48 protein-coding genes, 4 pseudogenes and 1 riboswitch (2 of these 53 cut by a window edge) are annotated in these 57099 nt (G+C 73.7%); of the genes and pseudogenes, 25 read left to right on the top strand and 27 right to left on the bottom strand.

Translation table 11 applies throughout. The annotated features are described in order from the left end of the window. The 3 genes from KKZ08_RS29945 to KKZ08_RS29935 all read left to right on the top strand — a co-directional run. On the top strand, nt 1-238 hold the 3' end of the coding sequence (locus KKZ08_RS29945) for a DUF6801 domain-containing protein (protein ID WP_223777392.1). It extends 1289 nt beyond the left edge of the window; the window shows 238 of its 1527 coding nt (coding positions 1290-1527); its start codon lies off the left edge, out of view; it ends in the stop codon at nt 236-238. 79 nt (nt 239-317) lie between these two features. Then, nucleotides 318-1280 carry a hypothetical protein gene (locus KKZ08_RS29940; RefSeq protein ID WP_223777391.1) on the top strand — a complete coding sequence of 321 codons (963 nt, stop codon included), beginning with the start codon at nt 318-320 and terminating at the stop codon, nt 1278-1280. Between the two features lie 213 nt (nt 1281-1493). Further along, nucleotides 1494-2708, top strand: coding sequence for a PucR family transcriptional regulator (locus KKZ08_RS29935; protein WP_223777390.1), 1215 nt, complete (start codon nt 1494-1496; stop codon nt 2706-2708). A gap of 16 nt (nt 2709-2724) precedes the next feature. Here the strand turns inward: KKZ08_RS29935 and KKZ08_RS29930 are convergent, their stop codons facing one another. From KKZ08_RS29930 to KKZ08_RS29920, 3 genes are all read right to left on the bottom strand, one after another. Continuing rightward, a complete protein-coding gene (locus tag KKZ08_RS29930; RefSeq protein WP_223777389.1) occupies nt 2725-3957 on the bottom strand; it encodes an arginine deiminase in 1233 nt (410 codons plus the stop codon). 67 nt (nt 3958-4024) lie between these two features. Further along, nucleotides 4025-6604, bottom strand: a complete 2580-nt coding sequence (locus tag KKZ08_RS29925; protein ID WP_223777388.1) for a polynucleotide kinase-phosphatase — start codon at nt 6602-6604, stop codon at nt 4025-4027. Beyond that, nucleotides 6601-8097 carry a 3' terminal RNA ribose 2'-O-methyltransferase Hen1 gene (locus KKZ08_RS29920; RefSeq protein ID WP_223777387.1) on the bottom strand — a complete coding sequence of 499 codons (1497 nt, stop codon included), beginning with the start codon at nt 8095-8097 and terminating at the stop codon, nt 6601-6603. Before KKZ08_RS29920 ends, KKZ08_RS29925 begins: the two co-directional genes overlap by 4 nt. Nucleotides 8098-8437: 340 nt before the next feature. Here KKZ08_RS29920 and KKZ08_RS29915 point away from each other — a divergent pair, with 340 nt between their 5' ends. From KKZ08_RS29915 to KKZ08_RS29900, 4 genes and pseudogenes are all read left to right on the top strand, one after another. After that, nucleotides 8438-9040 carry an NAD(P)H-dependent oxidoreductase gene (locus KKZ08_RS29915; protein WP_223777386.1) on the top strand — a complete coding sequence of 201 codons (603 nt, stop codon included), beginning with the start codon at nt 8438-8440 and terminating at the stop codon, nt 9038-9040. Between the two features lie 152 nt (nt 9041-9192). Continuing rightward, on the top strand, nt 9193-9894 hold the full coding sequence (locus tag KKZ08_RS29910; protein ID WP_223777385.1) for a response regulator transcription factor: 702 nt from the start codon (nt 9193-9195) through the stop codon (nt 9892-9894). Between the two features lie 46 nt (nt 9895-9940). Continuing rightward, the gene (locus KKZ08_RS29905) at nt 9941-10582 is read left to right on the top strand and encodes a DUF4255 domain-containing protein (protein ID WP_223777384.1); all 642 of its coding nucleotides are present in this window, start codon (nt 9941-9943) and stop codon (nt 10580-10582) included. Then, nucleotides 10579-12613, top strand: a pseudogene (locus KKZ08_RS29900) (ATP-binding protein). The gene KKZ08_RS29905 and the pseudogene KKZ08_RS29900 overlap by 4 nt, the downstream one beginning before the upstream one ends. 33 nt (nt 12614-12646) lie before the next feature. Here KKZ08_RS29900 and KKZ08_RS29895 read toward each other — a convergent pair. From KKZ08_RS29895 to KKZ08_RS29880, 4 genes are all read right to left on the bottom strand, one after another. Then, nucleotides 12647-14032, bottom strand: a complete 1386-nt coding sequence (locus tag KKZ08_RS29895) for a hydrogenase expression protein (RefSeq protein WP_223777383.1) — start codon at nt 14030-14032, stop codon at nt 12647-12649. Nucleotides 14033-14037: 5 nt separating this feature from the next. Then, complete coding sequence (locus KKZ08_RS29890; RefSeq protein ID WP_223777382.1) at nt 14038-15657, bottom strand: peptidoglycan-binding domain-containing protein; 1620 nt, start codon at nt 15655-15657, stop codon at nt 14038-14040. Nucleotides 15658-15765: 108 nt separating this feature from the next. Beyond that, nucleotides 15766-17976, bottom strand: coding sequence for an NB-ARC domain-containing protein (locus KKZ08_RS29885; protein ID WP_223777381.1), 2211 nt, complete (start codon nt 17974-17976; stop codon nt 15766-15768). A gap of 53 nt (nt 17977-18029) precedes the next feature. After that, complete coding sequence (locus tag KKZ08_RS29880) at nt 18030-18962, bottom strand: BTAD domain-containing putative transcriptional regulator (protein WP_223777380.1); 933 nt, start codon at nt 18960-18962, stop codon at nt 18030-18032. 439 nt (nt 18963-19401) lie between these two features. On the opposite strand from KKZ08_RS29880, the pseudogene KKZ08_RS29875 reads away from it, so the two are divergent. The 4 genes and pseudogenes from KKZ08_RS29875 (at nt 19402) to KKZ08_RS29860 (ending at nt 22080) form a co-directional block, all read left to right on the top strand. Beyond that, nucleotides 19402-20990, top strand: a pseudogene (locus KKZ08_RS29875) (phage tail sheath subtilisin-like domain-containing protein). Nucleotides 20991-21056: 66 nt separating this feature from the next. Beyond that, complete coding sequence (locus KKZ08_RS29870) at nt 21057-21500, top strand: phage tail protein (RefSeq protein ID WP_223777379.1); 444 nt, start codon at nt 21057-21059, stop codon at nt 21498-21500. Then, nucleotides 21500-21925 carry a hypothetical protein gene (locus KKZ08_RS29865; RefSeq protein WP_223777378.1) on the top strand — a complete coding sequence of 142 codons (426 nt, stop codon included), beginning with the start codon at nt 21500-21502 and terminating at the stop codon, nt 21923-21925. The genes KKZ08_RS29870 and KKZ08_RS29865 overlap by 1 nt, the downstream gene beginning before the upstream one ends. Further along, complete coding sequence (locus KKZ08_RS29860) at nt 21922-22080, top strand: DUF6760 family protein (RefSeq protein ID WP_223777377.1); 159 nt, start codon at nt 21922-21924, stop codon at nt 22078-22080. The genes KKZ08_RS29865 and KKZ08_RS29860 overlap by 4 nt, the downstream gene beginning before the upstream one ends. Before the next feature lie 26 nt (nt 22081-22106). Here KKZ08_RS29860 and KKZ08_RS29855 read toward each other — a convergent pair whose 3' ends face one another. Then, nucleotides 22107-22559 carry a hypothetical protein gene (locus KKZ08_RS29855; RefSeq protein WP_223777376.1) on the bottom strand — a complete coding sequence of 151 codons (453 nt, stop codon included), beginning with the start codon at nt 22557-22559 and terminating at the stop codon, nt 22107-22109. A 545-nt stretch (nt 22560-23104) separates the two neighbouring features. Beyond that, nucleotides 23105-23596, bottom strand: coding sequence for a hypothetical protein (locus KKZ08_RS29850; RefSeq protein WP_223777375.1), 492 nt, complete (start codon nt 23594-23596; stop codon nt 23105-23107). A gap of 832 nt (nt 23597-24428) precedes the next feature. Between KKZ08_RS29850 and KKZ08_RS29845 the strand changes: the two genes are divergently transcribed. The 7 genes and pseudogenes from KKZ08_RS29845 to KKZ08_RS29815 all read left to right on the top strand — a co-directional run bounded on the left by KKZ08_RS29845 (nt 24429) and on the right by KKZ08_RS29815 (nt 31709). Then, nucleotides 24429-25412, top strand: a complete 984-nt coding sequence (locus KKZ08_RS29845; protein ID WP_223779386.1) for a hypothetical protein — start codon at nt 24429-24431, stop codon at nt 25410-25412. Nucleotides 25413-25477: 65 nt separating this feature from the next. Then, nucleotides 25478-25915, top strand: coding sequence for a phage tail protein (locus KKZ08_RS29840; RefSeq protein ID WP_223777374.1), 438 nt, complete (start codon nt 25478-25480; stop codon nt 25913-25915). A gap of 1 nt (nt 25916) precedes the next feature. Next, nucleotides 25917-26666 carry a LysM peptidoglycan-binding domain-containing protein gene (locus KKZ08_RS29835; RefSeq protein ID WP_223777373.1) on the top strand — a complete coding sequence of 250 codons (750 nt, stop codon included), beginning with the start codon at nt 25917-25919 and terminating at the stop codon, nt 26664-26666. Nucleotides 26667-26703: 37 nt separating this feature from the next. Further along, nucleotides 26704-28623, top strand: coding sequence for a VgrG-related protein (locus KKZ08_RS29830; RefSeq protein ID WP_223777372.1), 1920 nt, complete (start codon nt 26704-26706; stop codon nt 28621-28623). Between the two features lie 13 nt (nt 28624-28636). Continuing rightward, entirely contained in the window at nt 28637-29050 is a 414-nt protein-coding gene (locus tag KKZ08_RS29825) for a GPW/gp25 family protein (protein ID WP_223777371.1), read from the top strand. 6 nt (nt 29051-29056) lie between these two features. Next, complete coding sequence (locus KKZ08_RS29820) at nt 29057-31036, top strand: putative baseplate assembly protein (protein ID WP_223777370.1); 1980 nt, start codon at nt 29057-29059, stop codon at nt 31034-31036. Nucleotides 31037-31173: 137 nt separating this feature from the next. Further along, nucleotides 31174-31709, top strand: a pseudogene (locus KKZ08_RS29815) (phage tail protein). On the opposite strand, the gene KKZ08_RS29810 reads toward KKZ08_RS29815, so the two are convergent. After that, nucleotides 31666-32265 carry a hypothetical protein gene (locus KKZ08_RS29810; protein WP_223777369.1) on the bottom strand — a complete coding sequence of 200 codons (600 nt, stop codon included), beginning with the start codon at nt 32263-32265 and terminating at the stop codon, nt 31666-31668. The pseudogene KKZ08_RS29815 and the gene KKZ08_RS29810 sit on opposite strands and share 44 nt — an antisense overlap. Here KKZ08_RS29810 and KKZ08_RS29805 point away from each other — a divergent pair. Then, nucleotides 32264-33115: a discoidin domain-containing protein gene (locus KKZ08_RS29805; RefSeq protein WP_223777368.1), complete on the top strand. Its 852-nt coding sequence runs from the start codon at nt 32264-32266 to the stop codon at nt 33113-33115. The two genes, KKZ08_RS29810 and KKZ08_RS29805, sit on opposite strands and share 2 nt — an antisense overlap. Nucleotides 33116-33231: 116 nt before the next feature. Here the strand turns inward: KKZ08_RS29805 and KKZ08_RS29800 are convergent, their stop codons facing one another. The 9 genes from KKZ08_RS29800 to KKZ08_RS29760 all read right to left on the bottom strand — a co-directional run bounded on the left by KKZ08_RS29800 (nt 33232) and on the right by KKZ08_RS29760 (nt 40693). Then, a complete protein-coding gene (locus KKZ08_RS29800; RefSeq protein WP_223777367.1) occupies nt 33232-34155 on the bottom strand; it encodes an LLM class F420-dependent oxidoreductase in 924 nt (307 codons plus the stop codon). A gap of 127 nt (nt 34156-34282) precedes the next feature. Then, entirely contained in the window at nt 34283-34765 is a 483-nt protein-coding gene (locus KKZ08_RS29795; RefSeq protein ID WP_223777366.1) for a DUF6099 family protein, read from the bottom strand. Nucleotides 34766-34946: 181 nt separating this feature from the next. Further along, complete coding sequence (locus tag KKZ08_RS29790) at nt 34947-35282, bottom strand: nucleotide pyrophosphohydrolase (RefSeq protein ID WP_223777365.1); 336 nt, start codon at nt 35280-35282, stop codon at nt 34947-34949. Next, nucleotides 35266-36444, bottom strand: a complete 1179-nt coding sequence (locus KKZ08_RS29785) for an ATP-binding protein (protein WP_223777364.1) — start codon at nt 36442-36444, stop codon at nt 35266-35268. Before KKZ08_RS29785 ends, KKZ08_RS29790 begins: the two co-directional genes overlap by 17 nt. A 168-nt stretch (nt 36445-36612) precedes the next feature. Beyond that, the gene (locus tag KKZ08_RS29780) at nt 36613-36753 is read right to left on the bottom strand and encodes a hypothetical protein (RefSeq protein WP_223777363.1); all 141 of its coding nucleotides are present in this window, start codon (nt 36751-36753) and stop codon (nt 36613-36615) included. Nucleotides 36754-37284: 531 nt separating this feature from the next. Further along, a complete protein-coding gene (locus KKZ08_RS29775) occupies nt 37285-38490 on the bottom strand; it encodes a cytochrome P450 (RefSeq protein ID WP_223777362.1) in 1206 nt (401 codons plus the stop codon). Between the two features lie 13 nt (nt 38491-38503). Next, entirely contained in the window at nt 38504-39070 is a 567-nt protein-coding gene (locus tag KKZ08_RS29770; protein WP_223777361.1) for a cupin domain-containing protein, read from the bottom strand. Next, on the bottom strand, nt 39067-40143 hold the full coding sequence (locus tag KKZ08_RS29765) for a type III polyketide synthase (RefSeq protein WP_223777360.1): 1077 nt from the start codon (nt 40141-40143) through the stop codon (nt 39067-39069). The genes KKZ08_RS29770 and KKZ08_RS29765 overlap by 4 nt, the downstream gene beginning before the upstream one ends. A 157-nt stretch (nt 40144-40300) precedes the next feature. Continuing rightward, the gene (locus KKZ08_RS29760) at nt 40301-40693 is read right to left on the bottom strand and encodes a cell division protein SepF (protein ID WP_205039809.1); all 393 of its coding nucleotides are present in this window, start codon (nt 40691-40693) and stop codon (nt 40301-40303) included. Between the two features lie 184 nt (nt 40694-40877). Between KKZ08_RS29760 and cbiE the strand changes: the two are divergent. Next, nucleotides 40878-42117: pseudogene (cbiE, locus tag KKZ08_RS29755) on the top strand (precorrin-6y C5,15-methyltransferase (decarboxylating) subunit CbiE). After that, a complete protein-coding gene (gene cobM, locus KKZ08_RS29750; RefSeq protein ID WP_223777359.1) occupies nt 42114-42863 on the top strand; it encodes a precorrin-4 C(11)-methyltransferase in 750 nt (249 codons plus the stop codon). Before cbiE ends, cobM begins: the two are co-directional and overlap by 4 nt. Before the next feature lie 64 nt (nt 42864-42927). Here cobM and KKZ08_RS29745 read toward each other — a convergent pair whose 3' ends face one another. Next, complete coding sequence (locus tag KKZ08_RS29745) at nt 42928-44064, bottom strand: cobalt-precorrin-5B (C(1))-methyltransferase (protein WP_223777358.1); 1137 nt, start codon at nt 44062-44064, stop codon at nt 42928-42930. Nucleotides 44065-44081: 17 nt separating this feature from the next. Between KKZ08_RS29745 and KKZ08_RS29740 the strand changes: the two genes are divergently transcribed. Further along, nucleotides 44082-44831: a cobalt-precorrin-6A reductase gene (locus KKZ08_RS29740; RefSeq protein WP_223777357.1), complete on the top strand. Its 750-nt coding sequence runs from the start codon at nt 44082-44084 to the stop codon at nt 44829-44831. Nucleotides 44832-44911: 80 nt separating this feature from the next. Here the strand turns inward: KKZ08_RS29740 and KKZ08_RS29735 are convergent, their stop codons facing one another. Genes KKZ08_RS29735 through KKZ08_RS38740 form a run of 3 tightly spaced genes read right to left on the bottom strand, consistent with a single transcriptional unit; the run spans nt 44912 to nt 48485 of the window. After that, nucleotides 44912-46453, bottom strand: a complete 1542-nt coding sequence (locus KKZ08_RS29735; RefSeq protein ID WP_223777356.1) for a precorrin-2 C(20)-methyltransferase — start codon at nt 46451-46453, stop codon at nt 44912-44914. Further along, complete coding sequence (locus KKZ08_RS29730) at nt 46450-47076, bottom strand: precorrin-8X methylmutase (protein WP_223779242.1); 627 nt, start codon at nt 47074-47076, stop codon at nt 46450-46452. Before KKZ08_RS29730 ends, KKZ08_RS29735 begins: the two co-directional genes overlap by 4 nt. 11 nt (nt 47077-47087) lie before the next feature. Beyond that, the gene (locus tag KKZ08_RS38740) at nt 47088-48485 is read right to left on the bottom strand and encodes a cobalamin biosynthesis protein CobG (RefSeq protein WP_263303364.1); all 1398 of its coding nucleotides are present in this window, start codon (nt 48483-48485) and stop codon (nt 47088-47090) included. Nucleotides 48486-48616: 131 nt separating this feature from the next. Then, nucleotides 48617-48736, top strand: a riboswitch (cobalamin riboswitch). A gap of 36 nt (nt 48737-48772) precedes the next feature. On the opposite strand from KKZ08_RS38740, the gene cobN reads away from it, so the two are divergent. Continuing rightward, nucleotides 48773-52378: a cobaltochelatase subunit CobN gene (cobN, locus tag KKZ08_RS29715; protein ID WP_223777355.1), complete on the top strand. Its 3606-nt coding sequence runs from the start codon at nt 48773-48775 to the stop codon at nt 52376-52378. Between the two features lie 524 nt (nt 52379-52902). Continuing rightward, nucleotides 52903-53550 carry a histidine phosphatase family protein gene (locus KKZ08_RS29710; RefSeq protein WP_223777354.1) on the top strand — a complete coding sequence of 216 codons (648 nt, stop codon included), beginning with the start codon at nt 52903-52905 and terminating at the stop codon, nt 53548-53550. Here the strand turns inward: KKZ08_RS29710 and KKZ08_RS29705 are convergent. Next, on the bottom strand, nt 53547-53747 hold the full coding sequence (locus KKZ08_RS29705; protein ID WP_223777353.1) for a hypothetical protein: 201 nt from the start codon (nt 53745-53747) through the stop codon (nt 53547-53549). The genes KKZ08_RS29710 and KKZ08_RS29705 overlap by 4 nt on opposite strands. A gap of 192 nt (nt 53748-53939) precedes the next feature. Here KKZ08_RS29705 and KKZ08_RS29700 point away from each other — a divergent pair, with 192 nt between their 5' ends. Continuing rightward, complete coding sequence (locus tag KKZ08_RS29700) at nt 53940-54140, top strand: hypothetical protein (protein ID WP_223779241.1); 201 nt, start codon at nt 53940-53942, stop codon at nt 54138-54140. 93 nt (nt 54141-54233) lie between these two features. On the opposite strand, the gene KKZ08_RS29695 is transcribed toward KKZ08_RS29700, so the two are convergent. The 3 genes from KKZ08_RS29695 to KKZ08_RS29685 all read right to left on the bottom strand — a co-directional run. Then, the gene (locus tag KKZ08_RS29695) at nt 54234-54431 is read right to left on the bottom strand and encodes a hypothetical protein (protein ID WP_223777352.1); all 198 of its coding nucleotides are present in this window, start codon (nt 54429-54431) and stop codon (nt 54234-54236) included. A gap of 200 nt (nt 54432-54631) precedes the next feature. Beyond that, on the bottom strand, nt 54632-55765 hold the full coding sequence (gene ispG / locus KKZ08_RS29690) for a flavodoxin-dependent (E)-4-hydroxy-3-methylbut-2-enyl-diphosphate synthase (RefSeq protein ID WP_223779240.1): 1134 nt from the start codon (nt 55763-55765) through the stop codon (nt 54632-54634). A 59-nt stretch (nt 55766-55824) separates the two neighbouring features. Further along, on the bottom strand, nt 55825-57099 hold the 3' portion of the coding sequence (locus tag KKZ08_RS29685) for a 1-deoxy-D-xylulose-5-phosphate synthase (protein ID WP_223777351.1). It continues 642 nt past the right edge of the window; only the last 1275 of its 1917 coding nucleotides appear in the window; its start codon lies off the right edge, out of view; it ends in the stop codon at nt 55825-55827.

The raw sequence follows: 57099 nt of genomic DNA, 5'->3' as shown, positions 1-57099 counted from the left end.
CTATCTGCTGCTGTCCGGCGGCCCGCTGACCGGCAAGGTCACCATCCCCGCCTTCACGGGCTGCGGCACCGCCGACGGTGAGGACCTCGACCGCCTGCTCACGGCCTCGGTGTCCGGTTCAGGCAACTACGTCAAGCAGATCCAGGGGCAGACCTGCTTCGTCTCGGCCGATGTGCTCAACCCCGACGAGTGCACCGACGACGCCCAGCCCCGCAAGGTCCCCGTCGCCGAACGGTGACCCCCTCGTCGCACCCTTCACCCCCTCCGCCCTCCCCTCTCCCTCTCCCTCTCCCCTCTCCCCTGACCAGGAAGGCCCCATGATGCGGTTCTCCCTCCGCGCCACAGCCGCCACCACAGCCGCCACCACCGCCACCGTCCTCGGCACCGCGCTCGGCGTCTTCGCCTCCATGGGCACCGCCACCGCGGCCGCCGCCGTGCCGAACGGCGAGTGGGCGCCCTTCACCCGCTGTCCCGTGGACGCCCCGGCGATGCTGGCCGCCGACGGCCTGGACCGCACCCCCCAGTGCGTGGTCTCCACCTCGCCGAACGGCTCCATCAAACTGGGCAGGACCACCGTGCCCACGGGCCGGACCAACCTCCAGATCGGGGTCGTCCAGAACGCCGACGGGACCAGCTCCGTGGTGGCCCCGCCCGGCGGTGCCCTCATCGCCGACTCCGCGACCGTCCCCGGCGGCCTGCTCGGGCTGATGTGCCCGAGCGACATCCCCGCGATCTCGGACATCTGCGAGCAGCTCAGCGACAGCACCCTCAACAAGATCACGGCGACGGTGGAGTCCGTGGGCACGCCCTACGACTTCGACCAGACCGCCGGCATCGTCACCGACAAGCCGATCGTCGCCATACCGGTCCGCATCCACCTGAAGAACCCGTTCCTCGGCAGCAAGTGCTACATCGGCACCGCCGCCAAGCCCGTCGTTCTGCGGCCAAAGAACCTGCAGTTCCCCGAGTTCGGCATGTCGTTCTTCCGTGGTGACGGCACCGTCGCCGAGGACGGCGAGATGAGCCGCGTCAACCTCACCGGGGCCGCGCAGAACGACAGCACCTTCGCCGTGCCGGGCGCCAGTGGCTGCGGTCTCGGCCTGCTCGGCCTGATCGACGCGGCGGTCAACGCCAAGACCGGACTGCCCTCCGCCGCCGGGAAGAACACCCTGACGCTCAACAACGCCCAGACCCACCTCGCCGGCCTGACCGCCCCCGGCACCTTCGCCCCCGACGCGGGCAAGCGCCTCGCGGAGAACTGGCACTCCGCCGTCGACTGATGGCCGCGCGACGGCGATTCTCAGCCGTCCCGGCGGCCATACCACGCCCCACCGCACCGAAATGTGCACGGACTGTGTACGTCCCACCGAACTTGTCTTAGCTTCAGCAGCCCAGACACGTGGCACCTCAAGTCCGGTCGTGCGCCTCGCCCGTGCAGGAGCGGGGCGCACGACCGGTGCATCGTGGGCACCGAAGAGCAAGGGACGGCACTCATGCCTTCATCCACGCTACCGATGGAAGGCGGTGAACCGCTGGGGCCTCTCCCCAAGGAGTTCGCCGCCTACATGAGACCGGAGTTACCCGGCCTCATGAAGCAGATCGGCGCCGAGGTCACGCGGGCCTATCCGGTGTACGGGCGGCTGCTCAACGGCCCCCACGCCGAACCCATCCGGCAGGGTGTCGAGCAGGCCCTGTCCGTCTTCGTGGACCGCGTCGCCGACCCCGGCAAGAACGTCGTGCTCCGCGACGAGCTGCTGCGCAAGTTCGGCCGCGTGGAAGCCTACGAGGGACGCGCGATGGAGACCCTCCAGGGGGCGTACCGGCTCGGCGCCCGCGTCGCGCTGCGCCGCGCCAAGGCCTTGGGCCAGCAGTACCGGCTCTCCCCCACCCTCATCCTCGCCTTCGCCGACGCCCTGTTCGCCTACGTCGACGAACTGGAGCAGATCTCCCGCGAGGGCTACGCCGAGGTGCGGGCGCGGGCCTTCTCCGAGGTTCCGGTGCGGCGCAGACGACTGCTGCACCTCATCCTCGCCGCTCCCCCGCTGCCCCAGGAGCTCCCCGGGCTCTGCGAGGCCGCCGCCTGGCGCCTGCCCGCCGAGGTCACCATGGTCGCCCTGCGCTCACCGGTCCCGGGGCACCTGGAGGCGGGTCTTGCCGACGACGTCCTGTGCGACCTGGACACCCCGCAGCCGCACCTGCTGGTGCCCGGGGCCCTCACCCCGGAACGCCTGGCGATGCTCGACTCGGCGCTGGCGGGCGCCCGCGGCGCGGTGGGCCTGACCGTGCCGCCGGTCGAGGCGGCCGACTCCATTCGCTGGGCGCGCCGTGTGCTCCAGCTGATCGACGAGGGTGTGGTGGCCGACGCTCCCCTGGTCCGCTGCGAAGACCACCTCGTGACGCTGTGGCTGCTGTCCGACCCGGCTCTGGTGAAACACCTCGCGGCCGGGGAGCTGGCGCCGATCGACCACCTGCCGGCCAGCCGCCGCGACCGGCTCGTCGAGACCCTGCGGGTGCACGTCTCCACGCGGGCGCCGGCGGAGCAGGTCGGCGAGCTGCTGGGCGTACACGCGCAGACCGTGCGCTACCGCCTGCGGAACCTGGACGTCCTGCTGGGCGACCGCCTCGCCGACCCCGACCACCGCTTCGCCCTGGAGGCCTCGCTGCGCGCCCTGCAACTGCTCTCCCGCGACCGCGACACCGGGGAGTAGCGGGCCGAAGGTGCCCCTACATCCCAGGCACCGGGTCCCGCGTCACCGGGCAGCTCATGCAGCGCGGCCCGCCCCGGCCGCGCCCCAGCTCGCTCCCCAGGATCTCGATCACCTCGAGGCCCTGCTTGCGCAGATAGGTGTTGGTCGTCGCGTTCCGCTCGTACGCCAGCACGACGCCCGGCTCGACCGCGAGGACGTTGCAGCCGTCGTCCCACTGCTCCCGCTCGGCCGCGTGCACGTCCTGGGTGGCGGTGAGCACGCGGATGGTGTCCAGTCCGAGCGCGGCGGCGATCGCCCGGTGCATGTTCTCGGGCGGATGGTCGGTGACCTTCAACTCCCGGTCGCCGACGCCCGGTTCGATGGTGTAGGAGCGGAGCATGCCGAGGCCCGCGTACTGCGTGAAGGTGTCGCCGTCGACCATCGTCATGACCGTGTCGAGGTGCATGAACGCGCGCCGCTTCGGCATGTCGAGTGCCACGATGGTCTGCGCGGAGCCCGCCGCGAACAGCTTGTGGGCGAGCATCTCGACGGCCTGCGGCGTGGTGCGCTCGCTCATGCCGATGAGCACCGCGCCCTTGCCGATGACCAGGACGTCGCCGCCCTCGATGGTCGAGGGGTAGTCCGCCTGGCCCTGCGACCAGACGTTGAACTGCTCGCCACGGAAGAGCGGGTGGTACCGGTAGATCGCCTCGAAGTGCACGGTCTCGCGCTGCCGGGCGGGCCAGCGCATCGCGTTGATGGAGACGCCGTCGTAGATCCAGGCCGACGTGTCACGCGTGAAGAGGTGGTTGGGCAGCGGACCGAGCAGGAAGTCGTCCAGGTCCATGCAGTGGAAGCGCACGGAGGTCGGCTCGGGGTGGGCCTCCAGGAACTCCCGTTTGGTCATGCCGCCCACCAGCGCCTCGGCCAGCTCCACCGACGGCAGCGTCTCGAACGCGATCCGCAGGTGGTCGGTGGCCAGGGGACCGTACTCCTTCTCGTCGAAGACGCGGTCCAGGATGAGCAGGCGGGCCTCGGGCACGTCCAGGGTCTCTTTCAGCAGGTCGCCGAAGAGGTGCACCGCCACGCCCCGGTCGCGCAGCACGTCCGCGAAGCCGTCGTGCTCCTGGCGGGCCCTGCGCACCCACAGCACGTCGTCGAAGAGCAGTGCGTCCTTGTTGCTCGGAGTCAGCCGCTTGAGCTCCAGATCGGGGCGGTGCAGTATGACGCGGCGCAGCCGCCCGGCCTCGGAGTCGACATGGAATCCCATGGGGTCCATCTTTCCCCGGCCGGGCGGCCGACGCGCGGTCAACACGGCAACAGCACCTGATGCCGCCTCAGAGCCGCGGGTCCACCGGCTCCGACTCCAGTGCGAGCACCGCGAAGACCGCCTCGTGGACGCGCCACAGCGGCTCGCCGTCCGCCAGCCGGTCCAGGGCCTCCAGGCCGAGCGCGTACTCGCGCAGGGCGAGCGACCGCTTGTGGCCGAGGGTGCGGCCCCGCAGCTTCTCCAGGTTCTGCGGCCGCGTGTACTCCGGGCCGTAGATGATCCGCAGGTATTCGCGGCCCCGGCACTTGACGCCGGGCTGCACCAGGCGTCCCTGAGCGTTCCTGGCCAGGGCCTCGACCGGCTTGACGACCATGCCCTCGCCGCCGCGGCCCGTCATCTCCAGCCACCAGTCGACGCCCGCCCGCACCGACGCCTCGTCGCCGGTGTCGACGTAGAGGCGGCGGGTGGTCTGGAGCAGGTCCGAGCCCTGACTGCCGTCGTGCTCCACCATCCGGTCGATCAGGGCCAGTTGGCGGTCGTGCGGCAGCCCGGCCAGGCTGCGGCCCTGGACGGCCAGGATCTGGAACGGCGCGAGGCGTACGCCCTCCAGGCCGTCGGTCGGCCAGCAGTAGCGGCGGTAGGCGTCGGTGAACGCGGCGGCGTCCGCTGCCCGTTCACGCTGCCGGGCGAGCAGCGCGCCCGCGTCGACGCCGCGCGACACCGCGGCCTCCAGGGCGGCCAGCGCGCCGGGGAAGGCGGCCCCGGCGGCGGCGCCCACGGCCGCGTACTGCGTGCGGAGCAGGCCGGACGCCTTCAGCGACCAGGGCATCAGCTCGGCGTCGAGCAGCAGCCAGTCCGTCTCCAGCTCCTCCCACAGGCCCGCCTCGGTGACGGCGGCGCGCACCCGGCCGAGCAGCTCCTCCGTGACGGACGCGTCGGCGAAGAAGGGGCGGCCGGTGCGGGTGCAGAGGGAGCCGGTCGGGCCGTCCACGCCGAAGCGTTCGCGGGCGACGTCCGCGTCGCGGCAGACCAGGGCGACCGCGCGCGAGCCCATGTGCTTCTCCTCGCACACGACGCGGCCGACGCCGTCCTGCGCGTACGAGGCGAAGGCCTCAGCCGGGTGTTCGAGGTAGCCGTCACGCCGTGACGTGGCGGTGGGCGCCATGGTCGGCGGGAGGTAGGGCAGCAGGCGCGGGTCGACGGCGAAGCGGCTCATGACTTCGAGGGCCGCCGCCGCGTTCTCCTCGCGCACGGCGACGCGGCCCGCGTGCCGGGTCTCCACCACGCGGCGGCCGTGTACGTCGGTGAGGTCGAGCGGCCGTCCGTCGTGGCCACCGGGTGCCTCGCTGCGCAGCGGCTTGGCGGGCTCGTACCAGACCCGCTCCGCGGGGACGTCGACCAGCTCGCGCTCCGGCCAGCGCAGCGCGGTCAGCCTGCCGCCGAAGACGGCGCCGGTGTCCAGGCAGATGGTGTTGTTCAGCCAGGTCGCGGTGGGCACGGGGGTGTGGCCGTAGACGACCGCGGCCCGGCCGCGGTACTCCTCGGCCCACGGGTAGCGCACCGGCAGTCCGAACTCGTCGGTCTCGCCGGTGGTGTCGCCGTACAGGGCGTGCGAGCGCACCCGCCCCGACGTGCGCCCGTGGTACTTCTCGGGCAGCCCGGCGTGGCAGACGACCAGCTTGCCGCCGTCGAGGACGTAGTGGGACACGAGCCCGTCCACGAACTCCCGCACCTGCGCGCGGAATTCGTCGCTCTCCCCCGCCAGCTGCTCGACGGTCTCGGCCAGGCCGTGGGTGTGCTGGACGCTGCGGCCCTTGAGGTGGCGGCCGAGCTTGTTCTCGTGGTTGCCGGGCACGCACAGCGCGGTGCCGGCGGCGACCATCGCCATGACGCGGCGCAGCACGCCCGGGGTGTCGGGGCCGCGGTCGACGAGGTCGCCGACGAAGACGGCGGTACGCCCTTCGGGGTGCGTGCCGTCGACGTAACCGAGCTTGGTGAGCAGGGTCTCCAGCTCGGCGGCGCAGCCGTGGACGTCGCCGATGATGTCGAAGGGGCCGGTGAGGTGGGAGAGGTCGTTGTAGCGCTTCTCGGTGACGATGCGGGCGCCGTCGATCTCCTCCACGCCGCGCAGGACGTGCACCTTGCGGAAGCCCTCGCGCTCCAAGTGCCGTAGTGAACGCCGCAGTTCGCGCTGGTGGCGCTGGATGACGCGGCGGGGCAGGCCGGCCCGGTCCGCGCGCGTGGCGTTGCGCGCGGCGCAGACGTCCTCGGGCACGTCGAGCACGATGGCGATGGGCAGCACGTCGTACCGCCTGGCCAGCTCGATCAGCTGCTTGCGGCTGTCGCTCTGCACGTTGGTGGCGTCGACGACGGTGCGGCGGCCCGCGGCCAGCCGCTTGCCCGCGATGTAGTGCAGCACGTCGAAGGCGTCACCGCTGGCGCTCTGGTCGTTCTCGTCGTCGGCGACGAGCCCCCGGCAGAAGTCGCTGCCGATCACCTCGGTGGGTCTGAAGTGGCGCCGGGCGAAGGTGGACTTGCCGGAGCCGGTGGCGCCGACGAGTACGACGAGGGAGAGGTCGGTGACGGGGAGCACGCGGCCTCTCACGTCGGTATCGGTGGTGGCATCGGCGTTGTCGTCGTGGGTCATGCTGCCCGCACCTGCTTCACGTTCTTGTCCGTCTCGGTGATCGTGGGGTCCGTCCGGTGGAAGACGGCCAGCTGGGTCGGCGGGCCCACTTCGGGGTCCTCGTCGCCGACCGGCTCGAACTCCACGGCGTAGCCGTGCCGTTCGGCGACTCGGCGCGCCCACGCCCGGAACTCCTCGCGGGTCCACTCGAAGCGGTGGTCGCCGTGGCGGGTGTGGCCGGCCGGGAGGGTCTCCCAGCGGACGTTGTACTCGACGTTCGGCGTCGTCACCAGGACCGTGCGGGGCCGCGCCGAGCCGAACACCGCGTACTCCAGGGCGGGCAGCCGCTCCACGTCGAGGTGCTCGATCACCTCGCTGAGGACCGCCGCGTCGTACCCCTTGAGCCGCTTGTCGGTGTACGCCAGCGAGCCCTGGAGGAGCGTGACGCGCTCCGCCCTGCGGTCGCCCATGCTCTCCAGCTTGAGCCGCCGCGAGGCGACGGTCAGCGCGCGCATGGACACGTCGACCCCGACGATCTCGGTGAACCGCCGGTCCTTGAGCAGTGCCTGCACCAACTGGCCCTGGCCGCAGCCGAGGTCGAGCACGCGCCCGGCCCCCGCGGCGGTCAGCGCCGCGAGGATCGCCTCGCGGCGCCGCACGGCGAGCGGCACCGGCTTCTCCTCGGTGTCGCTGTTCTCATCGACGGCGTTGTCGATCTCGGCGACGTCCGTGTCGTCCGCGTCGGCGAGCCGCAGCAGTTCGAGGCGCTCCTGCGCCTCGCGGGTCAGGGACCGGCGCCGCGACAGGTAGCGGCTGGTGATGAGGTGCTGCTCCGGGTGGTCCACGAGCCAGCCCCCGCCGGCCCGCAGCAGTTTGTCGACCTCGTCCGCCGAGACCCAGTAGTGCTTGGCGTCGTCGAGGACGGGGAGCAGGACATAGAGGTGGCGCAGTGCCTCGCCGAGGGTCAGCCGTCCCTCGGGCGCGTCGAGCACGAGGCCCACGTACCGCGAGTCGCCCCACTGCGGGAACCGCTCGTCCAGCGGCACCGGCGTCACCGTCACCGTCCAGCCCAGCGGCGCGAAGAGCGCCCGTACCAGGTCGGCACCGCCGTGCGCGGGCAGCGCGGGCACCTCGACGCGCAGCGGCAGTGGCAGCGCCGCCCGCTCGGGCCGCGCGGGGCACACGCCGCGCATCGCGCTGGAGAACACCGCGCCGATCGCGACGGCGAGCAGCGACGACGCGGCGTAGGGCCGGTCGTTCACGTACTGCGCGAGTGCCGCGTCGGGGGCGCCGCCCCGGCCCTTGCCCTTCCCGCGCCGCACGAGCGCGACGGGGTCGATCTCCAGGAGCAGCGCGGCCGTGCACCGCTCGGCGGTCGCCTCGGGGTAGAGGACGTGCGCGGTGCCGTACGAGGTGGAGAACGCCTGCGCCTTGCCGGGATGCTTGTGCAGCAGGAAACCGAGGTCGGTCGCGGGGCGTTCAGGGGTGCCGGTGGTGCTGATCGTCAGGAACACGGTGGGTGGCCTCGAAACGGGATGAGGGCTGTGGATGCGCGCTCCGGGGCCATGAACGCGGCCCCTTGTACGGGCTCGCGGCGGTACGTGCGCCGCGCCGCGGCAACCCCCGCGCAACGGCGCCCCGCCCCCGGTACGCCCCCTCAACGTACCGCGCGCGCCGTCCGCGCACCCGGGAATTTTCCCTCGTCAGCCAGGTGCGGGGAGCGCGGGAGCGGTGTCTTCGGCGGTGCCGCCGCCGGGGGGCGCCCGGCGTGCGGGGCGATGTTTCGTGCGTGATGATCTGGACACTGGAGGCCTCAGCACCACGTACCGCATCCGTCCCGCGAAGGAGTCCCCCGTGCGCGCCCTGGCACTCGTCTGCACCCTCTCCCCCTCCCCCGCCCCGTCCAGCAGTGAGCTGCTGGCGGGGCAGGTGCTGACCGAGATGGAGAAGCTGGGTGTCGGCGTGGAGTCCGTGCGGATCGCCGACCACGACGTGCGCTCGGGCGTCTCGACGGACCTGGGCGAGGGCGACGCCTGGCCCGCGCTGCGCGAGAAGGTGCTCGCGGCCGACATCCTGCTGCTGGCCACCCCGATCTGGCTCGGCCACCCCGCGAGCATCTGCCAGCGCGTCCTCGAACGCCTGAACGCCGAGACCGAGACCGACGACGAGGGGCGCCCGCTGATCCACGGCAAGGTGGCGGCCGTGGCGGTCGTGGGCAACGAGGACGGCGCGCACAAGGTGAGCGCCGACGTCTTCCAGGGGCTCAACGACATCGGCTTCAGCCTGGCGCCGGGGGCCGTCACCTACTGGGTGGGCGAGGCCCAGCAGGGCACCGACTACCAGGATCTCGACGAGACCCCGGAGGCCGTCGCCGACACCACCCGGGCCCTCGCGGCGAACACCGTCCACCTGGCGCGGCTGCTGCGCGACGCCCCTTTCCCGCCCCCGGCGTCCTGACCGTCCGACGAGCCGGCGGCCGCCTCCCCGAAGTGGCCGCTTACGTCCGCTCACGTCGGTAAACGTCCGTGTTGATCCGTCGGTAATCGTTTGTTGATCGGTTCCGATCACCCTGTGCCCGTCGATATTCGGGGGAAGACAGGGAAAGACCAGTGTCGGATACACGCATATCGGTGGCCGTACACGCCGCCGACCCCCTCAGCCGCGCCGGAGTGATCAGTCACCTCCGCCACCAGCCCAGCGTCGAGCTGGTGGACCGCACCGAGGACCCATCGCAGACACCATCGCAGGCACATCAGAACCACAGCCACGGCACGGCGCCCGCACCGGAGCGGGTCGCCGTCATGCTCGTGGACCGGCTCGACGACCCCGCGGGCACCGAACTGCGCCGGCTCGCCAGGTCCGCCGAGCAGCGCGTCGTCCTCATCGCCAGCGAACTGCGCGAGCCGGAGCTGCTCGCGGTCGTCGAGTGCGGCGTACGCGCCATCCTCTGGCGGCACCAGGCGACCCCGCAGAAGCTGCTGCGCGCCGTCCACAGCGCGGCGCGCGGCGAGGGGGAGCTGCCGCCCGACCTCATCAACCGGCTCATGACGCAGCTGGGGCGGCTGCGGCTCTCGGCGCTCGACGGATCGCCGTCCGCCGCCGGGGCCCTCGTGCCGACGCTGGGCATGGCGCCCCGCGAGGTCGACGTCGTGCGGCTGATCGCGGAGGGCCTCGACACCAAGCAGATCTCGGAGAAGCTCGCCTACTCCGAACGCACCGTCAAGAACGTCCTGCACGCGCTGATGACGCGCCTGCAGCTCCAGAACCGCGCGCATGCCGTCGCGTACGCGCTGCGGGAGGGATACATCTGATGCCGCCGATCCACCGCCTCCGCCCGTCCGGGCCGGGGGTTTCGCCGTGATCCATGAAGTGGACGAGGCGCTGCGCCAGTTGCTGCGGGCCGCGCTCCCCGAAGGGTCCGGCGAGGTCGTCTTCGAGGCGCCCAACCGCGACTGGGCGGCGCGCCGCAACGCGCCCACGCTCAACTCGTACCTGTACGACATCCGCGAGGACGTGGCGCGGCGCGAGCGCGGCGCGTACGCGGAGCGGGGGCCGGACGGCGTGGTGCTGCGCAGGCGGCAGCCGCCGCGCTGGTTCCGGCTCTCGTACCTGCTCACCGCCTGGACCAACCGGCCCGAGGACGAGCACCGGCTCCTGTCGGCGGCCCTCGGCACCCTCCTCCCGCACGAACTGCTGCCGCCGGACCGGCTGCCGGGCACGCTCGCCGCGCTCGGGGTCCCGCTGCCGCTCAGCGTCGCGGTGCCGCCGCCCGAGTCCCGGTCCATCGCGGACATCTGGTCGGCGCTCGGCGGTGAGCTGAAGCCGTCCCTGGACGTGGTGATCACGGTGCCGTTCCCGGTGTCGCCGACGTACGACGTGGCGCCGCCCGTCACCGAGGGCGCCGTCGTCGCCGTACGCGGCATCAGCGGCGAGCCGGGCGACACGCGTCCGCGGATGCTGCGGACCAGGCCCAGCGAGCGCAAGGGCGGCACCCCGTGAGCGCCCCCGACACGCTGCTCGCGCTGCTCGACGCCCTGCGCGGGCGCGTGGCGGAGCTGGTGGAGCGGCGCGGCTCCACCGACCCGACGGCGGCCGACCCGCTGCGCGGCCTGTACGTGACGCAGGAGCTCGCCCACCGGCTGGCCACGGCTCCCCCGCGGCCCCCGGCGGCGGTCACCGGGACGGACGAGACGGGCGGCACCCTGGGCGAGACGGCGCGGGCCTTCGGACTGTCCGCCCTGGACCAGCGCATCCTGCTGGCCGCCTGCGCACCGGACGTGGACCGCCGCTTCGAGCCGCTGTACGGGTATCTCAACGACGACGTGGGGCGGCGCAGGGCCACGGTCGCGCTCGCCCTCGACCTCGCGGGCACCGCCCCGCACGACCCCGCCGCCCGCGCCCGCTTCCACCCCCTCGCGCCGCTGCGTGCCGGGGGCCTCCTCATGCTTGAGGACGAGGACCGGCCGCTGCCGGGTCGGGCGCTGCGGGTACCGGAGCGGGTGGTGGCGCGGCTGCTCGGCGACGACGGGCTCCTCGACCCGGAACTGTCGGGACGGGGCGTCGAGTTGCTGCTTCCGGTGGCACGGGAGGCCCCCACCTGCGGTGATGCGCTCGCCGCGCGCGTCGCGGACCTCGCCGCCGACCGGGCGCTCCTCGTCCACCTGCGGGAACGCAGGGACGGCTCCGCCGCCGAGCCGGTGGCCGACGCGCTGCGGGCCGCCGGGCTGCCGGTGCTGCGCCACCGGTAGCGGCCAGGCCGGGGACGACACCGGCCGCGTCGCCCTCGCCCTGCTGCGGGAGGCACGGCTGCGCGGGGCCGCGATCGTCGTGGGTCCGCTGCCCGACGAACCGGGGCCCCTGGTGCGGTTCTTGGCGACCGGGGACGTGCCCGTGGTGTTCGTCGGGAGTGAGCCCTACGACCCCGGGTGGGCGCCGGACGCGGGACTGCTCGCGCTGGACGCGCCGCCGCCGGACGGGATCGACGCGGCGCTGGTGTGGCGCGCCGAGCTGGCCCGGTACGGGCAGGAGCACCGCGCCCCCGACGCCGACCACGGTCCTGGTTTCGACCTGGCCGAGGCCGTCGCCCCCTACCGGCTCAGCGCCGCGCAGATCCGCCGGGCCGCCCGCGCCGCCGCGAACCTCGCCGCGTTCGACGGCACCGCGCCGACCGCCGCGCACCTCCAGAGCAGCGCCCGGCTCCAGTCCGCGCCGCTCCTGGACAAGCACGCCCGGCGGATCCGGCCCGAGGTGGGGTTCGACGACCTCGTACTGCCGGACGAGCCGCTCGCGATGCTGCGTGAGCTGGCGCTGCGTGCCCGGCACCGCGACAAGGTGCTCGGCGAATGGCGGCTGCGCACCGGCGGCGGACGCGGGCGCGGCGTCATCGCGCTGTTCGCCGGGGACTCCGGCACCGGCAAGACGCTGTCGGCCGAGGTGGTCGCCGGTGAACTGGGCCTCGACCTCTACGTGGTGGACCTGTCGGCGGTGGTCGACAAGTACGTCGGCGAGACGGAGAAGAACCTGGAGCGCATCTTCGTCGAGGCGGACCGTACGGACGCCGTGCTGCTCTTCGACGAGGCCGACGCCGTCTTCGGCAAGCGCTCGGAGGTCAAGAGCTCGCACGACCGGTACGCCAACCTGGAGAGCGCCTATCTGCTCCAGCGCCTGGAGGCCTTCGACGGCATCGCGGTGCTGACCACCAATCTGCGGTCCAACATCGACGACGCGTTCACCCGGCGCCTGGACCTGGTGGTCGACTTCCCGTTCCCGGACGTCGGCCAGCGCGTCACGCTGTGGCGGACCTGCCTGTCCGGGACACCCTGCGCACCCGACCTGGACGCCGAACTCACCCGTTGTGCCAAGGAGTTCGAGCTCGCGGGCGGCGGTATCCGGTCGGCCGCGGTGACCGCAGCCTATCTGGCGGCGGGGCGCGGCGGCCCGGTCTCGGGCGCCGATGTGCGGGCCGGGGCGCGGCGCGAGTACCGCAAGATGGGCCGGCTCGAACCGGGTGGGGCACTGCCCTGGCAGTGACCCACCCGGTTCGAGAAGCGGAGCGGAGCTGGTCTACTCGGGCCAGTCGGAGATGGTCCAGCCCATGCTCTTGCTGTTGTCGTCGCACTTCCAGGTGACCGCACTCGTGTCGTTCTGCATGTCGACGAGGCACTCACCGGAGCCGACGGCGACGATCCGCGTCAGCCCGTCGGGCCGCTTCTCCAGCTTCCACTTCTGGTTGTCCGGCAGCTGCCCGGACTCGATGTTCTCCGGCGGGGCGTGGAAGATCTGGGCGATGTTGGTGTTGATCTTCTGGTCGAGGACCGTGCCGGGGGCGTGGGCGGGCTCCAGGGCGTAGGTGTCCGACTCCGGGTAGTGGTGGAGGATCCAGTCCTGGTTCTTGCCGAACTCGTCGGTAAGGGAGGGGTTCTGGCCGACGTAGGTGCCGTCCTCCTGCTTGCCCTCCTTGACCTCCAGGTACCAGCCGCCGCCCTCCGCGCTGCGGATGGTGTGCGTCTTGGGACCCTCGGGCTCCTCTTCCTTCTCCTCACCGCCGCCGCCGGACTCGGACTCCGGTTCCTCGCCCTTGCCCTCGTCGGCCGGGGGCGCGGGCTTCTCCTTCTTCTCCTCGCTCGGCTCGGGCTCGGGGCTCGGCGCCTTCTTCATCTTGTCGCCCTGCGGGAGCTGCTGCTGCTTGCCGGGCAGCTCCCTCGCCTGGCTGGTCAGGGCCGGCTTGTGCTGGAACCACAGCACGGCCGCCGCGATGCCCAGCGCGACCAGGACCGAGAGCACCGCCATCGCCCAGCGCGGGATCACCGAGGGCTGTACGTACGTGCCGCGCAGCTCCACGGGCTCGGGGACCCCCGCCCGCAGCACGGAGACGGTGAACGGATGTTTGCTGGTGCCGCCGACCCAGCTCACCGCGCCCGGCTTCAGGCGCAGGTCGGCGAAGCCGGCGCGGCCCGGGGCGACCTGGACGGAGCCCGGCTCGGACTCGACCTCCAGCTCCTCGCCGTTCTCCCGGCCGGAGAAGGAGGCGGTCAGCTGCTGGTTGCCGATGTTGTCGACGGCCACGACGGCCCGTGCGCCGAACCGGCCGCGTACGACCAACGGCAGCAGTTCCGTGCGCAGTTCGGTGAAGGGGCCGACGGTCACCTGGCCCTCGACGACGTCCGCGGTGTGCGGCGCCTCGCGCGGCACCACCCGCACGCCCACCGGTGTGGGGCCCGCCGCCGCGTCCGGTGTCCGGGGCGGCGCGAGCTCGACCTCGGCCGTGGCCTCCGCGCCCGGATACAGGCGCAGTACGTCGGGCTGTACGCGGGCCCAGCCCGCCGTGGCGCCGACCACCTGGAGGCGGTACTCCTCGACGGTGTCACCCGTGTTGCGCACCCGCAGCCGCATCTTCGCGGTGGAGCCGGGCTCCACCGTCGTCGCGGCGGGTTCCAATGCTGTCCACATGTCGCTCATCGCCCTACCACGCCGGGATTCTTCACGCTTCCGCCGACCATCGCCCGAAGGGTCGCGCTGTCCGCGACGCCGGTCCGTGGGAGGCCGACGGCCCCCTGATACTCCTTGATGTGGGCGGCGGTGTTACTGCTGTACCTGGCCGTGGTCGGCGCGCTGCGGCCGTTCGCGAAGTAGGCGACGCCGTGCTCGGCGTAGGCCCGGTCGCGATTCAGGTCGTCGTCGCTGATACCGGCCTGCGAGGCCCACCAGAACGCGGCCTGCAACTGCACGACCTCCCAGTTGTCGGCGCCGGAGCGGACGTCGTCGGCGCGGATGCCCTGGGCCCACAGGGAGGTGAGGGTGGCCCGGCCGAGGGTGCCCTTGTCGTCGGTGGCGAAGATCTGGGCGGTGTTGTTGCCGCTGCTCTCGCCGGCGCGGACCACGGCTTCCTGGTAACAGATCAGTGACGCCTCGGTGTTGGCGTCGATGACGCCCGGGGTCACGCGGCCGTTCAGCGTGCACGGGTTCTTCGGGCCGAGGGCGGCGAGGCGGTGCTGGGCGTACTCCACGACGACGTCGGCCTTGTAGCCGCGCTTCCACGGCGGTCCCGCCTTGGAAGTTCCGCCGGAGCGGGGGGCCTTCGGCCTGTCCGCGGCCGTGCTGCCGTCGCTTCCCCCACCGCCTCCGCCGACGCCACCTCCGCCGCCACCGCCTCCGCCGGAGCCGTCCTTGTCGCCGCCGGGCAGCTCCGCTCCACCGCCACCGCCACCGTCCGGTTCGTCGCTGATCTTCTTGTCCTTGGGGGGCTCGGGGGCGTTCACGAGCTTCTTCTTCTCGCCGCCCTGCGGGGCCGCGTCCGGGGCCGGGGCGGCCTGGTTCTCGCGGGCGGAGCCGGTCAGCTTGGGGGCGAAGGAGAACCAGAGCACCACGAACGCGACGGCGAGGGCGGCGAGGACGCTGCCGAGGGCGAGGAGCCCGCGCGGCAGGACCGGCCGCTGGTCGAAGCTGCCGGGCAGCTCGTGGGCACTCTCGTCGCCGGACCGGCGTACGGAGACGGTGAGCGGGTGCGGCTGTGCCTGGCCCGTCCACAGCACCTGCTGCGGGCGGATCGTCATCTTGGCGAACACGGCCCGGCCCGGCGCCACTTGGATGCCGGCCGGCAGGACCTCGAACGTCAGCCGGTCTGCGTCGTCGCGGGCGGTCAGGGACGCGGTGAGCGGGGTGTTGCCGAGGTTGTCCACGGCTACGCGGGCCCGGCCGCGGAAGCGTCCGACGACGGTGGGCGGCAGCAGCTCGGCCCGGATCTCGGAGAACGGCGTGAGCGTGACCTGCCCCTCGACGACGTCGCGGGTCTGCGGGTTCTCGCGGGGCTCCACGCGGATGCCGAACGGCGTCGGCCCCGCCGTCGAGTCCGGTGAGCGGGGCGGCGCGAAGGAGATCTCGGCGGTGCCCTCGCTGCCCGGGTAGAGCCGCAGGACCTCCGGTTCGACGCGGGACCAGCCCGCCGGGGCGCCGACCACCCCGAGCCGGTACTCCTCGACCGTGTCTCCCGTATTGCGTACGCGAAGCCGTACGGTTGCTCGGCCACCGGGGTCAACGGTCACCGCGGCCGGGTCAAGGGAGTTCCACCACGTCATACGGGCACGGTAGAGCCCGCCGCGGGGTCTCTCCTTGTACGAAAGGGCCACGTCAGGGGCAGCCCGCACTGCCCTCCCGTACGGACCCGCGGGCCGTGCCGGGGCGGCTCAGCCGTGGGCCGACAGGAGGGGCCGGTCCGCGCCGGCCCTGGGCTTCCACTGGGCGAGCTGCTCGGCGAGCTCGGTGGCCTCCATGGCGCCGCGCCGGTCCATGACGCGGTAGGCGATCAGCAGGGCGGCCCTGGCCCGGTCGAGGTCGCCGAGGGCGAGCAGCGCCCGGCCCCGCGCGGCCATCGCCAGGGCGTGGCAGAACGCGTCGCCCAGCTCGCCCTCGACGGCCAGCGCCGCGTCCGCGCAGTCCATGGCCTTGCCGGGGCTGCCCAGTTCCAGTTCGCAGGCGGCGAGGCGGGCCCAGCACAGCGCCTCCCAGCGGGGATCGCGCGCGCGGGCGTGCAGCCGCCGCGCCTCGCGCAGCCGGTCGGCGGCCTCGGCGGCCCGGCCGTCCGCCAGCAGCGCGCAGCCCGCCTGGTAGAGGACGTGCGCGAGGGTGGACCTACCGCCGGAGTGCCGTGCCTGGCGCACGGCTTCGGTCAGGGCGGTGTCGGCTTCCGCGCGCCGCCCGAGGGTGACGTGCACCCGCGCCATGTGGGAGAGGACGCGGATGCGGTCGCTGTGCCCGCCGAGCGCCCCGAACCGGGCGTAGGCCAGGCGCAGTTGCTCCAGGGCCGCCGCGGGGCGGCCCGTGCCCATGAGGACGATGCCCAGTTCGTGGGTGCCCTCGGCGCCGACCAGCGGGTCGCCCGCGGTCGCGGCCAGGCGCAGGCTCTCGCGCAGGGCCCGCTCGGCGCGGCCGTAGGTCTCGGTGCCGTAGTGCGGGGCGCCGAGGAGCCGCAGGGCGCGGGCCGCGGCGAGGTCGTCGCCGTGGCGGCGGGCGGTGCGCAGGGCGAGTTCGGCGAGGGGTTCCAGGTCACGGTGGCGGGCGGTGCCGGCCAGCAGGTGGGACCAGGCGGTGAGCAGGTCCACGGTGGGGCGCAGGCCGGACGGTGCGCCGCCGTCGTCCCCCGCCGCGTCCGGGATGTGCCGCAGGGCGTTCTCGGCGGCCGCGTACAGGCGGGTGTGCGCGACGACCAGCCAGTCGCGTGCGGCGGCCTCGTCCGGCAGGTCCTTGCCCGGGGAGGCCGGCCGGTGCAGCAGGGCGGGCAGCACGCTGTGCGGCTTCAGATGGCGGATGGCGGTGACGACGGTGGCCAGGACGTAGTCGAGGAAGCGGAGCCGGGCATCGGCGCGCTCGCGGGGGCTCTCCCGGCGCTCGCACTGCCGGCGCGCGAAGAGCCGTACGAGGTCGTGGAAGCGGTAGCGGTCCTCGCCGTGCAGCTCCATCAGGCCCGCGTCGACGAGGCGTTCCACCGCCGTCTCGGCCTCGTCGTCGGGCACGTCGAGCAGGGCGCCCGCCGCGCCCCGGCAGAAGGAGGGCATATAGCAGAGCGACACCATGCGGAAGGCGCGGGCGAGGTCCGCGTCGAGCGCTTCATAGCCGAGCCGGAAGGTGGCCTCGACGCCGAGGTCGTCCACCCGCAGCTCGTCCAGCCTGCGGTGCTCGTCGCGCAGCCGGGCGGCGAGGTCGGCGACGGAGCGGCCGGGCCTGGCGGCCAGGCGGGCGGCGGCGATGCGGACGGCGAGGGGCAGTCCGCCGCAGGTGGCGACCAGTTCGCGGGCGGCGGCCGGTTCGGCGGCCACGCGGTCGTCGCCGATCATGGCGGCGAGCAGGCCGAGCGCCTCCCGCTCGTCCATCGTCTCGACGTCGACGAGGCGGGCGCCGGGCAGGGTGATGGTCCGTGAGCGGCTGGTCACCAGGACCGCGCAGCCGGGGGTGCCGGGGAGCAGGGGCCGTACCTGCGCGGTGTCGCGGGCGTTGTCGAGGAGGACGAGCACGCGGCGCCCGGCGAGGAGCGAGCGGTACAGGGCGGTCTGCTGGTCGAGGCCGTCCGGTACGGCGCTCTCGGAGACGCCGAGGGCGCGCAGGAAGCCGGTGAGCGCGCTGCCGCTGTCGACGCCCGGCGCCGGGTCCGCGCCGCGCAGGTCCACGTACAGCTGTCCGTCGGGGAAGTCCTCGCGTAAGGCGTGGGCGACGTGCACCGCCAGTGCGGTCTTGCCGACGCCGCCGAGTCCGGTGAGCGTGGCGACGGCCATCGTGGTGCCGGTCACGGCCCCGCTCAGCGTCTCCCGCAGCAGGCCGACTTCCGCCTCACGGCCCGCGAAGTCAGGTACGTCTGGCAGGAGTTGGGCCGGCGCCGCGCCGCCGCCCACGCCGCCGTCCACACGGCGTACGGGGACGCGGGGACGGGGGCCGTCCGCGAGGCGCGGCGGGGCGTTCAGCGGGGCGGCGTACCGGGGCGGGCTGGGCGGGGTGGGAGCGGGCCGTCGCCCCGCAGGCCCTTGTACAGGTCGGTGAGTTCGGGGCCGGGGGCGACGCCGAGTTCGGTGGCGAGCGTGCGGCGCGCCGTCTCGTACACCGCGACGGCGTCCGCCTGCCGGCCGCAGCGGTGCAGGGCCAGCATCAGCAGGGCCTGGGCGCGCTCGCGCAGCGGATGTTCGGCGGCGAACACCCGCAAGGGGGCGGTCGTCTCGCCGTGCCGGCCGAGCGCCAGGGCGCAGGCGAGGAGTTCCTCCTGGGCGGTGACGGCCAGTTCGGTGAGCCGGTCGCGCTGGCGTTCGGCGTAGGGGCCGGGCAGGCCGGCCAGGGGTGCGCCGTCGGACAGGGCGAGCGCCGCCGTCAGCTCCTCGTGGGCGTCGGCGTGCCGTCCGGCGCCGCTCATGCGCCGCGCCGCGGCCACCCGGTCCTCCAGCTCGCACGCGTCCAGGGCGGCGCGCGGCACCCGCAGGGCGTAGCCGTCACCGGCCGACACCAGGAGCCGGGCGGGTTCGCGGGCACGCCGGTCCGGTTCGAGCAGGGCGCGCAGCCGGGAGACGTACGTACGCAGTGTGCCCACCGCACGCGGCGGCGGCTCCTCGCCCCACAGCGCGTCGACCAGCTCGGAGGCGGAGACCGGCCGCCCGTCGCGCAGCAGCAGCACGGCGAGGGTGGCGCGCTGCTGCGGCGAGCCGAGCTTCAGCTGCTGCCCGTCGCGCCGGGCCCGCACCGGGCCGAGGACCTGGAACCACAGTCCCCCGCCGGGGTCGCCGCCGTCGGCCGCCCGCTCTCCGTCGCCGTCGTGGCCCGGAACACCCCGCGCGTCGCCCCACATGGTCAGCCCGTACCCCTTGCCCCGTGAAGCACCGCTGATGTGCCCGTTCGTACTGGCCACGGATGGCCATCAGCACCAAACGTTACGACAGTCGTACCGCCCTTCCGACGCACCCGGCGCACTTGCGCCACCTTGTTGACCAGGTATTGACGCTGCTGGGACGCGGTGCGGGGCATATGCGTCAAGGAACACGCACATTCGGCCGAGCCGGGTTCCGCGGGGAACGGCGGGCCCTTTATCGCCCTCGCCGGTGCCCCGGCGGGTGTCCGGACGGGCAGCGCGCGCTGCCCCGGCGACGGCCGCGCGGCGCGCCGCCCCGCACGCCGTCGCCGGTGAGCCGGTCCGGGCGGCCGAACGGGCAGCGGCCTCTGCCCTCGTTGACGTCCGTTCGTCTCTACGCACCGGCCCGCGCGTGAGACATCGTCACCGATATCGACCGGTCACGGAGCCACGTCGAACCGTCGATCGCCCTCCCTCCAGGAAGAGAGCCAGGACCCACATGCCCACGTACCTGTCCCCCGGTGTCTACATCGAGGAAGTAGCCAGCGGTTCTCGACCCATCGAGGGCGTCGGCACTTCCGTGGCGGCCTTCGTCGGTCTGGCGCCGCGCGGTCCGCTCAACGAGCCGACGCTCGTGACCAACTGGTCGCAGTACGTCGCGGCGTTCGGCGAGTTCACCGACGGGTACTACCTGGCGCACTCCGTGTACGGGTTCTTCAACAACGGCGGCGCCGCCGCGTACGTCGTCCGGGTCGGCGGCACCGACACGGCCGAGGCGGGCGCGCGGGGTGCGGCCCCCGCGCAGGCACCGAAGCAGCTGACCGCGGGCGAGCCGGTGGCGCTCGGCGCCTTCACGGTGTCGGCGGTCACGGCGGGCGCCACGGGCGGGGCCCTCACCGTCGAGGTGCAGGACGGCGAGGGCGAGAGCGCCGCCGACCGCTTCAAGCTGGTCGTCAAGGACGGCGAGAAGGTCGTCGAGAGCTTCGACGTGAGCGCGAAGAAGACCGCGCGCAACTACGTCGTCACCCAGGTCAAGCAGCGTTCCAAGGTCATCGTCCTGGAAGAGGCGTCGGCGGGCGGCCAGGTGGCGAGGCCCGAGGCCCAGACGGTCACGCTGGCGCCGCCCGCGCCGCCGCCGCCGTGCCCGCGACTGCCTCGCCGGGCGGCGTCGCGCCCCGCGTCGCGACCGCCCAGTTCATCGGCGACTCCGCCGACCGCACCGGGTTCGGCGGTCTGGAGGCCCTGGACGAGATCAACATGGTGGCGGTGCCGGACCTGATGGCCGCCTACCAGCAGGGCCTGATCGACGAGGAGCAGGTCAAGGCCGTCCAGCTCGGGCTGATCTCGCACTGCGAGCTGATGGGCGACCGCATGGCCATCATCGACCCGCCCCCGTCGCTCAACGCCCGCCAGGTGCGCCAGTGGCGCCAGGAGACCGCGGGCTACGACTCGCGGTACGCGGCCCTCTACTACCCGTGGATCAAGTCCTTCGACCCGGCCACCGGCCAGTCGGTCCTCGTGCCGCCGTCCGGCCACATGGCGGGCGTGTGGGCGCGCAACGACTCCGAGCGCGGCGTGCACAAGGCGCCGGCCAACGAGATCGTGCGCGGCGCGGTCGACCTGGAGCTCCAGATCACCCGCGGCGAGCAGGACCTGCTCAACCCGATCGGCGTCAACTGCATCCGCGCCTTTCCGGGCCGCGGCATCCGCGTGTGGGGCGCGCGGACGATGGCGTCCGACCCGGCATGGCGCTACCTGAACGTGCGCCGCTACTTCAACTACCTCGAGGAGTCGATCCTCATCGGCACCCAGTGGGTGGTCTTCGAGCCGAACGACCACGCGCTGTGGGCACGCATCCGCCGCAACGTCTCGGCGTTCCTGGTCAACGAGTGGCGCTCGGGCGCCCTGTTCGGCCAGCGCCCCGAGGACGCCTTCTACGTCAAGTGCGACGAGGAGACGAACCCCGCCGAGTCGGTCGACCTCGGCCGCGTCGTCTGCGAGATCGGCATCGCGCCGGTCAAACCCGCCGAGTTCGTGGTGTTCCGGCTCGCGCAGTTCTCCGGCGGGGGCGGCGAGCTGGAGGAGTAGACCGCGTACGCCCGTCAAGCACCGCCCACGACACACGCACGAGAACCGCTACAGGAGTGAACTCCCTTGTCCCTTCAGCCCGGTGACGCTCTCACCACACACAACTTCGGCCTCCAGATCGACGGCGTCATGGTCGAGTACCTGCAGGAGGTCAGCGGCCTGTCGATGGAGCAGGACGTCATCGAGTACCAGCAGGTGTCGGCGGACGGGAAGCCCGTCGTGAAGAAGATGCCCGGCGTGAAGAAGGCCGGCGAGTGCACGGTCACGCGCGGCATGACGCAGAGCCCCGTCTTCAGCGAGTGGATCAACAAGTCCATCGCGGGCGACATGGGTTCGGCGCGCAAGAACGCCACGATCATGATGATGGACTACCAGAACTCCCCGGTGAAGCGGTACAACCTGCGCAACGCCTGGTGCAGCAAGGTGGAGACCAGCGGGGTCAAGGCGGGCGACGCCGCCGCCCTGACCGAGGCGGTCACCATCGTCTTCGAAGAGCTGGTCATCGAGTAATGCGGCGCGAAGGCCCGGCGGCGCCCGGGGCAGCAGCGGCGGGGACCCGTGAACCGCTGCGCACGGAGTTCGAGTTCGAGCTGCCGCGCGGTTTCGTCGACGAGTCCGGCACGGTGCACCGCAACGGCGCGATGCGGCTGGCGACGGCGCGCGACGAGCTGGTCCCGCTGCGGGACGTGCGGGTGCGCGAGAACCCCGCGTACCTCTCGGTGGTGCTGCTCGGCCGGGTCATCACCCGGCTCGGCACGCTCGGCGCCGTCCACGACGGCACGGTGGAGAACATGTTCGCCTCCGACCTCGCCTTCCTCCAGGACTTCTACCGGCAGATCAACGCGGAGGGGCACACGCGGGCCGCCGTGGCCTGCCCGCACTGCGAGGAGTCCTTCGAGGTGGAGCTGGCCGGGAGCCGCCTGGGGGAATCGTGACGTACGCCGCCGACCGCATCGAGGAGGAAGTCGCGTACCTCGCCTACCACTTCCACTGGGGCATGGACGACATCCTCGACCTCGAACACGCGGACCGGCGCGCGTACGTGGCGCGGACGGCCACGTTGGTGGAGCGGGCGGAAGCGGGTCGGTGAGTCGGTGGGTCGGGCGGGTCGGTGAGTCAGGTGAGTCGAGGTAAGTGATGGGCTTGTTCGGGTGGCGACGCGGGTCGCGGGGCCGTGGGGCGGAGGAGCCGACGCGGGCCGACGCCGGTGCGGGTTCCGATGCCGGTGCGGGTTCCGGTGCCGGTGCCGGTCTCGGGGCCGAGGTGCGGCGTGACGGCGGCTGGGCCGCCGTGCCGCCGGTCCAGCGTGTCCTCGCCGCGCCGCGTACGGTCGCCGAGCGGGGCTTCGGCGCGACGCTCGCCACTCACCAGAACCCGTCCTTCGGCGGGGAACTGGGCCACGCGGTGCGTGCCTCGGCCCCCGGCGGCCTGCTGCGTGACGTCCTCACGCCCGTGGCCGGCCGGCCGGGCAGCCTCGACCTGCCCGCGCTGCGCCTGCCGGTCCGCGGGGTGCCGGAGCCGCTGGGCGAGGATGCGGGTCCCATGGGTGTACGACACACTGCCGGGCACGCCATGCCTTCCGCTGCGTCTGCTGGCGGTACGAGGGCGACCACCGGTGGCTCGGAGGCCTCGCGGCGGCCCGGCCCTGCTGCCCCTCCGGCCTCCGGCACGGGCGGACATGCGGTGACGTCTGCGGTGGCGCCCACCGCTGTGCCGCCGGCTTCCGCCCCTGGCAGACCTGTACAGCGAGCCGCCGACCGGCCGACCGGGGCCACGGCTCCGCGCCCGGCGGAGAACACCGCTGCCCGCGGTACCTCTGCCTCGGGCACGGCCCCCGCTCCTGGGAAGCCGGCAGCGCCCGCCGAGGGCATGACTGTGCAGAGGTCGGACAGCGGTACGGCTCCCCTCATCGGCGGCCCCGGCACGCCGACACCGAGCGTCACCCCCGCTTCCGTGCCCGCTCCCGCTCCCGCTCCCGGGAAAGCCGCACCGCAATCGGCCACGCCCGCCACGGACACGACCGCGCACAGGCCGGACAGCGGTACAGCCCCCCTCATCGGCGGCCCCGCCACACCGGTGCCGAACCTCACCCCCGCCCCCGGGAAGACCGCACCTCAACCGGCCACGCCCGCCAAGGGCATGACTGTGCAGAGGTCGGACAGCGGTACGGCTCCTCTCATCGGCAGCCCCGTCACACCGACGCCGAGCGTCACCCCCGCTTCCGTGCCCGCTCCCGCTCCCGGGAAAGCCGCACCGCAGCCCGCCACGCCCACCAAGGGCACGACCGCACCAAAGCCGAACGTCGCTCCTGCTCCCGCCACCGGGAAAGCCGCACCACAGCCCGCCGCACCCACCAAGGGCACAGCCGCGCCGACGCCGAGCGTCGCACCCCCTCCCAGGAAGACCGCACCGCAGCCCGCCACGCCCACCGCCCCCGCCAAGGGCACGCCCACCCGCAAGCCCGCCGACGGCACGGCTCCGTTCAGCAGCCGCCGCAGCGCCTCGGCAGTACCGGGGGCCAAGGGCCCGGCCGCCGGCGACTCGGGCAGCGGTGCAGCCCCCGCCCCCCTCATCGGCAACCCCAGCACGCCCATGCCGAGCGTCACCCCCACTCCCCTCCAGACCGCACCTCAGACCGCCGCACCTCAGACCACCGCGCCCGCGAGGAACCACGCCGGCCACAACACCCCGCAGCCGCCGCCCGGCCGAGCCCCCAGGGCCGCCACGAACCCCGCGCCAGGGGCGACCCGCACTCCCGGTAGCAACGCCGCACCGCCTACCACCCCGCCCGCCGACGGCCCCCCGCAGCCCTCCGGCCAAGCCCCCAAGGCCACCAGCGGTCCGGCCCCCGCCCAGCCCCACCCCGTACAACGCAAGGCGACCCCTACCGGCCCCCGGCCCGCCACGGCCGACGGCGTCGCCCCGCTCACCGGCACCCGGACGCCTCCCGCCCCCAGCGCGCACCCCGACCGACTCGGCCACGGACCGGACGCACGACCCACGCCCCCGCAGCCGCATCCCCAGCCGTCCAGTGCCCAGCCCACCGCCGCCACCGGCCCCCACACGCCCAAGGCGCCCACCACGCCCACCGTCCGGCACGCCGAAGCCTCCCGCGCCGCCATGTCCCCCGACTGCGCCCCACCCGTACCCCTGGTGCAGCGCGCACCCGCAGCGCGTTCCCCCTTGGTGTCCGCCGTGCCGAGCGCGGTCCCCCAGCGGCGGTTGTTCCCCGTCGGGGCCGTGCGCAGGGCGAGCGCGGGCCACGCCGTTGTCCCGGACGGGCCGAGCCCCCGAACCGGCTCGTCTTCCGCACCGGACGCCTCCCCCGGCGTCCGGACCACCGATGTCCCCGGGCCGGTGCCCCCCGCCGGCCCGGGGATGCCAGCCGCAGCCGTTCCCGCCCCCGGGGACGTGTCCGCGGCGGCAGACCCCGTCGCTGTGCGGGCGGATTCCCCCGTCCAGCCCGTACAGCGACGGCCTCTCGTACGCCGCGTCCGGCGCTCCCCGGACGACGGCGCCACCCCGGGCGGGCGTCCGCGCACCGGGCTCGGCAAGCCGCTGCCCCAGCAGGCCCCCTCCGCACCCGGAAGCCCCGCGCCGGTCACTCCCGTGCAGAAGGCCACGACAGCCGCCCCCTCCACGCAGCCCCCGGCCCCCGCTCCCACCCCGGAGCCCCGGCCCACTGCCCCCACACCCGCACCCACACCCGCCGCCTCGAAGCCGCTGCCCGTCGTACCGCTCAACCGAAGCGTCACTCCCGCCAGTTACCGCCCCGCGGCCGCCGCGGCCGCCCTCCCGCTGGCGCCCTCCCGGAGCCTGACCGTCCAGCCCGCGGCGGCAGACCACGTCGCCGCTTCGCCGCGCGCCCCCGAGGGACGGCCGGTGCCGACCCCCGTGCCGCTCCAACGGTCCGCGGGCACGTCCACGACCGCCGCCGCGGACACCGCCCCGGTCGTCGTCCCCCTGGGCAAGCCAGGCCCCGAGCACCGCGTAGCTTCCCCGCGCCCGCTCCCCGGCCGCGCCCACCGCCCCGGCTTCACCTCCGTACCGGCCGCGCCCCCGTGCGTACCTCTGTCCAACCCCCGCCCGACCGGCCACCGTCCAGCGGCGCTCGGCCCAGCCCGCACCCACGCCCGTTCCCGCCCCGGCGCCCACGCCCGCCCGGCCCCCGCCGCACGCCACCCGCACACCGCCACGACCACCACGGCGAGCACCGCCACTCCCCCCACCCCCGGCGAGACCGGCAACGGCGGCGGCGCGAGCCCCGGTGCCTCCGCGTCCCGCCCGCCCGCCTCCGAATCCAGCCCCGCCGAACTCGACGACCTCGCCCGGCGCCTGCTGGCCCCCCTCTCCCGGCTGCTGCGCGCGGAGCTGCGCGGTGACCGCGAGCGGATCGGCCGGCTGCGCGACCACGGCCGCTGACCGGCCCGCCCGCACGCCCACCCGCCCGTCCACGCCCGTCTCACCGCCACAGGAAAGAACCCCCGATGCCCTCGACCCTGGACCCCGGTTCCACCGTCTTCTTCAAGCTCACCATCGACGGCCAGGACCTCGGCCTGTTCAACGGCTGTGACGGGCTCTCCTCCGAGGTGGAGGTGGAGCAGCGCCAGGAGGGCGGCAACAACGGGTTCGTGTGGCAGCTGCCGACCCGCGTGACGTTCTCCACCATCCGCCTCACCCGGCCGCTGACCGCCGACACCTCGCGTGTGGCGTCCTGGATCTCGTCCATCGCGACGGGGATCTCCCGGCCCACGGCCCAGATCGCCGCCCTGCGCGCGGACGGGTCCGTCGTCGCGCAGTGGGGCCTCGTGGAGGTGCTGCCGGTGCGCTGGCAGGGGCCGAGCCTCAGTCCGGACAGCCCGAGCGTGGCGACCGAGACGCTGGAGATCGCGCACCACGGGTTCACCGACGCGGGAGGTGCCTGAGATGGCCGCGCCGACCGGCGGCAAGGCGGGAGCGAGCCTCGTACGCGCCGCGCTCGCCATCCATCAGCCGCCCACCGACCTGGGCGGCTCGCTGGGCGGGAAGATCGGTGAGGTCGAGTTCCAGTTCAACCCGACGCAGCTCCAGATGGGCCGCTCCGCGGAGTGGCGCACGCAGCCCGCGGTGGCCTACATGCGGGGCGCGCCGCCGAAGTTCACCGGGTCCGTGCCCGCCACGCTCCAGCTGGAGGTCTTCCTCGACTCCTCGGGGGCGCCGAACTCCGGCAAGGTGCAGAAGCAGGTGGAGCTGCTGCTCTCCTGCTGCGAGGTGACGCCGCAGAGCGTGACCTCCAAGCGGCCCTCGCCGCCCTGGGTGCGGTTCTCCTGGGGGTCGTTCAACACCGTGCAGTTCGTGGCGTACGTGACCAGTGTCAGCGCGACGTACACCCTGTTCAATCCGACCGGCGAGCCGATCCGCGCGACGTGCGCGCTGTCGCTCACCGAGGTGGCGATGCCCACCAAGGGGCAGAACCCGACGTCCGGCGCGCTCTCCGCCCGCCGCGTGCACCGCACCGTGGCCGGTGACTCGCTGGCCTCGCTCGCCTGGCGGGAGTACGGCGACGCCACCCGCTGGCGGCTGATCGCCGAGGCGAACGACATCGACGACCCGATGCGGCTGAGACCCGGCACCGAACTGCTGCTGCCCGCCGCCGAAGAGGCCCGCCCCGCGCCCGCGCACAGGGAGTCCGCATGAGTGACCTGAATGACATGAGCGAGAAGACCGGCACACGATGAGTGAGAAGACGTACACGAGCGTCCTGCACGCCGAGATCGGCGGCGCCGTGCTGCCCGACAAGCTGGCGGTGCTGCTCGTCGAGGGCTGGGTGGACTCCAGTGTGAACGTGCCGTCCGCCTTCCAGCTCACGTTCGCCGACGCGGGCGGCGACATCCTGGAGAAGTTCCCGCAGATCAAGGTGGGCGCCAAGGCCGTCCTGTGCCCGTTCACGGACGGCGTGCGCGGCAAGCCGATGCTGACCGGTGAGGTGACCGCCCTGGAGGTGGACGCCGACGGGAGCGGCAAGTCCCTCGTCGTACGCGGCTACGACCCCGGCCACCGGCTGCTGCGCAACCGCCGCGTGCAGGGCTTCCCGAACATGACGGCCTCCGACATCGTGCGCCGCGTGGCCGCCCTCAACAGCCTGAAGCCCGGCAAGATCGAGGCGACGCCGACCGTCTACGAACTGGCCACCCAGCCCAACATCACCGACTGGGACTTCCTCTCGCGCCTCGCCCAGGAGAACGACGCCCACCTGTCGTTCGACGAGAACGGCAAGCTGTGCTTCGGCAAGCTCACGCCCGCCGCGGGCGCGCCCGCCGACACGACGCCCGCCGCGCAGAACCCCTACGTCCTCGAATTCGGGCACAACGCGCTGCACAGCCGCGTCGCGGTGACCGCCGCCGGGCAGGTCTCCACGGCGGAGGCGCGCGGCTGGGACATGCGGACCAAGCGGCCCCTGTCCGCGCGGGCCCCGGCGGTCAGCAGCAAGGACATCGTCGCCGACATCACGCCCGCCCAGCTGTCGCGGCCCTTCGGCAGGGCCGAGCTGACCAGTACGCGGACCCCGTACACCACGCAGGCCCACGTCACCCACGCCGCGAAGGCGTTGGCGGACGACGCGGCCGGTTCCTTCGCGGAGGTGGAGGTCGCGGTCACCGGCAACCCGGATCTGAAGCCGGGGCAGCCCGTGGCTCTGAAGGGCGCCGGTTTCCCCTTCGAGGGGAAGTACACGGCGACCGGCGTGCGCCATGTCTTCGAATCGGGGCGGCAGTTCATGACCTGGCTGACGGTGTCGGGGCGGCAGTTCCGCTCGCTGTACGGCCTCGCCTCCGGCGGCGCCGACGCCGCGCCGCCGATGCCGGGCGTCGCCATGGCCCTGGTCAGCAACGCCAAGGACCCGCTCAAGCTGAACCGCGTCAAGCTGCGCTTCCCGTGGCTCTCGGAGACGTACGAGAGCGACTGGTGCCGCATCGCGCAGCTGGGCGGTGTGCGGGGCGGCGGTCTGATGCTGCCCGAGGTCGGCGACGAGGTACTCGTCGCCTTCGACCGGGGCTCCCTTGAACATCCGTACGTACTCGCCGGGTTGTACAACGGCATCGACAAGCCGACGCCCAACACGGACGGCCTGCAGCCCGTCGACCCGACCAGCGGCCGGGTCAACTGGCGCTCCATGGCCTCGCGCAGCGGTCACACGGTGGAGCTGGTGGACGCCAAGTCGCGTATGAAGAGCGGTATCCGGCTGCAGACCGGCAACGGCCGGCTCACCGTCCACATGGACGAGACGCGCACCAGCGTGACGATCCGCAGCGACGGTTCGGTGTCCATCTCCGGCACCCGCAACGTCAGCATCAGGGCGGGCGGCAACCTGTCGCTGACCGCGGGCGGCTCGCTGACGATGAGTGCGGGCGGGGCCGTGGACATCAAGGCGGGCGCGAAGTTCGGCGTCGTCGCGGGCGGCGCGGCGGACATCAACGCGACCGGCGTCGTCAGCCTCAAGTCGGCGGGCGCCATCGCGGTGAACTCGGTGGGCGCGGTCACCGTCAGCGCGGTCGGCGCGGTCGCGGTCAACGCGGGCGCGGCGGCGGCCATCAGCTCGCCGGCCACGGTCGCGCTGAGCGCACCGGCCGTCCTGCGCAACGGCATTCCGTTCTAGGGGGGCGGCAGACATGAGTGAGCAGTTCGTCGGCGCGGGCTGGACGTTCCCGCTGCGCACGGACGCGGGCGGCGGCATCGCGCTGGCCCGCCGCGAACGCGAGATCGAGGAGTCCATCCGGCTGGTGCTCGCCACGGCACCCGGTGAGCGGCCGATGCGGCCCGAGTTCGGCTGCGCCGTGCACGACCTGGTGTTCGCACCGGTCAACGAGGCGACGGCGGGCCGCATCCGGTACGAGGTGCGGTCCTCGCTCGACCGGTGGGAGCCCCGCATCGAGGTCCTGGACGTCGAGGTCAGCCCGGCGCCCGACGACCCGTCCGTCCTGTTCATCGACGTGAGCTACACCGTGCGCGGCACGAACAACCCGCGCAGCCTCGTCTTTCCCTTCTACGTGATCCCGTCCACGGAATCAGAGAGCGGAGTCTGAAGTCCGATGGCCCTGCCCGCACCCCACCTCGACGACCGGCGCTTCCAGCAGTTCGTCGACGACGCCAAGCGCTACATCCAGCAGCGCTGCCCGGAGTGGACCGATCACAACGTCTCCGACCCGGGCGTCACTCTCGTCGAGGCGGTCGCGCACATGGCCGACCAGGTGGTCTACCGCCTCAACCGCGTGCCCGAGAAGAACCACCTGGCCTTCCTCGACCTGCTCGGCGTCACCCTCTTCCCGCCCTCGGCGGCCCGCGCCGACGTCACCTTCTGGCTCTCGGCGCCGCAGCCCGAGCCGGTGGTGCTGCCCGCCGGTACGGAGGTGGCCACCAGCCGCACCGAGACCGAGGAGGCGGTGGCCTTCGCGACCGAGGCCGACCTGACGGTGGTGCCCTGCGCACTGGACGCCATCCTGCGCCAGGAGGCGGCAGGCACCCCGCAGGACTGCGGGCAGGACGTGTTCGGCGGGCGCGACGTGGGGGTCTTCGCCGAGCACCCGCGGCCGGGCGACACGCTGCTGTTCGGGCTGAGTGCCGCCGTGCCGCGCAATGTGGCCGTGCTCCAGCTGGACAGTCGCGTCGACGGTGTCGGCGTCGACCCGCGCCAGCCGCCGCTGGTCTGGGAGGCGTGGACCGCCGAGGGCTGGACGGAGTGCGAGGTGGAGGAGGACTCCACCGGCGGCCTCAACCGGCCCGGCGACGTCGTCCTGCACGTCCCGGCCGGGCACGTCGTCTCGCGGGTGGGGCGGCAGGACGCGGGCTGGGTGCGGTGCCGCGTCGTCGAGGCCGCGCAGGGGCAGCCGTTCTACAGCGCGTCACCGACCGTGCGGGCGGCGTCCGCGTTCACCATCGGCGGGACGACGGTCGTCGCGCACGCCGACGTCGTGCGCGACGAGCTGCTCGGCGACTCCACGGGCGTGCCGGGCCAGCGGGTCCGGCTGGCCCAGGCCCCGGTCGTCGCCGACCGGCCGCCGCTCATCCTGGAGGTCTCCGAGGATGCCGGGGGCTCCGACGAGGACGGCGTGGGCTGGCAGGAGTGGCAGGTCGTGGACCACTTCGCGGCGTCGGGGCCGCACGACCGGCACGTCACGCTGGACGCGGCGACCGGCGAGATCGCCTTCGGCCCCGCCGTACGCGAACCGGACGGCTCGCTGCGGCAGTTCGGCGCGGTGCCCGCCAAGGGCGCCGCCCTGCGCGCCACGCGCTACCGCACCGGCGGTGGGCGCGCGGGCAATGTGGCGCGCGGTGCGATCCAGGTGCTGCGCAGCTCCATCCCCTACGTCGCCCGGGTGGAGAACCGCGAGGCGGCGCGCGGCGGGGTGGACGGCGAGACGGTGCAGGAGGCCAAGGTCCGCGCGCCGATCGCGCTGCGCGCCCAGGAGCGGGCGGTCACCGCGCGCGACTACGAGGAGCTTGCGCGGCGCGCGGCACCCGAGACGGCCCGCATCCACTGCCTGGCCGCCGACGCGGCGGACGCGGGCGACAACGCGGTGCGGGTCCTCGTCGTCCCGCAGGCCGTGCCGGACCGCGGCGGCCGCCTCCGCTTCGAGCAGCTGGTCCCGGGCGACGAACTGCTCTCCCGCGTCACGGACTTCCTCGACGACCGCCGCCCCATCGGCACCCGGCTCGCGGTCGGGCCGCCCTTCTACCAGGGCGTCACGGTCGTCGCCACGCTGCACTCCTTCCGCGCCGCGCAGGCCGAGCGGGTGCGGGCGGAGGCCCTCGACGCGCTCTACGCCTACCTGGACCCGCTGACCGGCGGGGCGCACGGCGCGGGCTGGCCGTTCGGGCGCCCGCTGCGGGCGGGTGAGATCTTCGCGGCGCTCCAGCGGGTGCCGGGCGTGGAGCTGGTCGACGAGGTCCTCCTGCACCCGGCCGACCCCCTCACGGGCCGCCGGGGCGACGCCACCGACCGCATCGAACTCGGCCCGTCCGCGTTGCTGTTCCCCTTCGACCACCGCGTGCGCGTCATCGAGGCGCGATGACGGCGCCGACGGGTTCAGCGGGTGCAGCGGGGTCGGGTCCCGCGCTGCTGCGCAAGGCCGGGGGCGCCGCCTCTCCGGGGCCAGGGGACGCCTCTTCGGGGCCGGGGGGCGGCTCGCGGCGCGGTTCACTGCCGTCGCTGGTCTCCGCGCATCCGCTGGGCGAGCAGCTGCCCGCGGTCTTCGCCGACGACGACTTCGCGCTGCGCTTCGTCTCCGGTCTCGACATCGTGCTGGCCCCCGTCTTCACGGTCCTGGACTGCCTGGAGGCGTACTTCACGCCCGCCCTGGCGCCCGAGGACTTCCTCGGCTGGCTCACGGACTGGGTCGGCACGGAGCTCGACGGCACCGAGCCGCTGCCGCTGCGCCGCCACGCGGTGGCCTCGGCCGTGGCCCTGCACCGGGTGCGCGGCACCCGCCGCGGCCTGTCCGCCGCCGTCGAACTGGCCTTCGGCGTACGGCCCCTGATCACCGAGAGCGGCGGCGCGACCTGGTCCGCGCGTCCGCTCGGCCCCTTCCCCGGGGCCCCGCGCCCCGCCTTGCACGTGACCCTGCGGGTGCCCGACCCGGCCTCGGTGGACCCCTACCGCCTGCGGTCCGTGGTCGCCGCGGCCCGCCCGCCCACCTCCCCTTCACGGCCGAGGTGACCGCCCTGCCCTCCCCTGAAGGAACCTGATGCCCGAGCAGCCTGAGACGGACCCGATGCCCAACTCCCCTTCCCCCTCCTCTTCCAAGTCCCCCAGCCCCCCGTGTCCCGAATGCGGCACCCCCGCCCGGCAGCGGGGCCAGTCCTTCTGCGACTCCTGCGGCGCCTTCCTCCGCTGGGACACCCCGGCGAGCCCGGTGAACGCCCCCGCCCAGGACGGTGCCGCTGCCCCGAGCACTCCCGCCCCGCCCCGTACGCGCCAGGCCGCCGCCTCGGACCGCCCCGGGCCCGCGCCCACTCCCGCACCGGACGCCACGGACACCACGGACACCACCGTCCCGCTCCCGACGACCGCACCGACCGAGCCCCCCGGCAGCACACCCGCGGGCGCCTCGCCGTCAAGCGGCTCGGCACCGGGCGGCTCGGCATCAGGCGGCTCCGGCGGCGCACCCACGTCCGGGACGCCCTCGGGCAGCGCGTCCCCCAGCACCTCGTCCCCGGCAAGCTCATCCTCCGCCAGCTCCTCCTCCGGCAGCTCCTCCTCCGGCAGGACACCCCCGCGCGGCTCGTCCTCCGGAACCGGCATGTCCGACACCGCCATCCGCTCGCTGCTCGTCCCCGTACCGGAGGCCTCCGAGCCCGTCGCCCCCGCGGAGACACCGGGCGGTGTGCTGCCGGGCAGGCCCGAGGCGGCGCGCCCGCGCGTACGCCAACCCGCCGTGCCGGCCGAGCCCGAGTCCGGCGCGCCGTGCCGCAGCTGCGGGACGGCCAACGCCCCCCGCCGGCACTTCTGCCGCAGCTGCGCCACCCCCCTGAAGGACTCCGCGGCCACGACCGCCGAAGGCCCGTACGCCGGTCAGCGGCCGCGCCTCCACCGTGATCGCACCCGGTGGATCGCCCGCGCCGTGGGCGTCGCGGTCGTCATCGGCCTGGTGGCCGGCGGCATCTTCGGCGGGCCCCCGGCCGCCCGCGCCGTGCAGGACCACTTCGCCAAGCGGGTGCCCGTGCACCCGACCGACTCCAGCGCCTCGCACTCCGCCCCCAAGCAGGCGGCAAAGCTCGCCTTCGACGGCTACTCCAACACCTGGTGGGGCACGGGTTACGCGGGTGACTCGGCGGGCCAGTGGATCCAGGCCGACTTCGGCCAGCCCACCGACCTGCTCAACCTGCTCATCACGCCGGGCACCTCCCCCCGCACCGCCCAGGCCGCCCAGCAGGCCAGGCCCATGGAATTCGACCTGGTGGTCAGCGATTCGGCGGGCAAGGAGCACACCATGCACCGCCGGATCAACGACGGCGGCATCCAGAAGATCGACGTACGCGTACGGGACGCGGTGAGCGCACGGCTGATCCTGCGCTCCGCGTACGGCGTGGCGGACAACCGCCAGGTGGCCATCGCCGAGCTGGAGTTCTTCGGCCGCTCGACCGGGCAGTAACCGCTCGGGCCGGGCAGCGGGACCCCGCGACCGGCCGTGGGAGTGGCCGCCGGGCACCGGAGGGGTGCGCCCGGCGGCCACGACTGGGGAGCCGCCACCGTGGATCGGACCGGCGGCTAGGACAGCTGCGACTGCACCTGCGAGGAGATCAGCTCCAGGTGGTCCAGGTCGTCGAGGTCCAGGCACTGGAGGTAGATGCGGCTCGCGCCGATCGCCTCGTACCGCCCGATCTTGTCGACGACCTCGGCCGGGGAGCCCGCGAGGCCGTTGGCCTTGAGCTCGTCCACCTCCCGTCCGATGGCGGCCGCGCGCCGGGCGACCTCCGCGTCGTCCTTGCCGACGCAGGCCACAAGGGCGCTGGAGTAGACCAGGTCGCCGCCCTTGCGCCCGGCCTGCTCGGCCGCCGCGCGGACCCGGCCGAACTGCCGCTCGCTGTCCTCGACCGAGGCGAAGGGGATGTTGAACTCGTCGGCGTACCGCGCGGCGAGGCGCGGGGTGCGCGTCGCGCCGTGGCCGCCGATGAGCACGGGCACCTTGGTCTGCGCGGGCTTGGGCAGGGCCGGGGAGTCGGTGAGCCGGTAGTGCTTGCCGTCGAAGTCGAAGGTCTGGCCGATCTCCGTGGCCCACAGGCCGGTGACGATCTCCAGCTGCTCCTCCAGGCGGGCGAACTTCTCCTTCGGGAAGGGGATGCCGTACGCCTTGTGCTCCTCCTCGAACCAGCCTGCCCCGAGGCCCAGTTCGACCCGGCCGCCGGACATCTGGTCGACCTGCGCCACCTGGATCGCGAGGACGCCGGGCAGGCGGAAGGTGCCCGCCGTCATGAGCGTGCCCAGCCTGATCCGCTTGGTCTCCCGCGCGAGCCCGGCCAGGGTGATCCACGCGTCCGTGGGGCCCGGCAGCCCGTCGGCGGATCCCATGCGCAGGTAGTGGTCGGAGCGGAAGAAGGCGTCGAAGCCGAGGTCCTCCGCGGCCTTGGCGACGGTGAGCAGGGTGTCGTAGGTAGCCCCTTGCTGGGGCTCGGTGAAGATGCGAAGATCCATGGCTCCATCCTGCCCGGTCGTATGCCCGTCGGCCCCGCCGGTCCCGCCGGTTCTCGGCTGCCCCGGTCGGGTGAAAAAGCGTCGGCACCGCCGCCCCGCCCGGGCGGCGCCGGCGCGCACCGGCGCCTCATGCCGGCCCCGCCGCCGAGTCGGGCTCCGGCAGACCGCGCTCGCGCACCGCGAGCCTGCGCAGCATCTCAAGGACCCGGTCCCTCGACTCGTCGGCGGCGTCTATCGCCTCCATGCACTGCCAGTACACCCCCTCGTCGGCGGCGCCCATCGCGACGCCGACGAGCGCCATGCCGACCTCACCGAGGAGCCGGTCGAGGGCGACCAGGACCGCGTGGGCGTCGCCGGTCTCGGTGAGCCGCGCGGCTCTGATGTCCTCCGTCCCGAGGTGCGGGGCGTCGAGCAGTCCGCAGGCCCTGCCGCCCACTTCGCTCAGGCCCAGCGCCTCGCCCCGTAACTCGGGAGGGCCCGTGACCGCGAGGCGGCTGCCGATCGCCTGCGCGAGCGCCTGCGACTGCCACACCTCCACGACGATGCCGATCGGGTCCTGGCTCAGCGCCAGCGCACGCCGGTTCACCTCGATGAGCCGCATCGCGTCCATGCGCAGCCCCCCATCCATCCCGCGCGCCCACACCGCACGTCCGCCCGAACTCGCCTGCCACTACCCAGAGTGATACTCATCCGGGCGAAAAGCCAGGGGAGGCCGGAATTCTGTGGACAAGTAATCGAAATTGGACAAGGCATCCACTCCGGAGAGTGACGAAAATATCGGGGAAGGGGTGTTACGGGCGCTCGGGAGCCGGAAAACGCTCCTCGTTCCGCTCGATCTTCGCCGCGAGCGCGGCCAGCGCGTCGATCTCCAGGACCTCGCAGAACTGGAGCAGATACGCGAGGACATCGGCCACCTCGTCCGTCACCCGGTGCGCGGTGTCCGGGTCCCGCATCACCTGTTGCGACTGCTCCGGCGTCAACCACTGGAAGATCTCGACCAGTTCGGACGCCTCCACGCTGAGCGCGGCGGCCAGGTTCTTCGGGGTGTGGTACTGCCCCCAGTCGCGGGCCGCCGCGAACCGGGCCAGCCTGCGCTGCAGTCCCGCCACATCAAGTCGTTCCGTCACGCCCCAGGTCTACCACCGAGGCGCGGGCGGCGTCGGCCGCCCCGGCGGCGTCGCGCACCGCCCCGACCACGCGGATGTGGCCGCGGGCGCAGGTCCGCGCCGCCAGTTCGCCGAGCGCGCGCACCTGCCGCGCGTCCAGCCGGCGGTCGAGGTCGTCGGCGAGGACGGTGAGGGTCTGGTACGCCTGCGGGACCTCCGCGACCGGGTCGACGGCGAGGACACCGGGTCCTGTGAGCAGGACGAGCGCCAGCGCGAGGTATCGCAACTCGCTGTCGCCGAGGCGTGCCAGAGGCGTACGCACCCCGTCCCCCCGGTCGATGAAGGCCTGCACCGATCCGTCCTCCGCCTCCTCGGCGAACACGTCGGCGACCGGCCCCGCGCATCCTTCGCGCACCGCCGTGACGAGCAGCGCGTGGCGTCCCGCGCACTCGGCGCGGGTGCGCCACAGGACCTCCGCGAGGTTGTCGCAGCCGCTCAGCAGGCGGCCCGCGCCGATCAGTCCAGCCGGGACCGGGGCGCGCATCCGGCTGGGCCGCGGATCGCAGGCGAACGCCGAGCGCAGCGCGACGACGACCTGTTCGGCCGCCGCGAGCACCAGGCGCTGCCCGTCGGTCTTGCCCGCCACGCGCAGCGGCACGAGCGCCGTGCCGAGCCGGTCGTCCGGCATGGGGGCGCGGGTCACGGGCGCGGTGCCCGCGGTGTGCCAGGCGGCCTGGACCATGCGCCGCCCGGGGTCGCGCAGCGCCGTCTCCAGGAGGGCGAGACCGCCACGGGTCAGCCGCTCGCCCACGACGCGGAGTTCCGGTTCGGCCTGGACGGCGAGGTCGAGCCGGATGGTGCCTGCGGGCCCCTCGACCGTGCAGCCGATGCGGAACCCGCGGCGCCGCTGGCCGTCGGCGCGGGCCCGTTCGGGCACGCACGCCGCGGGGTCGGCGAAGACGTCGACCAGTTCGGCACCGGCGCTGAGCCGCGCGAGGGCCTCGTACGCCCGCAGCGCGCTGGTCTTGCCGCTGCCGCTGGGGCCCGTGATCAGCGTGAGCGGACCGAACGGGAGGACCGTGCCGCGATGCCCGGCGAAGGCGGACAGCCGCAGCTCGGTGACCTGCGGCCGGTCCAGGCCTGCCGGCGGCCGAGCGGCCGGCACCGGGGAGAACACCGTCATGTCCGGAAGCTAAGCGGCGTCGCACGGGGCGAACCGTTCCGCCAAGCCGACCTTCCTACGATCGGGGGATTCCCCCCGAAGCTCCCCCACACCGCCTCTCCTAGGGGATACAGCCGAACTCCCGCCCACCGGGGTCGCGCCGGTGAACGGGAGCTCGTCGGTTTCTCGTCAGGCGCGCTCGAACAGCCACTCCTGGCTCGGGGACAGGGTGCCGGACTCGATGATGGCCTGGGTGCCCTCGGAGTCGCTGGAGAGCGTGGCGACCTGCAGGGTGCCGGGGTAGCTGACGCGGTAGGCGTTCTCGGCCACGGGGGCGAGCGACCAGACGACGTAGAACGGCTGGACGGCCAGCTTGGGCGGGTAGGACCGGTCGGTGGAGAGGTTCAGGAAGAGCTCACCGAGGACCGACCTGATGGTGACCTCGTACGGGCTGTGTGTCTGGGTGATCTCCCACTTCTGGTTCTCGCTATTCTCCCCGGTGGACGCAGACGTCGGATGGGACGTGCGGGTGCCATGCGGCGTTCACGGTAGGCGGCGGCAACACGGCTGCGTAACCAGGGGTTTGAGTCGGCATGGCGGCTCTTGCCGGAGGGGTTTGCCGGTGGCGTGATTGGTGCCGGGGTTTCCGGCCGCGGCAGCCGAGGGGGCACGGTTCAGGCGGCGCCCCGGCCGTCGGCGGTGGCCGAAGCCCCGCGGGGACCCGTAGCGGTCCGGCCTGCCGCGCCCCGCCGACGGCCGGTGCCGCGGGGGCGGCCGGTACGGGGAAGGGCCGGTGATTCACGGGAAGACCGCGCGCCCGTGGCCGACAACGACCCGGGCGACGCCGTGGACGGCTCGCCGCTACCAGGTGACCGGCAGTGTCACCGGCCCTCGGATGAGTACGTCCTTCTGCCAGGGCACCTGTGCGGGATCGACGGCCAGTCGCAGGTCGGGGAGGCGTGCGAGCAGTGTGGTCAGCAGCAGCTCGGCCTCCATGCGGGCCAGCAGCGGTGCCACGCAGTGGTGGGGGCCGTAGCCGAAGGCGAGGTGGGGCGGGCCCTCGCGGTCGATGTCGATCCGGTGCGGTTCGGGGTAGCACCGTTCGTCCCAGTTCGCCGCGACGTACGAGACGTAGACGGCCTCGCCTCGGCGGACCAGGACGCCCGCGACCTCCACGTCCTCGGTGGCGATGCGGGCTTGGCCCACGCCGTGCTTGTGAGGGATCCAGCGCAGCAGTTCTTCCACGGCCGCCGGCACGGCCCGCGGGTCGGATCGCAGCCGGCTCCGCAGGCTCTCGTCGGTGAGCAGGACGTAGACCATGTTGGAGGTGTGGTTGCGTACCGCGTGCCAGCCGTTGAGGGCCATCAGCGTGGCCAGGGCGAGGAGTTCCTCCTCCTCGATCCTGCCGCTGTCGACGGCGGCTCCCAGTTCGCTGACGAGGTCGTCCTGCGGCCGGCGGCGGCGTTCGCGGGCCAGTTCCAGGAAGAAGGCGCGGGCCTCTTCCTTGGCGAGCCGTACGCGCTCGACCTCCGCTTCGTCCTTCGCCCGGGTCAGGACGGCGCTCGCCCACGTGCGCAGGCGCGGCCGGTCGGCTTCCGGCACGCCCAGCACGGCTCCGATGACATGCATGGGGAAGGGGGAGGTCACGTGCTGGATGAGGTCGGCGGGCGGCCCGGCCGCGACCATGGCGTCGACGAGCCGGTCGAGCACGGCTTGGGCGCGGGGCCGCAGGGCCGCCATGCCGGAGCGGTTGAACGCCGAGGAGACCACGGAACGGACGCGGGTGTGGTCGGGCGGGTCGACGAAGCTGACCGCGCGGTCCAGCGGGATGAGGTACCTGTTCATGCTGGGCAGCGGTCGGCCGACGATGTCACGGGTGAATCTGGAGTCAGAGGTGACGAACCGGACGGCGTCGTGCCGTGTCGCCAGCCAGCACTCGCCGGGGGCTCCGTGGGGCAGCCGGACCCGGATGACCGGCTCGGTCCGCAGCGCTTGGCGCAGAAAGGGGTCGAAGTCGAGGGCGGCCAAGTCCGACACCTCGTACAGCGGGGCGGGCCCGTCCTGCATCACTGGCTCCTCGTCATGGCCGGCTTCGCGTCGGCGGGTCGTGGCGCAGCGGGGTGAGCTGCTCGATGTCGTAGCGGCGGCGCAGCGCGGTGATGGCCTCGTGGTTCACGGGCCCGTCGGCGGAGAGGATCTCCAGGAGTTCCTCGAAGTAGCGCTCGTGGTTCGGAGGCGGGGACGACTGGAAGAACATCCGGGCCGGGTCGCCGGTGGGGTTGGCGAAAGCGTGCGGGCAGCCGGGCGGGACCAGGATGACCGTGCCGGGCGTGGCACGGACCACACGCTCCCCGTTCGGCGACTGCCATCCCCGCCAGCTGTCCGCGGTGCGTACCCCCGGCTCGAAGGCGAGGACGTCGAGTTCGCCCTCGAGGACGTAGAACAACTCCTCGCTGCGGGCGTGGACGTGGGCCCCGACGTCGAAACCGGGCGGTACGAGCACCTCGAAGCTCGACGAGAAGCGCGACTGCCCGCCGGTCACCTTGAACGTCACGTCCTGGGCGGCCGCGCGCAGCGTACGGCCCTCACCGGGCGGGACGACCAGGCCGCTGCGCGGGGTCGTCGTGATCAGGGGGTGGGCGGTCATCGGGTTTCCTGTGGTGCGGGGCACGACGTGCGGCTCCACTGGCCCAGTGCCATCTCGGCGGTGATGCCGGGGCCGAATCCGGCCAGGAGGCCGCGCGCCTGGTCCGGGGCGCCCCCCTCGTCGAACAGCCGGCGCAGCGCGTCCAGTACGACGGCGCTTGCGATGTTCCCGTACTCGCTCAGGGTGGCCCTGCTGTGGCGGAAGGCCTTCGGGTCGACGTGCAGGAAGGTGCTCAGGTCGTCGAGGATGCGTGGCCCGCCGGCGTGCACGATGTAGAAGTCGAGGTCGGATGCGTCCCAGCCGTGGTCGTCGGCGAGGTCGCGCAGCGCGGGGGCCAGCGGCTCCATGGTGCCCGGTACGCGCTTGTCCAGCAGGAAGTGGAAGCCGGTCGCCCGTACGTCGTACGCGATCCAGTCCTCCGTCTCCGGGATGAGGTACGAGCCGTTGCGTTCCAGGCGGATGCCGTAGCCGCCGGTCCCGCGGACGACGGCGGCGGCCACACCGTCTCCGAACAGGCCGTTGGACAGCAGCGATCCGACACCGACGTCGGTGGGCTGGTAGCACAGCGAGCAGAACTCGCAGGCCACGATCAGCGCGTTCGCCCCCGGATGGGCCGTGCAGAAGTCGTGCGCCCGGTTGATCGCCGCCCCGCCCGCCGCGCAGCCCAGCTGCGCGATCGGCAGTTGCCGCGTGGTGGACCGGAAACCCATCGAGTTGATCAGCCAGGCGGTGAGCGAGGGCATCATGAACCCGGTGCAGGACACATAGATGATCATGTCGATGTCCGCGGCCCGCAGCTCGCCGTCCTCCAGCGCGCGCCGCACGACCGCCGGCACCCGGGCCTTCGCCTCGGCCGCGTACAGCCGGTTGCGCTCCTCGAAGCCCGGATGCGTGAGCGTCTCGGCGATCGGCTGCACCAGACGCCGGGTCCGTACGCCGGTGTTCTCGATCAGGCGCAACGCCAGAGGCAGGTGGGGATGGCCCGCATGGCGCGTGCGAGCCAGCTCCAGCGTGTCCTCCATGGTGATGACGTATTCCGGAACCGAGACGGCCGGCCGACACAAGGTCGCCATGCGACACCCTTACTCCACCGGCACATAGTGCCTTCGTTGACCCGGGACGGGTCCTTAACGAACACCATCCCCCCAAGGTCACCGATTGGTGCCGAGGACGCGGCAAGCGGGTGACGGGCGGCGGGCGGCGCCGACCGTCCCGGGCCTGTCCCGCCGGTCAGGGCTGCGCCACGGCCTCCACCAGACCCTGCACCTCCGTGCCGGGCGGGGCGAGGAGGAAGACGTTCTTGTCGACCCGGTGCATGCCGCAGCCGAGGCCCATCACCACACCGCTGCTGAAGTCGAGGACGCGCTTGGCGACGTCCGTCTCGGCGCCCGTCAGGTCGAGCAGGACCGGGATCTGCGACATGACCGTCTCGGCGACCTCGCGGGCGTCCGAGAAGACGTTGACCCGCATCACCACGAACCGCCGGCGTGTCTCGGTCTCCGCTTCGGGCAGCGCGCGGTGTCCGGGCCATGAAGGCCATTCGTTGCGGCTGCGCAGCGGTACGACCTGGGCGAGCCCTTCCCACTGTTCGTCGGTGACGTCGTGGCGCTGACTGCTACTCACTTGCCCACCCCGTCCTGGCTCGCACTCTTAGTCTGCACCGGCCAATTCTTACGCCAAGTCACCCGTTCAGCCCAACAGCGACACGGATGGCGCACCGAAGACGGTCCCGGACGGGGCGGCCCAGGGGCCTCGCGGGCGCCTCTGTCGGCAGCCGGGAGCCGGAAACCACCTGGTCACCAGTAGAGTGCCAGGGGCAGGCCCAGGGGGCCTCCCCGCGCAGGCGCCGTCGTCGTCGGGCAGCCCGGGGCCGGCCGCCTCCCGCGCCGTCCTCGCGGACGCCGAGGTCGTCGTCGGCGGCCCGCGCCAGCTCGGCCTGCTGCCCGCCGCGCCTGAGCGCGTGGCCTGGCCTCGCCGCTGCGGCCCGCCGTGCGCGCACTGCTCTACCACGCCGGACGCCGCGTCGCCGTCCTCGCCAGCGGCGACCCCATGTTCTACGGCAGGCGCGCCTCACCGAGGAGCTGGGCGCCGACAGGCTGCGCGTCCTCCCGCACCCGTCCTCGGTCTCCCTCGCCTGCGCGCGCCTCGGCTGGCCCGTCGAGGACACCGAGGTGATCACGCTCGTCGGGCGCCCGGCGGCGCGCCTGGCCGCCGCGCTGCACGACGGGCGGCGCCTGCTCGTGCTCAGCGCGGGCGCCGCGACGCCGGGCGAGGTCGCCGCGCTGCTGCGGGACCGGGGCTTCGGGCCGAGCCGGATGCGCGTACTGGAACAGCTGGGGTCGGCGCACGAGTGTGCGTACGAGGGTGTCGCCGACGCCTGGTCGCACGCGCCCGGCGATCCCCTGAACGTCGTCGCGGTCGAGTGCCGCCGCGCCCCGGACGCCCTGCGGCTCGGCGCGGCGCCGGGGCTGCCCGACGCGGCGTACGAGAGCGACGGGCAGCTCACCAAGCGGCATGTGCGCGCCGCGACCCTGGCCGCGCTCGCGCCCGCGCCCGGCGAGCTGCTGTGGGACGTGGGCGGCGGCTCCGGGTCGATCGCGGTGGAGTGGATGCGCACGCACCCCTCGTGCCGCGCCGTCACCGTGGAGAAGAACGCCGTGCGGGCCGAGCGGATCGTCCGAAACGCCGAGCACCTGGGCGTGCCCGGCCTGCGCGTCGTCACCGGCGCCGCGCCCGCCGCGCTGGACGCACTGCCCACGCCCGACGCCGTGTTCATCGGCGGCGGCCTCACCGCGCCCGGCCTGCTGGACGCCTGTTGGGCGGCGCTGCCCGCCGGCGGGCGGCTCGTCGCCAACACCGTCACGATGGAGTCCGAGGCGCTGCTCGCCGACCGGTACCGGCGCCACGGCGGCGAGTTGGTACGGCTCGCGGTCGCTCAGGCCGTCCCCGTCGGCGGCTTCACCGGGTGGCGGCAGGCCATGCCGGTCACCCAATGGTCCGTCACCAAGCGCGCACAACCAGGCGATCGAGGAGAACAAGAACGATGACCGTGTACTTCATCGGCGCCGGCCCCGGCGCCGCCGACCTGATCACGGTGCGCGGCGCCCGGACGCTCGCCGCCTGCCAGGTCTGCCTGTACGCGGGCAGCCTCGTCCCGCGGGAACTCCTCGCCGAATGCCCGGACGGGGCACGGCTCGTGGACACCGCGCAGCTCAACCTGGACGAGATCACCGCCGAGTTGGTGCGCGCCCACGAGGCGGGGCTCGACGTGGCGCGACTGCACTCGGGCGACCCGTCCGTGTTCAGCGCCGTCGCCGAGCAGATGCGGCGGCTCGACGCGGCGGGTGTCCCGTACGAAGTGGTCCCGGGCGTCCCGGCGTTCGCGGCCGCCGCCGCCGCGCTGAAGCGGGAGCTGACGGTGCCGACGGTCGGGCAGACGGTGATCCTCACGCGGGTCGCGCAGCGGGCCACGGCCATGCCCGAGGGCGAGGACCTCGCCACGCTGGGCCGCAGCGGGGCGCTGCTGGTGCTGCACCTGGCCGCCGGGTATGTCGACCGGGTGGTCGAGGAGCTGCTGCCTCATTACGGCGCCGACTGCCCCGCCGCCGTGGTGGCTCTCGCCAGCCGGCCCGACGAGGTGATCCTGCGGGGGACGCTGGCGGACATCGCCGGGCAGGTGAAGGAGGCGGGGATCGTGCGGACCGCCGTGATCATGGTGGGGCGGACGTTGGGGGCCTCGCAGTTCCGGGACAGCCATCTGTACTCGGCGGACAGGGAACGGCACGTGTGCTGAGTTCTTGAGTGCGGGTTCGTCGTGGCTGGTCGCGCAGTTCCCCGCGCCCCTCGAGGGGCGCCACTCACGGAGTCGCGGTACTTCGCCCCACCACCGTGCCCGCTCGGTCGATGCAGATGACGTCCACCGAGACCGGGGCGCCCCGCAGTACCGCCAGGGCCGCCTCGCGCGCCGCGACCGCCACCAGGTCGCCCAGCGGTACGTCCGCCGCCTCGCACAGGCGCAGGGCCTCCAGGCCGGTGTTGGCGGCGGCCACCCGCGCCGCCAGAGCCTCGTCCGCCCCGCCCGCGCGCGCCAGCTCCGCGAGGAAGGCCTTGTCGACCTGGGAGCGGGCCGAGTGGAGGTCGAGGTGTCCTGCCGCCAGCTTGGACAGTTTGGCGAAGCCGCCGCAGATGGTGAGGCGGTCGACGGGGTGGCGGCGTACGTACTTCAGGACCGCGCCCGCGAAGTCGCCCATGTCCAGGAGCGCGTCCTCGGGCAGGCCGTACTCGGCGACGACGGTCTTCTCGGAGGTCGAGCCGGTGCACCCGGCGACATGCGTACGCCCGGCCGCCCGCGCCACGTCCACGCCCCGCCGGATCGAGTCGATCCACGCCGAGCAGGAGTAGGGCACGACGATGCCGGTGGTGCCGAGGATGGACAGGCCCCCGAGGATGCCGAGGCGGGGGTTCCAGGTGGAGCGGGCGATCTCCGCGCCGTGGTCGACGGAGACGGTGATCTCCACGTCCCCGCTGCCGCCGTGCTCCGCCGCCACGCGCGCCACGTGGTCCCGCATCAGCTGACGCGGCACCGGGTTGATCGCGGGCTCGCCGACGTCCAGGGGCAGGCCGGGGCGGGTGACCGTGCCGACGCCGGGGCCCGCCTTGAAGACGACGCCGGAGCCGGGCGGCAGCCGCCGCACCGTGGAGCGGACCAGCGCGCCGTGCGTGACGTCGGGATCGTCGCCCGCGTCCTTGACGATGCCCGCCATGGCGTACGCGTCCGTCCGCTCCTCGGCGGCGAGCGCGAAGGCGGGCGTCTGGCCCCTGGGCAGCGTGATCGTCACCGGGTCCGGGAAGTCGCCGGTCAGGAGCGCGGTGTACGCGGCCGTGGTGGCGGCGGTCGCGCAGGCGCCGGTCGTCCAGCCGGGCCGCAGACCGGTGTGCTTGAGTTGGGCGCCGCGTCCGCCCTGCGCCTCGTGCGGGCCGCTTGCCTTACTCATGAGGGGAACCGAACTCCGTGCACGTACTGATTCTGGGGGGAACGACCGAGGCCCGCCGCCTGGCGGAGCTGCTCGCGGGCGACGCGGGCCTGCGGGTGACCAGTTCCCTGGCGGGACGGGTCGCCGCGCCCCGGCTGCCGCCCGGCGAGGTCCGTGTCGGCGGGTTCGGCGGGGCCGAGGGGATGGCGGCGTGGCTGCGGGAGCACCGCGTGGACGCGCTCATCGACGCCACCCATCCTTTCGCCAAGGCCATCTCGTTCAACGCGGCGTCGGCCGCCGCCACCGCCCATGTTCCCCTGCTCGCGCTGCGCCGCCCCGGCTGGGTAGCGGGTGAGGGCGACGACTGGCATCCGGTGGGCTCCCTGGAGCAGGCGGCGCGGGTCCTTCCCGCGCTGGGCGAGCGGGTCTTCCTCACGACGGGGCGGATGGGGCTCGCGGCCTTCGCGGAGCCGGACCTGGCGGCGCTGTGGTTCCTCGTACGCTCCGTGGACGCGCCGGAGCCGCCGTTCCCCGCCCGCATGGGGGTCCTCCTCGACCGGGGCCCGTTCACGCTGGACGGGGAGCGGGAACTGCTGCGTACCCATCGGATCGACGTCGTGGTGACGAAGGACAGCGGAGGCGCGGCGACGGCCCCGAAGCTGGCCGCCGCGCGCGAGGCGGGGGTTCCCGTAGTGGTCGTGGAACGGCCTCCGGTGCCGGAGGGCGTTCCGGTGACTACCACTCCGGAGGAGGCAGCCACCTGGCTCCAGCACTCCGACGCCCCTTAGGGGCGCGGGACTGTGACATGTGCGGCTCCGCCGCGTGGGCGCGACCAGCCCCCACCACCCGCACCCGCACGGGACCCCGCTCACCCCCCTTCGGGGTACCTCCGCGGCGTCCACACCACCCGCTCCGCACCGCCACGCCGCCGCACGACCCGGGTCTGCGAAGACCCGACAATGAGCAGCGTCCGCATGTCGACCTCGGCAGGATCAAGCTCCCCGAGCCGCACCACACGCACGCTCTCCTCGGGCCCGCCGATGTCCCGCCCGAGCACCACCGGGGTATCAGGCGCCCGGTGTTCGAGCAGCAGCTCCCGGGCCTTGCCCACCTGCCAGGTGCGGCTGCGCGACCCCGGGTTGTAGAGCGCGAGGACGAGATCCGCCGAGGCCGCCGCGGCCAGCCGCTCCGCGATGACCTCCCACGGCTTCAGGCGGTCGGAGAGAGAGATGGTGGCGTAGTCGTGGCCGAGCGGAGCCCCCGCCCGCGCGGCGGCGGCGTTGGCGGCGGTCACGCCCGGCAGCACCCGGACCGGAATGTCCTCGTACGCGTCCTGCGAGGCGGCCTCCAGGACGGCCGTGGCCATCGCGAAGACGCCGGGGTCGCCACCCGAGACGACCGCCACGCGCCGCCCGCGCCGCGCCAGCTCCAGGGCGAACTCGGCGCGCTCGGACTCCACGCGGTTGTCGGAGCCGTGCCGCCGCTGGCCGGGGCGGTGCGGTACGCGGTCGACGTAGGTGGTGTAGCCGACGAGGTCGTCGGCGGCGGCCAGCGCGCCGCGCGTCTCGGGGGTGAGCCAGAGGGGGCCCGCGGGGCCGGTGCCGACGACCACGACCTCGCCGGCCGTGCCCTGCGGGGCCGGCTGCGGCGCGGGGCCGCCCGTCAGGGGCGCGACCCGGCTCGGGAGCACCGCCACGGAGAAGTACGGCACGGACTCCGGGTCCACGTCGGCGAGGCGGCCGGTGCGCTCGCCCTCCATGGTGGCGCGCTCCACGTAACGGGCCTCGTCCAGGCGGCCCGAGCGCTCCAGGGCGCCGCGCACCTTGCCGAACGTACGGCCGAGCTTCATGACGACCGCCGAGTCCGTCGCCGCGAGGCGTGCGGTCAGCTCCTCCTCGGGGAGGGTGCCGGGCAGGATCGTCAGGACCTCCTCGGCCTCGACGAGGGGTTCGCCGAGGCGGGCGGCGGCGGCGCTGACCGAGGTCACGCCGGGGATGACCTCGGTGTCGTAGCGGTGCGCGAGCCGCTTGTGCATGTGCTGGTAGGAGCCGTAGAAGAGCGGGTCGCCCTCGGCGAGGACGGCGACGGTGCGCCCGGCGTCCAGGTGGGCGGCGAGGCGGGCGGCGGCCTGCTCGTAGAAGTCGTCGAGGGCGCCGCGGTAGCCGCCGGGGTGGTCGGTGCTCTCCGTGGTGACGGGGTAGACCAGCGGCTCCTCGATGTGGTCGGTGCGCAGGTGCTTCTCCGCGATCCGGCGGGCGATGGAGCGGCCGTGCCGGGCGGAGTGGTACGCGATCACGTCGGCGGCGGCGATGACCTCGACGGCGCGCACGGTCATCAGGGAGGGGTCGCCGGGCCCCAGCCCGACCCCGTACAGCTTCCCCTGGGTGTTCTGGGTGTTCTGGGTGTTCACTCGGCCTCGCTCGCAATCGCGTTGATCGCCGCCGCGGCCATCGCGCTGCCGCCGCGACGGCCCCGTACGACCAGGTACTCAAGGCCCGAGCGGTGTTCGGCGAGCGCGTCCTTGGACTCGGCGGCGCCGACGAAGCCGACCGGGATGCCGAGGACGGCGGCCGGGCGTGGGGCGCCCTCCTCGATCATCTCCAGGAGGCGGAAGAGCGCGGTGGGGGCGTTGCCGATGGCGACGACGGAGCCTTCGAGGCGGTCGCGCCACAGCTCCATGGCGGCGGCGCTGCGGGTGGTGCCGAGCCGCTCCGCGAGGCCGGGGACGGCGGGGTCGGTGAGCGTGCAGATCACGTCGTTGTCGGCGGGCAGCCGCTTGCGCGTGACGCCGCTCGCGACCATGTTGGCGTCGCACAGGATCGGCGCGCCGTCGCGAAGGGCCTTGCGGGCGTCGGCCACCACGCGCGGGCTGAAGGCGAGGTCGCGGACGAGGTCGACCATCCCGCAGGCGTGGATCATCCGCACCGCGACCTGGCTGACGTCGGCGGGCAGACCGGCGAGGTCCGCCTCCGCGCGGATGGTGGCAAAGGACTCGCGGTAGATCGCCGCGCCGTCCTTCTCGTAGTCGAACACTGTGCTCTCGCTCATCTCGTGGCCGTTGTTGTGGTGGTTGCGGATGTCGTACGTGCCCTCGTGACCGTCTCGGTCAGGTTCGCGCCGCTCACGGGCGCCGCCGTGCCGCCGGTGCGCACCTTCACCTCGTACCGCCCGTCCCCGGTGGCGAGGGCGTCCACCCGGTCGCCGCGCGGGTGCCCGCACCGCCGCTCGCAGCCGGAGAAGTGGACGGGCAGGCCGCCGGCGCCGGGGACGGCGTCGGCGCGGACGTCGGCGAGGGACTTGGCACAGCCGGGTCGGCCGGTGCAGGCGGAGACGCCGAGCCAGGGCGAGCGGGGGTCGGCGATGAAACCGGCGTCGGCCAGCGCGCGCAGCCGTTCGCGGGCCGCCGCGGCGTCCTCGAAGCCGGGGAGCACGAAGCCGCGCCACGGGTGACGCGCAGTTCGTCGGCCGGGGCGGGCAGCAGGGCCCGCCACTGGGCGGCGCCCACGCGGCCGAGGGGCGCCGACGGCCACCGCGCGGCCGATGACGCCGGGCAGGTGCGGGGCGGCGCCGGGCGGGCCGGAGGGGCGGCGGCCGGTTCGGCGTCGATGCCCTGCCGCGCCAGCGCCCCGGCGAGGTCGACGGGTGCCCGCGGGCAGCTCCCGGACCCGCCACGCCCCGTTGCCCGCGTCACGCGCGGCGGCGAGGAAGGCCCCGGCGGCGGCGAGAGCGGCACGCGGGGCGGCACCGGCGGAGACCCGCAGGGCGCGGTCACCGACGCGGACGAGCGCCGTGCCGCCCGGGTCCGCGGATGCCGTGCCGCCCGAAGTCACGGGCACGGCCGCTGCCCCGCCCGACTCCCCGCACACGCACCCCGCGCCGCCCGACTCCCCGGACACACACCCCGCCCCGCCCGATTCTGCGATCAAGGTCACATCGCCGCCGAGCCCGGCCACGTCCCCGCGCCCGTCGTCCAGGACGAACAGGAAGCGGCCGGAGAGCGCCGTCGTCCACTCCTCGGCGCAGAGCAGTCCGTCGAGCTCGCGGGCCCACAACTGCACGTCGGCGTGGCCGAGTCCGTCGAGCGTGGCGAGCGGCGAGGCCACGATGTTGCGGACGCGTTCGTGGCGTTCGGAGGGCAGCAGACCCGCGTCCGCGAGAACCGCGGAGAGTTCCGTGCCGCAGCTCGCGCCGAGGCCGCGCAGCTCGATGTTGCCGCGCGAGGTGATGCTGAGGTGGCCGTCCGCCAGGCGTTCCGCCACGTCTGCCAGTATCGCCGCCTGACGGGACGTCAATACACCTGCGGGCAGGCGGAGTCGGGCCAGCGCGCCGTCGTCGGCGCGGTGCAGTCGGAGCGCTCCGGGGCAGGCGTCGCCCCGGTCGCGGACCGGGGTACGTATGAGGGATTCGCCCTGGTTCGTGGAGGTTGCTCGGGTGGGCGGCATGGCGGCGAGCATACCCACGCCGATCCGGCCGGTCGCCTCCCGAGACGGGCCGTCCCGGCAGGTGGCCGCCCCATCGGCGGCGGTCAGGACTTACTATGCAGGCGGCGGGCCGCCAGGTCCGCCGACGCCAGCGACGGCGTGGGTCCGCCAGGACCCGGGGGAGGAAGCCCGGTGCGAATCCGGCGCGGTCCCGCCACTGTGAGCCCCATCCGTGGGGCGAGCCAGGAACTCCTGCCGTCCATACGACCACCCGGGGCGCGGACACCCCGAGGAAGGCCTGCGCACGCATGCTTCTGCTGCTGTCGACCTCCGACACCGACCTGCTCAGCGCCCGCGCGGCGGGGGGTCCGGTCGACTACCGGTTCGCCAACCCGTCCCGCCTGGACCTCACCGAGCTGCCCTCGCTCCTGGCGGGCGCCGACCTCGTCGTCGTACGCCTCCTCGGTGGCGTCCGCGCCTGGCAGGACGGCTTGGACCAGCTCATCGCCAGCGGTCTGCCGGTGGTCGTGCTCACCGGTGAACAGGCGCCCGACGCCCAGCTGATGGCCTCCTCCACCGTGCCGGTCGGCATCGCCGCCGAGGCGCACGCCTACCTCGCGCACGGCGGCCCCGCCAACCTTGAGCAGCTGGCCCGCTTTCTCTCCGACACCGTGCTGCTCACCGGCCACGGCTTCGACCCGCCGGCGCCCGCGCCGTCCTGGGGCCCGCTGGAGCGCACGGCGCGCGACATCGACGGCCCGACCGTCGCGGTGCTCTACTACCGCGCCCACCACATGAGCGGCAACACCGCGTTCATCGACGACCTGTGCCGCGCCATCGAGGACGCGGGCGCCCGCCCGATGCCGCTGTACGTGGCCTCGCTGCGGGCCCCCGAGCCGGAGCTGATCGACGCGCTGCGCCCCGCCGACGCCATCGTGACGACGGTCCTCGCAGCCGGTGGCACCAAGCCCGCCGAGGCCTCCGCGGGCGGCGACGACGAGTCGTGGGACGCGGGCGCGCTGACCGGCCTCGACGTGCCGATCCTCCAGGCGCTCTGCCTGACCGGGTCGCGTTCGGCCTGGGAGGAGAACGACGAGGGCGTCTCGCCGCTGGACGCCGCGAGCCAGATCGCGGTGCCGGAGTTCGACGGGCGGCTCATCACGGTCCCCTTCTCGTTCAAGGAGATCGACGAGGACGGGCTCCCGGCGTACGTCGCCGACGCCGAGCGGGCGGCGCGGGTCGCCGGCATCGCTGTACGGCACGCGCGCCTGAAGCACATCCCGGCCGCCGACAAGCGCCTGGCCCTCGTCCTGTCCGCGTACCCGACCAAGCACTCCCGGATCGGCAACGCGGTCGGCCTGGACACCCCGGCGTCCGCCGTCGCGCTGCTGCGCAGGCTGCGTGCCGAGGGCTACGACTTCGGCCCCGAGGCCGACATCCCGGGTCTCGTCTCCGGTGACGGCGACGAGCTGATCCGCGCGCTCATCGACGCGGGCGGCCACGACCAGGAGTGGCTCACCGAGGAGCAGCTCGCCGCCAACCCGGTGCGCATCCCGGCCGCCGACTACAAGCGCTGGTACGCGACGCTGCCGCAGGAGCTGCGGGACTCGGTCGAGCAGCACTGGGGGCCGCCGCCCGGCGAGATGTTCCTGGACCGTTCGCGGGTCGGGAACGGCGGTGACCCGGAGGGCGACATCGTGCTTGCCGCCCTGCGGCGCGGCAACCTCCTCATCCTCATCCAGCCGCCGCGCGGCTTCGGCGAGAACCCCATCGCGATCTACCACGACCCGGATCTGCCGCCCTCGCACCACTACTTGGCCGCGTACCGCTGGATCGCGGCCCCCGCGGCGGACGGCGGCTTCGGCGCCGACGCGATGGTCCACCTCGGCAAGCACGGCAACCTGGAGTGGCTGCCCGGCAAGAACGCGGGCCTCTCGGCGGCCTGCGGGCCGGACGCCGCACTCGGTGACCTGCCGCTGATCTACCCCTTCCTGGTCAACGACCCGGGCGAGGGCACGCAGGCCAAGCGCCGCGTGCACGCCACGCTCATCGACCACCTCGTGCCGCCGATGGCCCGCGCCGACTCCTACGGCGACATCGCGCGCCTGGAGCAGCTCCTCGACGAGTACGCGCAGATCAGCTCGATGGACCCGGCGAAGCTGCCGGCGATCCGCGCGCAGATCTGGACGCTCATCCAGGCCGCGAAGCTCGACCACGACCTGGGCCTGGAGGACCGTCCGGACGACGACGGCTTCGACGACTTCCTCCTCCACGTCGACGGCTGGCTCTGCGAGATCAAGGACATGCAGATCCGCGACGGCCTGCACGTGCTCGGCACCGCCCCGGCGGGCGCCGACCGCGTCAACCTCGTCCTCGCGATCCTGCGCGCCCGCCAGATCTGGGGCGGCACCTCCGCCCTGCCCGGCCTGCGCGAGGCGCTCGGCCTCGACGAGTCCGCGGCGACGCGCGTGAGCGCCGACGAGGCCGAGGACAAGGCTCGCGCGCTGGTCCAGGCGATGGACGACGCGGGCTGGGACCTCGCGGCCGTCCCCCGTGACCAGGGCGAACAGGTCGCCGCGATCCTGGAGTTCGCCGCCCGCGAGGTGGTCCCGCGCCTGGCGGGCACCACCGCCGAACTGGACCACGTCGTACGGGCGTTGGAGGGCCGCTTCGTCCCGGCGGGCCCCTCCGGCTCCCCGCTGCGCGGCCTCGTCAACGTCCTGCCGACCGGCCGCAACTTCTACTCCGTCGACCCCAAGGCCGTCCCCTCGCGCCTCGCGTGGGAGACCGGCGAGGCCCTCGCCGACTCGCTCATCGAGCGGTACAGGAACGACAACGGCGACTACCCCACCTCCGTGGGCCTTTCCCTGTGGGGCACGAGCGCGATGCGCACGGCGGGCGACGACGTCGCCGAGGCCATGGCGCTGCTCGGCGTGCGCCCCGTCTGGGACGACGCGTCGCGCCGCGTCACCGGCCTGGAGGCCATCCCGTACGAGGAGTTGGGCCGCCCCCGCATCGACGTGACGCTGCGCATCTCGGGCTTCTTCCGCGACGCGTTCCCGCACACGATCGGCCTGCTCGACGACGCGGTGCGGCTCGCGGCCTCGCTGGACGAGCCCGCCGAGCACAACTACGTACGCGCCCACGCCCAGGCCGACCTGGCCGAGCACGGCGACGAGCGGCGGGCCACCACCCGCATCTTCGGCTCGCGCCCCGGCACGTACGGCGCGGGGCTGCTCCAGCTCATCGACTCCCGCGACTGGCGCACGGACGCGGATCTCGCCGAGGTCTACACGGTCTGGGGCGGCTACGCCTACGGCCGCGGGCTCGAAGGCCGCCCGGCGCGGGCCGAGATGGAGACCGCGTACAAGCGCATCGCGGTCGCCGCGAAGAACACCGACACCCGCGAGCACGACATCGCGGACTCCGACGACTACTTCCAGTACCACGGCGGCATGGTGGCGACGGTCCGCGCCCTGCGCGGCACGGCGCCGGAGGCCTACATCGGCGACTCGACGCGCCCCGAGACGGTCCGCACGCGCACGCTGGTGGAGGAGACCTCGCGGGTCTTCCGCGCCCGCGTCGTCAACCCCAAGTGGATCGAGGCGATGCGCCGCCACGGTTACAAGGGCGCCTTCGAACTCGCCGCCACCGTAGACTACTTGTTCGGGTACGACGCCACGACGGGCGTCGTCGCCGACTGGATGTACGACAAGCTCACGGAGACGTACGTCCTGGATCCGACGAACCGTCAGTTCCTCCAGGAGAACAACCCCTGGGCGCTGCACGGCATCGCGGAACGCCTCCTGGAGGCGGAGTCGCGCGGCATGTGGGCGAAGCCGGACCCGGCGGTGCTCGAAGCGCTGCGGCAGGCGTACCTGGAGACGGAAGGCAACCTGGAGGACGAGGGCTGACCCGCGGCCGCTCCCCGGTGCCGCCGCACGGCACCGCCTTCTTCGGCCACCAGTGCCTGCCCTCGCGGGCCTGGCGCGGCTGCCCCTCGGCCACGCGCGCGTCGAAGTAGGTGGCCACGCCGGTGAAGAGGGGACCGCCGATCGGCGCCACGGCGCCGATCGGCGGTCCCGATGTGCGGCCACGCGGCCCGACGCCATCGGGCCCGCGGCTCCTCTGCCCGCGCGGCACCGCGGCTGCCCGCGGTCGGCCCGGCCCCGCCGGGCCGACCGCGCCGTCACCCGCCGCGCCGCACACCCGCGGCCCGGCCGCCGCATCCACCACCTCCAGCGTCCCGGCGGGCCCTGACGTCCCGGCGGGCCCGGGGGCCTGCCGCCGGAACCCCGCCGACGCCCGAGGCGTCCCCACCCCCCAGCCATCACTCATGACGCGGCCCCTCCGCCCGCGGCCCGGCCGACGGAACCGCGTCCGCGCTCCGCGCGTCCCCTCAGCCGATACTCATGATCAGGAAGGGGGCCGTTCCGTCATGCCCGGGAGCGCCGTCCGTCACCTCTACCTCGCCCGGCACGGCGAGGCCACGCCCGATGAGAGCCGTCTGACGGAGGGCGGCCGTCGGCAGGCCGTGCTTCTCGGGGAGCGGCTGCGCGGCGTTCCTCTCTCCGCGGTCCAGCACGGGCCGCTGCCACGGGCCGAGGAGACCGCCCGGCTGATCGCCGGGCGGCTCGACGGCGTGCCCCTGCACCGCTCGGACGCCGCGGGTGACTACATCCCGTACATGCCGTGCGAGGACGAACTGCCCCCGGAGAGCGCCGAGTCGACGCTCCAGCGGCTCGGCGGGTTTCCCGAGGAGGAGCGCGTGGGCGGGCCCGCGCTCGCCCGTGACGCGCTGGCCCGCTTCACCGGCCCGGCGCCGGGCACCGAGCCGCGCCACGAACTGGTCGTCACGCACAACTTCCTCATCGGCTGGCTCGTCCGGGACGCCCTCGACGCCCCGCCGTGGCGCTGGCTCGGCCTCAACCACTGCAACGCCGCCCTGACCGTCATCCGCTACGCGCCGGGGCGGCCCGCCTCGCTGCTCTTCTACAACGACATGCGGCATCTGCCCCCTGAGCTGCGCTGGACCGGATTCCCGCCGGAGTTCCGCGCCTGCGAGCCGGGCGGCGGCGACGGCTAGCGGAGGTGCGGAAGGGCGACGCCGTTGATCAGCGGCCCCTCGACGGTCACCCCTTCCGAGATCAGCGTCTCCAGGTGCGGCAGCGGATTCGGGTTGGCCGCGGCCCGCGGGGCCGCCGAGGCCGGGGCGGCGAGCGCGACGGTGGCCAGGGCGAGAGCCCCGAGCAGGGTGACGGCCGGAACGCGACGATGACGCATGCGGCTGACTTCTTTCTCCGGCTTCTTTCTCCGGGAGTTCAGGGGATGTTGGGGGCATCGGACGACCCGTTCGTATGATCGTCGGTGACTTCTTGGACGCGCGGGGGGTTACCCACGGCGAGCGGGCCGCGACCGGCGGCCCATGCGCTTGCTCCAAGGAGGCTTGCTGTGAACAGCAGTTGGGTGCGGAAGATGTCCCGTTGGGCGCTGGTCGCGGCGGTGACGGCCACACCGGCCGTGCTGTGTTCCGGCACGGCACACGCCGACGAGACGCACAAGGACTCACACAACGCCCCCAGTGTCGCGCTGATCAGCACCGGACAGATCGACGACCCGATGGAGGACGTGCTGGAGCACACCCTCAACTTCGGCGACGGCTACCGCTGGAGCTGACCGCGGGGCAGCCGCCTCCCGGTGGCGCACGCGCGCGGCTCCGGAGCCTTCACGCAAGTGCGCCACCGAACAGGGGCGTTCAGGTCACGCGGGTCACGGCGCGAGGCACGCGGCGCCCGGCACCTCGGTGGGAACACCGAGCGCGGTCGGGTCGACGATCGTGGTGAGGTCCCCGACCGCCTGTGTCGCGCAGTCGACGGTCGCGATCGGATCCGGCACGGCGGCGGCGGGCCCGGCGAGAACCCCCAGCAGGGCGACGGCCCCAAGGATGACGGCGGCGGTACGGCGCATGTGAACTCTCTTTCATCACGGCGGAGTTGCCTGCGGCTCGGGCTTTTCCCGGGCCCCTCCGTGCCTCCCCAGCCCCCTCACCCGATACGCCCCATATCACCCGTACGGGGATGAGGGAACGATCCGCCTCACTCGGCTCGGCCTCGGGTGTCAGCACACCGCGCGCGGGCCCGCACGCCACGTACGGGCCCGCGCGCGGCTCAGACGACGATGACCTCGGGCCCCTCGGAGGGCAGGCCGCCGTTCTCCATCTGGGCGGCGATCTTCATCGCCTCTTCGATGAGGGTCTCCACGATCTTCGACTCCGGGACGGTCTTGATGACCTCACCCTTGACGAAGATCTGCCCCTTGCCGTTGCCGGAGGCGACGCCGAGGTCGGCCTCACGGGCCTCGCCGGGGCCGTTGACGACGCAGCCCATCACCGCCACCCGCAGCGGCACCTCCATGCCCCCCAGACCGGCGGTGACCTCTTCGGCCAGCTTGTAGACGTCGACCTGGGCGCGGCCGCAGGACGGGCAGGAGACGATCTCCAGGCGGCGCTGGCGGAGGTTGAGGGACTCCAGGATCTGGATGCCGACCTTGACCTCCTCGGCGGGCGGTGCCGACAGGGACACCCGGATCGTGTCGCCGATGCCCTCACTCAACAACGCCCCAAAGGCCACTGCCGACTTGACCGTCCCCTGGAAAGCCGGGCCCGCCTCCGTCACGCCGAGGTGCAGGGGGTAGTCGCACTGGGCGGCCAGCTGGCGGTAGGCATTCACCATCACCACCGGATCGCTGTGCTTCACCGAGATCTTGATGTCCCGGAACCCGTGCTCCTCGAAGAGCGACGCCTCCCACAGCGCGGACTCCACCAGAGCCTCCGGCGTCGCCTTGCCGTACTTCTCCAGCAACCGCCTGTCGAGCGAACCCGCGTTGACACCGATGCGGATCGGCGTCCCCGCGTCCCCCGCCGCCTTCGCGATCTCCTTGACCTTGTCGTCGAACTGCTTGATGTTGCCGGGGTTGACCCGGACCGCCGCGCAGCCCGCGTCGATCGCCGCGAAGACGTACTTCGGCTGGAAGTGGATGTCCGCGATGACCGGGATCTGCGACTTCCGCGCGATGGTCGCCAGCGCGTCCGCGTCGTCCTGCGTCGGGCACGCCACCCGCACGATCTGGCAGCCCGACGCCGTCAGCTCCGCGATCTGCTGCAACGTCGCCCCGACATCCGACGTACGCGTCGTCGTCATCGACTGCACCGACACCGGCGCACCCCCGCCCACCGGCACCGAACCCACCTCGATACGCCGCGAGACACGACGCTCCGCCAACGTGGGCGGTACGGACGGCATTCCCAGTGAGACCTGCACGGTGCTGCCCCCTTCAGGGACCTGTTCACGGACTCGGTTCGTCACGACGGCCTCCGTGCCATCGGCTGTGCGTTCGCCGGCTGCCGGCGCGCCCGCCCCACGAGCGTGTCCGCCAGCGCCCCGGCCACGTGTCCGCCCGTCAGCCCGCAGCGCTCCAGGACGTCGGCGCGTGAGCCGTGGTCGAGGAAGCTCTGCGGCAGGCCGAAGTTCCGTACCGGCGTGGGTACTTCCGCGTCGGCGAGGGCCTGTGTGACCGCCGCGCCGACACCGCCCGCACGGCCGTTGTCCTCGACGGTGGCGACCAGACGGTAGGTGGCGGCCAGCTCCACCAGTGCCTGCGGTACCGGTTTGACCCAGCGTGGATCGACGACCGTCACGCCGTGGCCGTGCCCGGCGAGGAGGTCGGCGGCCTCCAGGCACGTCTGCGCCATCGCGCCCACGGAGACGAGCAGCAGCTCCGCCTCCGGGTCGCGGCGCAGCACGTCGAGGCCGCCGATGGTGTCGATCGCCGGGACGTCCTCTCCCGTACGGCCCTTCGGGAAGCGGACGGCGGTCGGGCCGTCGTCGACGGCCACGGCCTCGCGCAGTGCCCTGCGCAGGGTGGCGGCGTCGCGCGGCGCGGCCAGGCGCAGGCCCGGTACGAGCTGGAGCAGCGACATGTCCCACATGCCGTGGTGGGAGGGGCCGTCGTCGCCGGTCACTCCCGCGCGGTCCAGGACGAGGGTCACCGGGGCGCGGTGCAGGGCGGTGTCGAGGAGCAGCTGGTCGAAGGCCCGGTTGAGGAACGTCGCGTAGAGGGCGACCACCGGGTGCATGCCGCCCAGTGCCAGGCCCGCCGCGGCGGTCACCGCGTGCTGCTCGGCGATGCCCACGTCGACGGTGCGGTCGGGGAAGCGGGCGGCGAACTCGGTCAGGCCGGTCGGGCCCGGCATGGCCGCCGTGAGGGCCACGATGTCCGGGCGGTCCGCGCCGATCTCGGCCAGCTCCCGGCCGAAGACCGAGGTCCAGGAGAGCGCCGCACCGCCGTTCCCGGTGTCGGTACCACTGCCGGTCCCGCTCCCGTTCCCGGCACCGCTGCCGGTCCCGCCGCTCCCGGCCCCGTCACCCCGCGGCCTGGCCCGGACCGCGTGGAAGCGTTCCGCGTCGTCCGCCAGGGCCGGGGCGTGGCCGCGGCCCTTCTCGGTGACGCAGTGGACGACGACCGGGCGTCCGGTGCCCGCCGCCCGGCGCAGCACGTTCTCCAGCGCGGTGACGTCGTGACCGTCCACCGGCCCCAGATAGCCCATGCCGAGCCCCTCGAAGAAGCTCTTCGGGAC

The sequence above is a fragment of the Streptomyces sp. 135 genome (assembly GCF_020026305.1).
In the GTDB taxonomy this organism is placed as follows: Bacteria; Actinomycetota; Actinomycetes; order Streptomycetales; family Streptomycetaceae; genus Streptomyces.
This window is presented reverse-complemented; position numbering and strand designations above follow the sequence as displayed.

Bases quoted from the DNA above. Each gene is read 5' to 3' on its own strand.
- KKZ08_RS29940 (WP_223777391.1), top strand. From the start codon at position 318: ATGATGCGGTTCTCCCTCCGCGCCACAGCCGCCACCACAGCCGCCACC.
- KKZ08_RS29935 (WP_223777390.1), top strand. From the start codon at position 1,494: ATGCCTTCATCCACGCTACCGATGGAAGGCGGTGAACCGCTGGGGCCT.
- KKZ08_RS29930 (WP_223777389.1), bottom strand. From the start codon at position 3,957: ATGGGATTCCATGTCGACTCCGAGGCCGGGCGGCTGCGCCGCGTCATA.
- KKZ08_RS29925 (WP_223777388.1), bottom strand. From the start codon at position 6,604: ATGACCCACGACGACAACGCCGATGCCACCACCGATACCGACGTGAGA.
- KKZ08_RS29895 (WP_223777383.1), bottom strand. From the start codon at position 14,032: ATGTGGACAGCATTGGAACCCGCCGCGACGACGGTGGAGCCCGGCTCC.
- KKZ08_RS29890 (WP_223777382.1), bottom strand. From the start codon at position 15,657: ATGACGTGGTGGAACTCCCTTGACCCGGCCGCGGTGACCGTTGACCCC.
- KKZ08_RS29865 (WP_223777378.1), top strand. From the start codon at position 21,500: ATGCGGCGCGAAGGCCCGGCGGCGCCCGGGGCAGCAGCGGCGGGGACC.
- KKZ08_RS29840 (WP_223777374.1), top strand. From the start codon at position 25,478: ATGCCCTCGACCCTGGACCCCGGTTCCACCGTCTTCTTCAAGCTCACC.
- KKZ08_RS29835 (WP_223777373.1), top strand. From the start codon at position 25,917: ATGGCCGCGCCGACCGGCGGCAAGGCGGGAGCGAGCCTCGTACGCGCC.
- KKZ08_RS29830 (WP_223777372.1), top strand. From the start codon at position 26,704: ATGAGTGAGAAGACGTACACGAGCGTCCTGCACGCCGAGATCGGCGGC.
- KKZ08_RS29825 (WP_223777371.1), top strand. From the start codon at position 28,637: ATGAGTGAGCAGTTCGTCGGCGCGGGCTGGACGTTCCCGCTGCGCACG.
- KKZ08_RS29820 (WP_223777370.1), top strand. From the start codon at position 29,057: ATGGCCCTGCCCGCACCCCACCTCGACGACCGGCGCTTCCAGCAGTTC.
- KKZ08_RS29805 (WP_223777368.1), top strand. From the start codon at position 32,264: ATGTCCGACACCGCCATCCGCTCGCTGCTCGTCCCCGTACCGGAGGCC.
- KKZ08_RS29810 (WP_223777369.1), bottom strand. From the start codon at position 32,265: ATGCCGGTTCCGGAGGACGAGCCGCGCGGGGGTGTCCTGCCGGAGGAG.
- KKZ08_RS29800 (WP_223777367.1), bottom strand. From the start codon at position 34,155: ATGGATCTTCGCATCTTCACCGAGCCCCAGCAAGGGGCTACCTACGAC.
- KKZ08_RS29795 (WP_223777366.1), bottom strand. From the start codon at position 34,765: ATGGACGCGATGCGGCTCATCGAGGTGAACCGGCGTGCGCTGGCGCTG.
- KKZ08_RS29785 (WP_223777364.1), bottom strand. From the start codon at position 36,444: ATGACGGTGTTCTCCCCGGTGCCGGCCGCTCGGCCGCCGGCAGGCCTG.
- KKZ08_RS29775 (WP_223777362.1), bottom strand. From the start codon at position 38,490: ATGCAGGACGGGCCCGCCCCGCTGTACGAGGTGTCGGACTTGGCCGCC.
- KKZ08_RS29770 (WP_223777361.1), bottom strand. From the start codon at position 39,070: ATGACCGCCCACCCCCTGATCACGACGACCCCGCGCAGCGGCCTGGTC.
- KKZ08_RS29765 (WP_223777360.1), bottom strand. From the start codon at position 40,143: ATGGCGACCTTGTGTCGGCCGGCCGTCTCGGTTCCGGAATACGTCATC.
- cobM (WP_223777359.1), top strand. From the start codon at position 42,114: ATGACCGTGTACTTCATCGGCGCCGGCCCCGGCGCCGCCGACCTGATC.
- KKZ08_RS29745 (WP_223777358.1), bottom strand. From the start codon at position 44,064: ATGAGTAAGGCAAGCGGCCCGCACGAGGCGCAGGGCGGACGCGGCGCC.
- KKZ08_RS38740 (WP_263303364.1), bottom strand. From the start codon at position 48,485: ATGCCGCCCACCCGAGCAACCTCCACGAACCAGGGCGAATCCCTCATA.
- cobN (WP_223777355.1), top strand. From the start codon at position 48,773: ATGCTTCTGCTGCTGTCGACCTCCGACACCGACCTGCTCAGCGCCCGC.
- KKZ08_RS29710 (WP_223777354.1), top strand. From the start codon at position 52,903: ATGCCCGGGAGCGCCGTCCGTCACCTCTACCTCGCCCGGCACGGCGAG.
- KKZ08_RS29705 (WP_223777353.1), bottom strand. From the start codon at position 53,747: ATGCGTCATCGTCGCGTTCCGGCCGTCACCCTGCTCGGGGCTCTCGCC.
- KKZ08_RS29700 (WP_223779241.1), top strand. From the start codon at position 53,940: ATGTCCCGTTGGGCGCTGGTCGCGGCGGTGACGGCCACACCGGCCGTG.
- KKZ08_RS29695 (WP_223777352.1), bottom strand. From the start codon at position 54,431: ATGCGCCGTACCGCCGCCGTCATCCTTGGGGCCGTCGCCCTGCTGGGG.
- ispG (WP_223779240.1), bottom strand. From the start codon at position 55,765: ATGCCGTCCGTACCGCCCACGTTGGCGGAGCGTCGTGTCTCGCGGCGT.